This window comes from Pedobacter sp. GW460-11-11-14-TSB4, assembly GCF_059423705.1.
Genome location: NZ_JBWKYI010000015.1, coordinates 57,672 through 115,342, shown reverse-complemented (window position 1 = coordinate 115,342; position 57,671 = coordinate 57,672). Strand labels below are relative to the sequence as shown.

Annotated in this window: 55 protein-coding genes (1 of these 55 only partly in view); 29 read left to right on the top strand and 26 right to left on the bottom strand. The window is 38.2% G+C overall.

Going from position 1 to position 57,671, the window contains the following annotated elements; all coding sequences use genetic code 11:
- The 3 genes from AC07YT_RS15765 to AC07YT_RS15755 form a co-directional block, all read right to left on the bottom strand.
- Nucleotides 1-156, bottom strand: the beginning of a protein-coding gene (locus AC07YT_RS15765) for a Uma2 family endonuclease (protein WP_494945399.1). 483 nt of this gene lie to the left of the window's left edge; 156 of the gene's 639 nt are visible here — the first part of the coding sequence; the start codon lies at nucleotides 154-156; its stop codon lies beyond the left edge, outside the window.
- 39 nt (nucleotides 157-195) lie between these two features.
- A complete protein-coding gene (locus tag AC07YT_RS15760; RefSeq protein ID WP_086547312.1) occupies nucleotides 196-825 on the bottom strand; it encodes a Uma2 family endonuclease in 630 nt (209 codons plus the stop codon).
- A 139-nt stretch (nucleotides 826-964) separates the two neighbouring features.
- On the bottom strand, nucleotides 965-2,947 hold the full coding sequence (locus AC07YT_RS15755; protein ID WP_086547313.1) for a heavy metal translocating P-type ATPase: 1,983 nt from the start codon (nucleotides 2,945-2,947) through the stop codon (nucleotides 965-967).
- 356 nt (nucleotides 2,948-3,303) lie between these two features.
- Here AC07YT_RS15755 and AC07YT_RS15750 point away from each other — a divergent pair, with 356 nt between their 5' ends.
- Nucleotides 3,304-5,337, top strand: a complete 2,034-nt coding sequence (locus AC07YT_RS15750; RefSeq protein WP_086547314.1) for a M13 family metallopeptidase — start codon at nucleotides 3,304-3,306, stop codon at nucleotides 5,335-5,337.
- Between the two features lie 288 nt (nucleotides 5,338-5,625).
- Entirely contained in the window at nucleotides 5,626-6,441 is an 816-nt protein-coding gene (locus AC07YT_RS15745; protein ID WP_086547315.1) for a DUF2625 domain-containing protein, read from the top strand.
- Nucleotides 6,442-6,506: 65 nt separating this feature from the next.
- Here AC07YT_RS15745 and AC07YT_RS15740 read toward each other — a convergent pair whose 3' ends face one another.
- Nucleotides 6,507-6,845, bottom strand: coding sequence for an MmcQ/YjbR family DNA-binding protein (locus AC07YT_RS15740; RefSeq protein WP_086547316.1), 339 nt, complete (start codon nucleotides 6,843-6,845; stop codon nucleotides 6,507-6,509).
- A gap of 239 nt (nucleotides 6,846-7,084) precedes the next feature.
- Between AC07YT_RS15740 and mnmC2 the strand changes: the two genes are divergently transcribed.
- The 6 genes from mnmC2 (at nucleotide 7,085) to mazG (ending at nucleotide 11,715) form a co-directional block, all read left to right on the top strand.
- The gene (gene mnmC2 / locus AC07YT_RS15735; protein ID WP_086547317.1) at nucleotides 7,085-7,753 is read left to right on the top strand and encodes a tRNA (5-methylaminomethyl-2-thiouridine)(34)-methyltransferase MnmC2; all 669 of its coding nucleotides are present in this window, start codon (nucleotides 7,085-7,087) and stop codon (nucleotides 7,751-7,753) included.
- Nucleotides 7,754-7,993: 240 nt separating this feature from the next.
- On the top strand, nucleotides 7,994-8,941 hold the full coding sequence (locus AC07YT_RS15730; protein WP_086547318.1) for an aldo/keto reductase: 948 nt from the start codon (nucleotides 7,994-7,996) through the stop codon (nucleotides 8,939-8,941).
- Nucleotides 8,942-9,020: 79 nt separating this feature from the next.
- On the top strand, nucleotides 9,021-10,130 hold the full coding sequence (locus AC07YT_RS15725) for an AI-2E family transporter (RefSeq protein WP_086547319.1): 1,110 nt from the start codon (nucleotides 9,021-9,023) through the stop codon (nucleotides 10,128-10,130).
- Between the two features lies 1 nt (nucleotide 10,131).
- Nucleotides 10,132-10,428: a hypothetical protein gene (locus AC07YT_RS15720; protein ID WP_086547320.1), complete on the top strand. Its 297-nt coding sequence runs from the start codon at nucleotides 10,132-10,134 to the stop codon at nucleotides 10,426-10,428.
- A 10-nt stretch (nucleotides 10,429-10,438) separates the two neighbouring features.
- Nucleotides 10,439-10,888 (top strand): DoxX family protein, encoded by a 450-nt coding sequence (locus AC07YT_RS15715; RefSeq protein WP_086547321.1) that lies wholly within the window; start codon nucleotides 10,439-10,441, stop codon nucleotides 10,886-10,888.
- A gap of 20 nt (nucleotides 10,889-10,908) precedes the next feature.
- Nucleotides 10,909-11,715, top strand: coding sequence for a nucleoside triphosphate pyrophosphohydrolase (gene mazG, locus AC07YT_RS15710; protein ID WP_086547322.1), 807 nt, complete (start codon nucleotides 10,909-10,911; stop codon nucleotides 11,713-11,715).
- An 81-nt stretch (nucleotides 11,716-11,796) separates the two neighbouring features.
- Here the strand turns inward: mazG and AC07YT_RS15705 are convergent, their stop codons facing one another.
- A complete protein-coding gene (locus tag AC07YT_RS15705; protein WP_494945398.1) occupies nucleotides 11,797-12,180 on the bottom strand; it encodes a YchJ family protein in 384 nt (127 codons plus the stop codon).
- Between the two features lie 74 nt (nucleotides 12,181-12,254).
- Here AC07YT_RS15705 and AC07YT_RS15700 point away from each other — a divergent pair, with 74 nt between their 5' ends.
- From AC07YT_RS15700 to AC07YT_RS15690, 3 genes are read left to right on the top strand one after another with little or no spacing between them, the layout of a single operon-like run.
- The gene (locus AC07YT_RS15700; RefSeq protein WP_086547323.1) at nucleotides 12,255-13,061 is read left to right on the top strand and encodes a tRNA pseudouridine synthase A; all 807 of its coding nucleotides are present in this window, start codon (nucleotides 12,255-12,257) and stop codon (nucleotides 13,059-13,061) included.
- A gap of 30 nt (nucleotides 13,062-13,091) precedes the next feature.
- On the top strand, nucleotides 13,092-13,538 hold the full coding sequence (locus AC07YT_RS15695; protein WP_086547324.1) for a hypothetical protein: 447 nt from the start codon (nucleotides 13,092-13,094) through the stop codon (nucleotides 13,536-13,538).
- An 11-nt stretch (nucleotides 13,539-13,549) separates the two neighbouring features.
- Nucleotides 13,550-13,951 (top strand): hypothetical protein, encoded by a 402-nt coding sequence (locus AC07YT_RS15690; protein WP_086547325.1) that lies wholly within the window; start codon nucleotides 13,550-13,552, stop codon nucleotides 13,949-13,951.
- A gap of 55 nt (nucleotides 13,952-14,006) precedes the next feature.
- On the opposite strand, the gene AC07YT_RS15685 is transcribed toward AC07YT_RS15690, so the two are convergent.
- A complete protein-coding gene (locus tag AC07YT_RS15685; RefSeq protein WP_086549382.1) occupies nucleotides 14,007-15,227 on the bottom strand; it encodes an ABC transporter permease in 1,221 nt (406 codons plus the stop codon).
- A 179-nt stretch (nucleotides 15,228-15,406) separates the two neighbouring features.
- Here AC07YT_RS15685 and AC07YT_RS15680 point away from each other — a divergent pair, with 179 nt between their 5' ends.
- Nucleotides 15,407-16,675: an exo-beta-N-acetylmuramidase NamZ family protein gene (locus AC07YT_RS15680; RefSeq protein ID WP_086547326.1), complete on the top strand. Its 1,269-nt coding sequence runs from the start codon at nucleotides 15,407-15,409 to the stop codon at nucleotides 16,673-16,675.
- 135 nt (nucleotides 16,676-16,810) lie between these two features.
- The gene (locus AC07YT_RS15675) at nucleotides 16,811-17,017 is read left to right on the top strand and encodes a hypothetical protein (RefSeq protein WP_494945397.1); all 207 of its coding nucleotides are present in this window, start codon (nucleotides 16,811-16,813) and stop codon (nucleotides 17,015-17,017) included.
- Nucleotides 17,018-17,050: 33 nt separating this feature from the next.
- Here AC07YT_RS15675 and AC07YT_RS15670 read toward each other — a convergent pair whose 3' ends face one another.
- Nucleotides 17,051-18,898 carry a PAS domain-containing sensor histidine kinase gene (locus tag AC07YT_RS15670; RefSeq protein WP_086547328.1) on the bottom strand — a complete coding sequence of 616 codons (1,848 nt, stop codon included), beginning with the start codon at nucleotides 18,896-18,898 and terminating at the stop codon, nucleotides 17,051-17,053.
- Between the two features lie 33 nt (nucleotides 18,899-18,931).
- Nucleotides 18,932-19,975: a DNA topoisomerase IB gene (locus AC07YT_RS15665; RefSeq protein WP_086547329.1), complete on the bottom strand. Its 1,044-nt coding sequence runs from the start codon at nucleotides 19,973-19,975 to the stop codon at nucleotides 18,932-18,934.
- Between the two features lie 90 nt (nucleotides 19,976-20,065).
- Between AC07YT_RS15665 and fmt the strand changes: the two genes are divergently transcribed.
- Entirely contained in the window at nucleotides 20,066-20,974 is a 909-nt protein-coding gene (gene fmt / locus AC07YT_RS15660; protein ID WP_086549383.1) for a methionyl-tRNA formyltransferase, read from the top strand.
- An 826-nt stretch (nucleotides 20,975-21,800) separates the two neighbouring features.
- Here the strand turns inward: fmt and AC07YT_RS15655 are convergent.
- Together AC07YT_RS15655 and AC07YT_RS15650 are read right to left on the bottom strand one after the other, a co-directional pair.
- Entirely contained in the window at nucleotides 21,801-22,640 is an 840-nt protein-coding gene (locus tag AC07YT_RS15655; protein ID WP_086547330.1) for an aminotransferase class IV, read from the bottom strand.
- Nucleotides 22,641-22,643: 3 nt separating this feature from the next.
- Complete coding sequence (locus tag AC07YT_RS15650) at nucleotides 22,644-23,672, bottom strand: RluA family pseudouridine synthase (protein ID WP_029278929.1); 1,029 nt, start codon at nucleotides 23,670-23,672, stop codon at nucleotides 22,644-22,646.
- 103 nt (nucleotides 23,673-23,775) lie between these two features.
- On the opposite strand from AC07YT_RS15650, the gene AC07YT_RS15645 reads away from it, so the two are divergent.
- The gene (locus AC07YT_RS15645) at nucleotides 23,776-24,804 is read left to right on the top strand and encodes a DUF6588 family protein (RefSeq protein ID WP_086547331.1); all 1,029 of its coding nucleotides are present in this window, start codon (nucleotides 23,776-23,778) and stop codon (nucleotides 24,802-24,804) included.
- A gap of 142 nt (nucleotides 24,805-24,946) precedes the next feature.
- Nucleotides 24,947-25,816: a 1-aminocyclopropane-1-carboxylate deaminase/D-cysteine desulfhydrase gene (locus AC07YT_RS15640; RefSeq protein WP_086547332.1), complete on the top strand. Its 870-nt coding sequence runs from the start codon at nucleotides 24,947-24,949 to the stop codon at nucleotides 25,814-25,816.
- Between the two features lie 242 nt (nucleotides 25,817-26,058).
- Here AC07YT_RS15640 and AC07YT_RS15635 read toward each other — a convergent pair whose 3' ends face one another.
- The 3 genes from AC07YT_RS15635 to AC07YT_RS15625 form a co-directional block, all read right to left on the bottom strand.
- Nucleotides 26,059-27,474, bottom strand: a complete 1,416-nt coding sequence (locus AC07YT_RS15635; RefSeq protein WP_086547333.1) for an alpha-L-fucosidase — start codon at nucleotides 27,472-27,474, stop codon at nucleotides 26,059-26,061.
- 190 nt (nucleotides 27,475-27,664) lie between these two features.
- On the bottom strand, nucleotides 27,665-27,970 hold the full coding sequence (locus tag AC07YT_RS15630; RefSeq protein WP_086547334.1) for a GNAT family N-acetyltransferase: 306 nt from the start codon (nucleotides 27,968-27,970) through the stop codon (nucleotides 27,665-27,667).
- A 125-nt stretch (nucleotides 27,971-28,095) separates the two neighbouring features.
- Nucleotides 28,096-28,461 (bottom strand): winged helix-turn-helix transcriptional regulator, encoded by a 366-nt coding sequence (locus AC07YT_RS15625; protein WP_086547335.1) that lies wholly within the window; start codon nucleotides 28,459-28,461, stop codon nucleotides 28,096-28,098.
- 98 nt (nucleotides 28,462-28,559) lie between these two features.
- Between AC07YT_RS15625 and AC07YT_RS15620 the strand changes: the two genes are divergently transcribed.
- Nucleotides 28,560-29,312: an SDR family NAD(P)-dependent oxidoreductase gene (locus AC07YT_RS15620; protein ID WP_086547336.1), complete on the top strand. Its 753-nt coding sequence runs from the start codon at nucleotides 28,560-28,562 to the stop codon at nucleotides 29,310-29,312.
- Between the two features lie 126 nt (nucleotides 29,313-29,438).
- Here AC07YT_RS15620 and AC07YT_RS15615 read toward each other — a convergent pair whose 3' ends face one another.
- On the bottom strand, nucleotides 29,439-32,840 hold the full coding sequence (locus tag AC07YT_RS15615) for a T9SS type B sorting domain-containing protein (protein ID WP_086547337.1): 3,402 nt from the start codon (nucleotides 32,838-32,840) through the stop codon (nucleotides 29,439-29,441).
- Between the two features lie 293 nt (nucleotides 32,841-33,133).
- Here AC07YT_RS15615 and lat point away from each other — a divergent pair, with 293 nt between their 5' ends.
- A complete protein-coding gene (gene lat, locus AC07YT_RS15610) occupies nucleotides 33,134-34,465 on the top strand; it encodes an L-lysine 6-transaminase (RefSeq protein ID WP_086547338.1) in 1,332 nt (443 codons plus the stop codon).
- 2 nt (nucleotides 34,466-34,467) lie between these two features.
- The gene (locus tag AC07YT_RS15605) at nucleotides 34,468-34,869 is read left to right on the top strand and encodes a hypothetical protein (RefSeq protein ID WP_086547339.1); all 402 of its coding nucleotides are present in this window, start codon (nucleotides 34,468-34,470) and stop codon (nucleotides 34,867-34,869) included.
- Between the two features lie 407 nt (nucleotides 34,870-35,276).
- Here AC07YT_RS15605 and AC07YT_RS15600 read toward each other — a convergent pair whose 3' ends face one another.
- The 4 genes from AC07YT_RS15600 to AC07YT_RS15585 all read right to left on the bottom strand — a co-directional run bounded on the left by AC07YT_RS15600 (nucleotide 35,277) and on the right by AC07YT_RS15585 (nucleotide 38,640).
- Nucleotides 35,277-36,638: an acyl-CoA dehydrogenase family protein gene (locus tag AC07YT_RS15600; protein WP_086547340.1), complete on the bottom strand. Its 1,362-nt coding sequence runs from the start codon at nucleotides 36,636-36,638 to the stop codon at nucleotides 35,277-35,279.
- 144 nt (nucleotides 36,639-36,782) lie between these two features.
- On the bottom strand, nucleotides 36,783-37,499 hold the full coding sequence (gene bshB1, locus AC07YT_RS15595) for a bacillithiol biosynthesis deacetylase BshB1 (RefSeq protein WP_086549384.1): 717 nt from the start codon (nucleotides 37,497-37,499) through the stop codon (nucleotides 36,783-36,785).
- Between the two features lie 7 nt (nucleotides 37,500-37,506).
- Entirely contained in the window at nucleotides 37,507-38,019 is a 513-nt protein-coding gene (locus AC07YT_RS15590) for a glutathione peroxidase (RefSeq protein ID WP_086547341.1), read from the bottom strand.
- A 6-nt stretch (nucleotides 38,020-38,025) separates the two neighbouring features.
- A complete protein-coding gene (locus AC07YT_RS15585; RefSeq protein WP_086547342.1) occupies nucleotides 38,026-38,640 on the bottom strand; it encodes a DUF4294 domain-containing protein in 615 nt (204 codons plus the stop codon).
- Nucleotides 38,641-38,749: 109 nt separating this feature from the next.
- Between AC07YT_RS15585 and AC07YT_RS15580 the strand changes: the two genes are divergently transcribed.
- The 5 genes from AC07YT_RS15580 (at nucleotide 38,750) to AC07YT_RS15560 (ending at nucleotide 43,720) form a co-directional block, all read left to right on the top strand.
- Nucleotides 38,750-40,957: a RelA/SpoT family protein gene (locus tag AC07YT_RS15580; protein ID WP_055906427.1), complete on the top strand. Its 2,208-nt coding sequence runs from the start codon at nucleotides 38,750-38,752 to the stop codon at nucleotides 40,955-40,957.
- 173 nt (nucleotides 40,958-41,130) lie between these two features.
- Nucleotides 41,131-41,628 carry a Fur family transcriptional regulator gene (locus AC07YT_RS15575; RefSeq protein WP_086547343.1) on the top strand — a complete coding sequence of 166 codons (498 nt, stop codon included), beginning with the start codon at nucleotides 41,131-41,133 and terminating at the stop codon, nucleotides 41,626-41,628.
- Nucleotides 41,629-41,666: 38 nt separating this feature from the next.
- On the top strand, nucleotides 41,667-42,947 hold the full coding sequence (locus tag AC07YT_RS15570; RefSeq protein WP_057933642.1) for an adenylosuccinate synthase: 1,281 nt from the start codon (nucleotides 41,667-41,669) through the stop codon (nucleotides 42,945-42,947).
- 255 nt (nucleotides 42,948-43,202) lie between these two features.
- A complete protein-coding gene (locus AC07YT_RS15565) occupies nucleotides 43,203-43,430 on the top strand; it encodes a hypothetical protein (RefSeq protein WP_086547344.1) in 228 nt (75 codons plus the stop codon).
- Nucleotides 43,424-43,720: a type II toxin-antitoxin system RelE/ParE family toxin gene (locus AC07YT_RS15560; protein WP_086547345.1), complete on the top strand. Its 297-nt coding sequence runs from the start codon at nucleotides 43,424-43,426 to the stop codon at nucleotides 43,718-43,720. Before AC07YT_RS15565 ends, AC07YT_RS15560 begins: the two co-directional genes overlap by 7 nt.
- 78 nt (nucleotides 43,721-43,798) lie before the next feature.
- Here the strand turns inward: AC07YT_RS15560 and AC07YT_RS15555 are convergent, their stop codons facing one another.
- Entirely contained in the window at nucleotides 43,799-44,233 is a 435-nt protein-coding gene (locus tag AC07YT_RS15555; protein WP_494945396.1) for a hypothetical protein, read from the bottom strand.
- Between the two features lie 149 nt (nucleotides 44,234-44,382).
- Here AC07YT_RS15555 and AC07YT_RS15550 point away from each other — a divergent pair, with 149 nt between their 5' ends.
- On the top strand, nucleotides 44,383-45,639 hold the full coding sequence (locus AC07YT_RS15550; protein WP_086547347.1) for an anthranilate synthase component I family protein: 1,257 nt from the start codon (nucleotides 44,383-44,385) through the stop codon (nucleotides 45,637-45,639).
- A 615-nt stretch (nucleotides 45,640-46,254) separates the two neighbouring features.
- Here the strand turns inward: AC07YT_RS15550 and AC07YT_RS15545 are convergent.
- The 4 genes from AC07YT_RS15545 to AC07YT_RS15530 all read right to left on the bottom strand — a co-directional run bounded on the left by AC07YT_RS15545 (nucleotide 46,255) and on the right by AC07YT_RS15530 (nucleotide 49,237).
- Nucleotides 46,255-47,061 carry a M48 family metallopeptidase gene (locus tag AC07YT_RS15545; RefSeq protein ID WP_086547348.1) on the bottom strand — a complete coding sequence of 269 codons (807 nt, stop codon included), beginning with the start codon at nucleotides 47,059-47,061 and terminating at the stop codon, nucleotides 46,255-46,257.
- Between the two features lie 99 nt (nucleotides 47,062-47,160).
- Nucleotides 47,161-47,808: a glycerol-3-phosphate 1-O-acyltransferase PlsY gene (plsY, locus tag AC07YT_RS15540; RefSeq protein ID WP_086547349.1), complete on the bottom strand. Its 648-nt coding sequence runs from the start codon at nucleotides 47,806-47,808 to the stop codon at nucleotides 47,161-47,163.
- 49 nt (nucleotides 47,809-47,857) lie between these two features.
- Nucleotides 47,858-48,700 carry a carboxylating nicotinate-nucleotide diphosphorylase gene (gene nadC / locus AC07YT_RS15535; protein ID WP_086547350.1) on the bottom strand — a complete coding sequence of 281 codons (843 nt, stop codon included), beginning with the start codon at nucleotides 48,698-48,700 and terminating at the stop codon, nucleotides 47,858-47,860.
- 138 nt (nucleotides 48,701-48,838) lie between these two features.
- On the bottom strand, nucleotides 48,839-49,237 hold the full coding sequence (locus AC07YT_RS15530; RefSeq protein ID WP_086547351.1) for a DUF4783 domain-containing protein: 399 nt from the start codon (nucleotides 49,235-49,237) through the stop codon (nucleotides 48,839-48,841).
- Nucleotides 49,238-49,410: 173 nt separating this feature from the next.
- On the opposite strand from AC07YT_RS15530, the gene gpmI reads away from it, so the two are divergent.
- Nucleotides 49,411-50,934, top strand: a complete 1,524-nt coding sequence (gene gpmI / locus AC07YT_RS15525) for a 2,3-bisphosphoglycerate-independent phosphoglycerate mutase (protein ID WP_086547352.1) — start codon at nucleotides 49,411-49,413, stop codon at nucleotides 50,932-50,934.
- On the top strand, nucleotides 50,934-51,464 hold the full coding sequence (locus AC07YT_RS15520; protein WP_086547353.1) for a hypothetical protein: 531 nt from the start codon (nucleotides 50,934-50,936) through the stop codon (nucleotides 51,462-51,464). The genes gpmI and AC07YT_RS15520 overlap by 1 nt, the downstream gene beginning before the upstream one ends.
- A 53-nt stretch (nucleotides 51,465-51,517) precedes the next feature.
- On the opposite strand, the gene AC07YT_RS15515 is transcribed toward AC07YT_RS15520, so the two are convergent.
- A complete protein-coding gene (locus AC07YT_RS15515) occupies nucleotides 51,518-52,138 on the bottom strand; it encodes a tetratricopeptide repeat protein (RefSeq protein WP_086547354.1) in 621 nt (206 codons plus the stop codon).
- Nucleotides 52,139-52,455: 317 nt separating this feature from the next.
- Between AC07YT_RS15515 and lon the strand changes: the two genes are divergently transcribed.
- Together lon and AC07YT_RS15505 are read left to right on the top strand one after the other, a co-directional pair.
- Complete coding sequence (gene lon / locus AC07YT_RS15510) at nucleotides 52,456-54,927, top strand: endopeptidase La (protein ID WP_086547355.1); 2,472 nt, start codon at nucleotides 52,456-52,458, stop codon at nucleotides 54,925-54,927.
- An 83-nt stretch (nucleotides 54,928-55,010) separates the two neighbouring features.
- Nucleotides 55,011-55,961, top strand: a complete 951-nt coding sequence (locus AC07YT_RS15505) for a lipid A deacylase LpxR family protein (RefSeq protein ID WP_086547356.1) — start codon at nucleotides 55,011-55,013, stop codon at nucleotides 55,959-55,961.
- Nucleotides 55,962-56,079: 118 nt separating this feature from the next.
- On the opposite strand, the gene AC07YT_RS15500 is transcribed toward AC07YT_RS15505, so the two are convergent.
- Both AC07YT_RS15500 and arfB read right to left on the bottom strand, forming a co-directional pair.
- Nucleotides 56,080-57,114, bottom strand: a complete 1,035-nt coding sequence (locus AC07YT_RS15500; protein ID WP_086547357.1) for an MAC/perforin domain-containing protein — start codon at nucleotides 57,112-57,114, stop codon at nucleotides 56,080-56,082.
- A 138-nt stretch (nucleotides 57,115-57,252) separates the two neighbouring features.
- Nucleotides 57,253-57,660 (bottom strand): alternative ribosome rescue aminoacyl-tRNA hydrolase ArfB, encoded by a 408-nt coding sequence (arfB, locus tag AC07YT_RS15495; RefSeq protein WP_086547358.1) that lies wholly within the window; start codon nucleotides 57,658-57,660, stop codon nucleotides 57,253-57,255.
- Nucleotides 57,661-57,671 lie beyond the last annotated feature (11 nt).

Below are 57,671 nucleotides of genomic sequence, written 5' to 3'. Positions count from 1 at the left end.
CTTAAAGATTTTACCTTTAATCAGTTCTACCCTTTCAGGGAAAAGCCAGTTTAAATAATTGGCATAGCTATATGTTAATGATGCATCAAGTTCATTGAACTGCTTAACGGGTTCATCATCGTTTAAAATCGGATATGGAACAGGTTTAGACATCATCGAAATCATTAACAAAATTGACAAACAAAAATGATGACTTTACAAATCCTCAAAAACATCATCCAGGGCCAATTCGAAACCTTGTAATACCGATGATGTAATTTTTTCGCTAAGGGTAAATATTTTAGAAGGCTGGAATTTACCTTCATCGTTTAAGGTATAAATTAAAATATTCTGGTCGCTTTGGCTCACCACCCAATATTCTTTAACACCAAATTCTTCGTAAACACGGTATTTATTAAGCAGTTCCATTTTGGTATTTCCTGGAGATAAAACCTCGACAACAAGATCAGGCGCGCCGATACAACCGCGGGCATCCAACTTATTTTTATCACAGACAACACAAATATCGGGTTGTAGGACAGTAAAAACATCTTTATCAGCTTTGCTTTTTTTAGGGAAACGAACATCAAAAGGAGCAGAATAAACTTTGCAAGGTTTATCTTTTAGAAAAACACCTAAATTCAAAAAAATGCTGCCGGCCACTTCCTGATGAACTCTTGAGGGCGCAGGACTCATTTTAAAGATTTTACCTTTAATCAGTTCTACCCTTTCAGGAAAAAGCCAGTTTAAATAATTTGCATAGCTATATGTTAATGATGCATCAAGCTCATTAAATTGCGTAACGGGCTCATCATCTAATATTGGATATGGAATAGGTTTAGACATAAACGAATATACTAATTTTTATAGTAATACATTTATCTATTTTTCAACATATCTTACTTATCCTTAATGAATTAAGAACATTATATTTTAATAACTCCTTAACTATCTCAATTTACTTAAGGGTAAAAGTATAAGTGTACTAGAATTTCATCTTCTGAATTCTTACGGCATTTAAGATAGCTAAAAGTGCCACACCAACATCTGCAAAAACGGCTTCCCACATGGTGGCAATACCGCCTGCACCTAAAATCAAAACCAGCGCTTTTACCGCAAATGCCAATGCGATATTCTGGATCACCACATTTTTAGTTGCCTTACCTATTTTCACAGCAGTTGCAATTTTAGAAGGTTGATCAGTTTGAATAACTACATCTGCTGTTTCAATAGCAGCGTCGCTACCCATTGCGCCCATGGCAATACCAATATCGCTGATGGCCAGTACAGGTGTATCATTAATTCCATCGCCAACAAAGGCCACTACTTTACTTTTGTCGCTTTTAATTTCTTCAAGCTTAGCTACTTTATCTTCAGGCATTAAATCGCCAAAGTAAGTATCAATACCTAAACTTGTTGCCACTTTTTTAACAATGGAGGTTTTGTCACCACTCAACATCACAACCTGTTTTATTCCGTTCTCATGAAGTTGTTTAATGGCTGCTGCAGCATCTTCTTTTATTTCATCGGCAATCAGCACATAGCCGATATATTTCTGGTCAGCAGCAACCACTACAATGCTTTCTTCGATATCGTTTATAGCAGCATCAAATTCAATATTAAATTTCGCTAATAGTTTAGTGTTGCCAGCCAAAACCGCTTTACCATTGACCAATCCGCTTAAACCCATTCCGGCAATTTCCTCAATGTTTTCTGCAGGATGAATTTCTTTCTGGCCTGCATATGCTACAATAGCCTTAGCAATTGGGTGGGTTGATTTGGCTTCAACAGCGGTTAATAGGTTTAAAAATTCTGTTTCATCAATACTACTTTCTACTTTCTGAACATTAAAAACGCCCTTTGTTAAGGTTCCTGTTTTGTCCATTACAACAGTGTTGAGTTTAGTAATTAAATCGAGGAAATTAGAGCCTTTAAAAAGAATACCATTTGCTGATGCCGCACCAATTCCTCCAAAATAACCTAAAGGGATAGAAATGACCAGCGCACAGGGGCAAGATATCACCAGGAAAACCAGCGAACGATACAACCAGGTTTGGAAATGATATTCGCTTCCTAAAACCAAAATTGGAATAGTAACCAACGCGAGGGCTAAAAAGAAAACAATTGGTGTATATATTTTCGCAAACTTGCGGATAAAGAGTTCGGTTTTAGCTTTACGCGTAGTAGCATTTTGAACCATTTCTAAAATCCGCGACAAGGCACTATCGGCAAAAGCTTTGGTTACTTTTACTTCAATTACTTTATCCAGGTTAAGCATCCCCGCTAAAATCGATTCACCTTTATTAATGGTACGTGGTTTACTTTCGCCTGTTAAAGCAGCCGTGTTAAAACTGCTTTTTTCGCTGATCAGTTCCCCGTCTAAAGGAATTTTTTCCCCTGCTTTTACTTGTATAGTTTCGCCAATTTCTACCTTTTCGGGATTAATATCTTCGTATTTTCCGTTGCGGAATACATGTGCTATATCTGCGCGAACATCAAGCAAAGCTTTAATATTCCTTTTCGCACGATTTACCGCTGCCATTTGAAACAACTCGCCAATGGTATAAAAAAGCATCACCGTTACCCCTTCCGGATATTCGCCAATGGCAAAAGCACCAATAGTAGCGATAGACATTAAAGAGAATTCGGTAAAGAAATCTTTGGCTTTAAAAGTTTCCCAAACCTCGCGTAAAACCGGAATCCCAACAGGTAAATAAGCTACGATATACCAATATGGCCGGATGATCTGAAATGCAGGCACCGTAAAAAGATTATCAAATGCAATTCCGATCAGCAACATAAGCAATGTTACAATGGCTGGTAGATAAGTTTGAAAAGCTGATGGATCTCCGCCATGGTCGTGATCGTGGTCATCACCTTCTTCATGTGCATTATCGTGGTTATGTTTTGGTTCAGCATGTACTTTAGTGCTGCAACAGCTATCTTCTTTATCGTGGGAATGGCTCATTATTATAAATTATAACATCATTTATCAATTGATTTAAACCTCACCAGTTTTAAAAAATGATGAGGTTGAGTTAATCATTTTCAAATTTATGGAAAATAAAATGCTTTATCCCGAATCATTCTTAATAGCAATAATTTTTACAAGCACACAATAAATTTTGTTAAAAAATGTTAATAGTATATAAAAGATTTAAAATCATGAAATCTATTAAAATTTCCTTTTCAGCGTCCGAACTGATCAGACGACTTGGTTTAGCAAAAATTTACTATTGGTTTAACAAGTAATATTCTTAATATATAACACCAGTATTAATTAGTATTTCATAAATTTCGCATAATTACTAACTTATTAAGCGAATGAAATACCAAAATTTGAAAAGATATTTTGCGGCACTGGGTATAGTCGCTGCTGGCTTTTCTGCAAATGCACAAACCAAAAAATTTATCGACCCTGCTAACATGGATCTTTCCGTTAAGCCAGGCGACGATTTCTACACCTACGCAAGTGGCAACTGGATAAAAAACAATCCTGTTCCTGCCAAAGAAACCCGCTGGGGTTCATTTAACGAATTGCGCGATTTCAACATCAATGCCGTAAAGTCTTTAGTTGAAGATGCAGCTGCTGATCAATCTGCTCCTGCAGGCTCCGTTAAACGTAGAGTTGGGGATTTTTATACGGCTGCCATGGATAGTGCAACCATCGAAAAACTGGGCTATACGCCAATAAAAGCCGATTTACAAAAAATTAAACAGATTAAAAACATTCAGGGTGTGCTGGATCAGGTAGCTTACATGCGAACCAATGGTTTAGGCGGTGGAATGTTCGGCCTGGGCGTTGGGCAGGACCGCAAGAATGTAAACAAATACATGGTGAATATCGGTCAGGGCGGCACAACGCTTCCCGACCGCGATTATTATCTGAAGGACGATACACGCAGTGTTAAAATCCGCGAGGCTTACAACACGTACATGGTTACTTTGTTTACTTTAACAGGAAGTACTCCTGAAGAAGCAAAACAAAAAGCGGCAACCGTTTATGCCATTGAAAAGCAATTTGCTGAGGCGCAGATGAGCCGTTTAGAAATGCGTGATCCTTACGCTACCTATAACAAGCTTACTGTTGCGGAATTAAATAAAAAAACACCAGACATTAACTGGACAACTTATTTGCCTAAATTCAAAATCAAAAATCAGGATACCGTTCTGGTTTCTTCGCCTAAATTTATGGTGAGTCTGGATGGAATGTTGAAATCGGTTCCGGTTGCAGATTGGCAAACTTATTTAGAATGGAACATTTTAAAAGGTTCTGCTTCCAGTTTAAGTTCTCCGTTTGTTAAGGCAAGTTTCGCTTTTACACAGGCACAAACCGGTCAGAAAGTACAGACACCACGTTGGCAACGGATGTCATCTTTAACCGATGGCACTATTGGCGAATTATTAGGTCAGCTTTACGTAGCCAAGTATTTTAAACCAGAAGCTAAAGAACGCATGAACCAGATGATTGTGAACTTGCGTAAAGCATTCGAAATCAGAATTAATGGTTTAGAGTGGATGAGCCCTGAAACCAAGCAAAAAGCATTAGCTAAACTACATGCATTTACGCCAAAAGTAGGTTATCCGGAAAAATGGAAAAACTACGATGGTTTAGCAATTAATAAAGATACTTATTTCCAAAACTTACGTAATGCTAGCGTTTGGGGCTATAACGAAATGGTTGATCAGTTAGGTAAACCCGTTGACCGCAAACGTTTTGGCATGACACCTCCAACCGTTAATGCTTACTACAGCCCTACTTTGAACGAAATTGTTTTCCCTGCCGGTATTTTGCAATTCCCTTTCTTCGATCCAAATGCTGATGATGCTGTTAATTACGGTGGTATCGGTGCGGTAATTGGTCACGAAATGAGCCATGGTTTTGATGATAGCGGAAGCCAGTACGATGCTGCCGGTAACTTAAAAAACTGGTGGACAGCTGAAGACAAAGCAAAATTTGATGCTAAAACCAAAGCTTTGGGTGAGCAGTTTGACGCTTATACCGTTTTAGATACGGTTCATGTAATCGGCAAATTAACCATGGGCGAAAACATTGGCGATTTAGGTGGCTTAAATGCAGCTTACACTGCTTTTAAAATGACTAAACAAGGTCAAAGTAATGAGAAAATTGATGGTTTTACGCCAGATCAGCGTTTCTTCCTGGCTTGGGCACAGGTATGGAGAGGTAATATTTTACCAGAAAGTGCTGCTCAGTTAATTAAAACCGATCCACACTCTCCTGGCCCATACCGTACCATTGGTGCTCCTGTAAATATGGATGCATGGTACAATGCTTTTGATGTTAAACCTGGCGATAAATTATATAAAAAACCAGAAGACAGAATTAGAATGTGGTAGATTGAGGTGAAAGGCGGAAGGTTAAAAGGTGGAGGGTTTAAGGCTTTTTCACTTAATAGTCAATTATTTTATATCATCCCTATATTACAAGCGCCCGGATTTAATTGGGGCGTTTTGTTTTATTACCGTGTAGCCAGATGCTAACATCCTGCTGCACGATTAGTTCGTGTCTCCACGAATCAAAAATTAAACTAAGCTTGATATTTCTTCTCAGACAAAAATTAATCTATCTCCTTTCAAAAATTCTTAATTATCATTCTATCTTTGGAAAAACATAAGCCCCTTTTCATGAAAAGCATATTCAAAGCCCTCTTTGTCCTAGGTTTAACTTTATTCTCTTCAACAAGCTTTGCTCAGGATAATAAGTTAATCAGTCTTGAAGCATTGGTAAATAAAACCGATCCGGCCTGGCCTTTGGTAAAAAAGTGGATCGACTCTGCAAAAAATAAGGTGGAGATTCTGCCTGTTGATTCAGCAAAAGCAAAAGAAGTTTTATATCATTCTCAAATGACTACCTATGCTACCCTGGGCTCGGTAATTTACAATACCGGGGGCATTATGGTTGATAACGGCTGGATTAGAATTTTAGGTTCGGGCAGTGAAAGACTGAGCCGGAATATTGCCGAATGGAATAAAGGAAAAACCATAAAAGAGTACGGCGATAACATTCCTTATCTTTTAATTGCTGATGATGCGGTAGGCGGTTTCTTTGCCATTAATTACGGCGGTTTAGGCAAAGACATCAAAAACGTGTACTATCTTGAACCAAACAGTTTAACCTGGCAACCACTTGGTGCCGGTTATGGCGAGTTTCTTGTTTTTTGTTTTGATAGTGATCTTTATAAATTTTATAAAGGCTTACGTTGGAGCAGCTGGAACCAGTTTATTGCAAATTTAGATGGTACCAAAACCTATAGCTTTCGCCCTTATTTATGGGAAGAAGGAACCGACATCGATAAGTGTACACGGAAACTTGTCGGGATTGAAGAAATGTATCGTTTTAATATCATGAAGTCGAAAGAACTGAATGCTGATAAAGGCATAAAAAAAGACGATACGAAAAAGGAGGAAACCAAAAAGGAGGAAACCAAAAACGAACAATAAGTTCCCGTAAAAAGAAACTTGTATCAAAATTGTATTGAAGTTATTCAGTGACTCTATGCCAGAATTTAAGCATATTTAGCCTGTGTTTTCTTAGGTAGTTTAGCCAAAACCATCGCTCTCGAATCGGCTACTCTTTTTTTCAGCTCGGTTTCATTAAACACCTCCAGGTTTTCAACACGAATCCATTGTCGTTTAGCCATGTGATGGGCCTGTTGTATGCCATCTCTGGCCGTTAAGGCATCAAACTCTTCGGGATCACACTTTATAGAGAAACTGTTATCTTCATCGATAGCGATAATGAAATACATTTTTTCTTCAATCATAAAGCATAAATGTCCCCATTTCATTCCCTCGGTTGTACCAGGTAAATTCAGGCAATATTCTCTGAAAGATTCGATATCCATATTTTGTTTAGGGTTTAGGGTTTAGCGTTTAGGGTAGGATCAAAAATAATAACAAAAGATTAAAGCTGAAAGGGCAAAGAGAAAATTCTGGAGTCCGGAGTCTGATGTCTGATGATTAAAGCGGAATAACTTTACTCATTACTCAGGCTAATTATCTTGAAATCCAAAATCCTATTCATCCTGTTCCTATATTTGCATCATTATCTTGAAAAACCCAGGAATCCTTAAAATCTAAGTCCATGAATATTATAACGCCTACTGCTGATGGCTCGAATACACTCTACAATGAAACTATAGGCGAACACTACCACAGTAAACATGGCGCATTGCAAGAAAGCAAACATGTATTTATTGATGCAGGATTAAAATTTGCTTCCGCCGATCAGGGTGAAATCTCCATTTTGGAAGTTGGCTTTGGCACCGGACTCAATTTTATTTTAAGTTTCGAATATTGTGCAGTAAATAGTCTTCATCTTAATTATACCAGCATTGAGGCCTTTCCACTTACCACAGCAGTAATTGAGCAAACTGGTTATGCAGCATATGTGCCCGAGACAATATGGACCGATTTTATTTCAAATTATCCTGAGGCGTTAAAAGCCCCTCAAAAATTAACTTCGCTTTGCACCTTAGAAATTCCGCACACTACCCTGGCCGAATACCAGAGCGACCAAAAATTTGACCTGATTTATTATGATGCCTTTTCTGTACAACACCAGCCCGAAATGTGGAGTGATGAAATTATTGCTCATGCCTGCAGTTTCTTAAAACCCGGCGGAACTTTTGTTACCTATGCAATTACCGGAAAATTGAAAAGAGCCGTTAAGGCCTGCGGATTTACCATCGAAAAATTACCCGGTGCTCCTGGAAAAAGAGAAATGCTGAGAGCAACTAAGGCAGAGGGTTAAAAGGTTTAAGGCGTATGGTTTTATGCAATTTGCAGAAACACGTTAATAGAAGAACTGCCAGAAGTAACTAAACCTGGGTGAAGCGGCAGCCTCCGTTTTTCTACGGAGCTACAGCGCAACACAGGAATAACTTTAAAAAATGATGGTTAACTGCTTTCCGAAAAACTCCTGACATAATTCAGACTGCTATACAAAACCTCAATCCATATAATTTGTTAGCATATTATTAACATTCGTATCATGGAAAAAAGAATTTTAGGAAAAACCGATTTAAATATTGCACCCATCGTATTTGGAGGAAATGTATTTGGCTGGACGGTTGATGAGCAAAAATCGTTCGAGATATTAAACCAATTTGTAGAAAGTGGCTTCAATTTTATCGATACGGCCGATGTGTATTCGCGTTGGGTACCTGGCAATAAAGGTGGCGAATCGGAAACGATTATTGGCAAATGGCTTAAGAAACATAACAAACGCCACGACATTATTATCGCCACCAAGGTGGGCGCTGATATGGGCCAGGGCAAATCGTTAAAGAAAGATTACATCATAAACGAAGTAGAACATTCTTTATCACGCCTGCAAACAGATTATGTCGATCTCTATTTTTCCCATTACGATGACGAAAATACGTCAGTTGAAGAAACCTTAAGTGCTTACGAAACTTTAATCAAAGCCGGTAAAGTCCGCTGGATTGGTGCATCAAACTTTTCTGCTGATCGGTTAAAAGAATCTTTGATTTACGCTACCCAACATAGCCTGCCGCGTTACGAAGTTTACCAACCCGGATACAATCTTTACGACAGAGAAAACTTTGAGCAGGAACACGAAAAAATCTGTCTGGATTATGGCTTAGGTGTGGTGAGCTATTATTCGTTGGCCAGTGGTTTCCTAACCGGAAAATACCGTAGCGAAAATGATCTGAATAAAAGCCAGCGTGGTGGTGGCATTAAAAAATTCCTGAACGAACGGGGTTTTAAAATTTTAACAGCGTTAGATGAGCTTGCTGAGAAGCACCATGTTGAGCCAGCTTCGGTAGCGCTGGCCTGGTTAATTCATCACCCATCAGTCACCGCACCAATCGCAAGTGTTACCGATTTAAGTCAGTTAAAATCGTTTATTGAAGCAGCAAATTTAAAATTATCAACTGAAGATATTTCCCTTTTAGATAAAGCGAGCAGCTATTAAAAAATAATCTCTTATATTTAAATGCCCGATTAATGAAACAATTAATCGGGCATTTTGTATTAAACAGGATTTAAATTATATGAAAGACAAACTATCGTTTCTACCCAAGCTTGCACTGGTTCTTTTCTGTTTAATTAGCTTAACATACATTGCCATTTTAGGGCAATCGCTGTTAGCTCCTTTACTTTTCTCCTTTTTGATGGCAATTTTATTGCTGCCGGTGGGCAACTTTTTAGAACGGCGATTAAAATTTAAACGAAGTTTATCTACCATCGTTTCGGTCATCCTGATGATAGCTGTTATTGGGGGAATTATCTATTTCTTTGGCAATCAATTAAGCGATTTATGGGCAGATTGGCCTTTACTTAAAGAAAAAGCGAATGTTTCTTACCATGAACTCCAAAAATGGATTTCGCACACTTTCGGGGTAAATTCTCAGAAACAACTCGATTATTTAAATGACAGCACAGAGAAAGCTTTGGCTACCAGCGCTGCAATTGTAGCGACCACCCTGGCTACCCTATCTTCTACCCTGTTGTTTTTAGGTTTCACGCTACTTTTTACCTTCTTTATTTTAAACTACCGCAGGGTTTTATTTACGTTTTTAACTTCGGTGTTTAGAGAAGAACATAAAGAAAAGGTTTCCGAAATTGTTAGTCAGATTCAGTACATTATTAAAAAATATATCATCGGTTTATTTCTCCAGATGCTTATTGTTACGGTATTAATGATTATCGTACTGAGTTTATTAGGTGTTAAATATGCGGTCCTGTTAGGTCTGGTGGCCGGTATTTTTAATGTGGTGCCTTATCTGGGGATATTCTTTGCTCTTTTAATAAGCTGCCTGATTACTTTTGCAACAGCAGGTGCAGGTAAAGTACTCCTGGTTTTGATTGCTTTTGTTGGCGTTCATGCTATAGATGGAAATGTACTAATGCCACTGGTGGTGGGTTCGAAAGTAAAAATAAATGCTTTATTTGCCTTTATTGGTATTGTAGTGGGCGAAATGATTTGGGGCATATCGGGTATGTTCTTATGCATCCCTTATCTGGCCATGCTAAAAATAATTTTCGATAGAGTGGATAACTTAAAACCATGGGGCATTTTAATGGGCGAAGAACATAAACCCGACAAAAAGAAACGTGTTTACCGGATTACCAAAAAGATTAAATTAGAAGAAAAAGATTAATATGGCCGAAAACAGATCGCCTCATATTTTAAGCACTTCGGCCAATCTCTTAGGCATTTGCTTTATTGTACTTACTTCTTTAAAAAAACTTGCACTTACCGATGGTTCCTTAATTGATGAATTTGCAGTAGCTGCCGTTATGTTTTTTATGACCAGCTGCATCTTATCTTTTATCTCGATGAGAAGACAAAAAACGACAAGCCAGCGGCTAGAAAAAGTTGCCGACTTCGTATTTTTGTCTGGCTTATTGGTATTGTTTATTGCTACAATTTTAATAGCCTTTAATTTAATAAAATAGATTTCTGTTCATGAAACCCTTATTCGTACTCATCATCGTTTATGTGGCACTACTGGCCTTTGGTGGCCACACTACCTTTGATAAAGGAAATATTTTTGCAGGTAATATCGCCATGGGCGTGATGTTACTTTTTACCGCTATCGGGCATTTCAAGTTTAAAACCAGTATGGCTGCGATGATCCCCCTATTTATTCCTAAAAAAGTAGAAATTGTACTTTTAACAGGGGTTCTGGAAATCTTATTTGCAGTAGGATTGGCAATAGTAAGCACCAGACAATTGACCGGAATAGCATTGATTATTTTCTACATAGCCATTTTACCCGCAAATATTTATGCAGCCAAACACCGCATCAATTATGAAGATCTGCATAAACCAGGACCGGGACCAAAATATTTATGGTTCAGAATACCTTTTCAGCTTTTCTTAATCGCCTGGGTTTGGTACTTTAGCGTTCGATAAATATAGTTCAACCATAAAACATGCCTAACAATCCAATTCCTGCAAGTGCCGGTAATCCGGCTGATGCCTTTACCCGCTTACTCACTGTTTTAGATACGTTGCGTACGCAATGCCCCTGGGATAAAAAACAGACCATGGAAACACTGCGCCATTTAACTATAGAAGAAACTTATGAGTTGAGTGATGCCATTTTAGAGGGTGATTTAGACGAAATAAAAAAGGAACTTGGCGATGTGATGATGCACTTGGTTTTCTATTCGAGAATTGCTTCAGAAACCAACGATTTTAATATTACCGATGTGTTAAACGGAGTTTGCGATAAACTGGTAAACCGGCATCCACATATTTATGGCGATGTTGAGGTGCAGAACGAAGAAGATGTAAAACGCAATTGGGAACAGATAAAACTTAAAGAAGGCAACAAATCGGTATTGGCTGGTGTTCCATCTTCACTACCTGCGCTGGTTAAAGCTTCCCGTATTCAGGAAAAAGCCCGTGGTGTAGGTTTCGATTGGGAAGATAAAAATCAGGTTTGGGAAAAAGTAGAAGAAGAACTGCAGGAATTTAAAACGGAATTTAATGTTAGCGATAATAAAGCCATTGATATCGAAAAGGCAGAATCAGAATTTGGCGATGTACTTTTCTCCCTCATCAATTATGCACGTTTCATTAACATCAATCCCGAAAATGCATTAGAAAAAACGAATAAAAAATTTATTAAACGTTTTCAATACCTCGAAACCAAAGCAAAAGAAAACGGAAAAGCCTTAGCCGACATGACCCTTGCGGAGATGGACATCTATTGGAACGAGGCAAAGAAAATATAGCCAAAAGGAGTACAATCGCAAAATTCATATTAATTCTGCGAATGTAATCGCAAATTTTATATGAATTTTGCGATTTCAACCTTATTCATAAAATTCCCCATCTACGTAATACCATTTCCCGTCTTCTAACCTGAAATTAGATTTTTCATGGAATATTTCAGTTTGGAACTTCTTGTTCAGATAATAGGCTTTAAACTCCACGACATCAAAATCTGAAAAAACAATTTCGAGTTTTAGCCATTTTGTGTTTTTCGCACTGCTTAAATATGCGCTTTTCGAATGCCCTTTTCTTTTACTGGGGTGTGTGGTGTTGTAAAGATATCCATCATCAGCTACCACAAAAGCTGCATACCTTGAACGCATTAAAGCCGCTGCAGTGGGTGCCACTTTCGCTTTTAAATGATAAGGCTGGCAACAATTTTTAAAGCTGGTACCACTTCCGCAAGGACAGTTTATTAAATCCATGATTAAATTTTACGACACAAAAATATGATTTAATATTCCTGCTGCTAAAATTTCCGTAAAATTGCAGCTGAAAAATGAGGTATTTCTTTCACATTGCATATCAAGGCCAGTACTATAGTGGATGGCAAAAACAACCTGGGGTTAAAAGCGTTCAGGAAGTTATTGAGCAAACCCTATCGAAGATTTTAAAATCGCCTATTGCTATTAATGGCTGTGGACGGACAGATGCGCATGTACATGCCAGTCAGTTTTTTTTCCATGCCGATATTGAAAAAGATATTGATTTCGATCTGCTTTACATTTTGAATAAAGCCTTACCTTATAATATTGCGGTATTCGACATTATTAAGATGGAAGGTAAGCCTCATGCCCGCTTTGATGCTGTACAACGGAAATATGATTACTTTATCCATACCTATAAAGATCCTTTTTTAAGCACCCAGAGTTCCTTTTATCAATTGAACAATCTCGATTTTGATAAAATGAAAGCCGTTGTAAAATTATTACCCCAATATAAAGATTACAGGGCTTTTTGTACCCACCCTGATAAATACGAACATACCATCTGCAATGTAATGGAGGCCGATTTATTTGTAAATCCAAAGGGCGACAGGCTGAGGTTTCATATTGCCAGTAACCGCTTTTTGGGTAAAATGATTCGCATTATTATGGGTAAAATGCTAATGGTAGGCAAAGGAGAACTCAGCTTTGATGAATTTGAAAGCGAACTGATTACCTTACAGCCTTCAAAACTATCGTCACCTGCTCATCCCACAGGCCTATACCTTTCGAAAGTCACCTATCCTTATTTAAACCTCGAACCCAGGACTGAATTTATCCATAGTACACAAGGTACAGACTGGATTTCAATTGAAGTGTAGCGTTTTGATTTTGAACTCCGTTTAAGGGGTATGAAAGTTCAAATCTGTATATTCCTGTTTGCCCTGGTCTTATCTTTAGGCTGTAAAAAATCTACAACTGTAGATGTTTTATTGGATGGAAACTATACAGGTGTATTGGTAATTACCAATAGTACCAGATCTGTGCCCGTAACCCGCCCCATTTCAATCTCGTTACAGGGTGGGAAATTCAACATTACACCAGGGGCTGATGCCAACCTGAAACCATCGGGAGGCAAGGGAACCTATACTTTTAAAAACGGGATCGGATATTTCACTGATGAGGGTATTTGGACTGCAGATTTTGATTGGAATATGATTTTAAACGGCGAATACGATATCAGAAGTAGCGGAGTGGACTTAACCCTTAGAAAAAGGTTCAGTGCAAAAACAGATTCTTCGCTTACGACCTCTTATGCGACTATAGATTATGAATATATTTTAAAAAGAAGTAATTAATCCATATATAAATGAAAAAATTAATACCCTCCTTTTTAATCTTAGTTATGTTCGCTTTTGGATGTGAGAAGAAATCCGAAACAAAAACGACGAATTACGAATTTGAAATCAATACTTCAAAATCCATTGGTGCATCTACATTAGTACTACAAACGATTAGCGATAGCCGTTGCCCAATAAATGCTGATTGTATTAGCGCCGGGGGAGCAAAAGCATATTTCAAATTAACAGGCAATAATACTGATCAGGAAATTATCTTATGTAAAGGAGATTGTGGCACCTTAGCAAGTGTAGCCAACATTAAAATTAACGGCGTAGATTATTCACTCAAATTAATTGACATCACACCATATCCTCAACTCCAGAAAAGTAGTGTTACACAAACTGTAAAAGTTGAGTTGACAAGAGCTTAAGTTTAGGTTTGCTTGGGCATCGGAAATGATCTGTTCGGTGACCCAAGTTTTTTCCTTATTTAAACCGGATTGCTTTTAGCGGAGAAACCTTACTGATCAATAGCGAAGGGATAATCAAAACCGTTAAACACACCACTACCGTAACGATATTAAGCAGCAGCACATCGATAAAATGAAATTCTATTGGTGCATAAGCTAAAAAGTAAGAAGCCTGGTTAAGTTTGAAAATATGGGTAGCCTGTTGTAAAAAACCGAGGCCTAGGCCTAAAATATTTCCAAGTAATAAGCCAATACCAATTAAATAAGCTGCATTATAAAGAAAAATCTTCATAATGCTCCAGTTACTGGCGCCAAAAGATTTTAGCATCCCGATCATATTTGTTTTTTCTAAAATCATGATCAGCAATGCCGTAACCATGTTAATTACCCCTACAATGAGCATCAGGATTAAAAGCACTTTGGTGTTTACATCAAGAAGGCCTAACCAGGTAAAAATATTAGGAAAATTTTCTTCAATGGAATAGGAGCGCAAATTGCGTGGAAGCTTTTCATAAATATCATCGGCAATAGGCTTAAGTCTGTTAAAATCTTTGATCCTGATTTCTAAACCACCAATTTCATCGGCTTTCCAATTATTAAGGCGTTTAATGATGTTCAGGTTGCCCAGCACAAAGCCCTTATCAATATCTTCTACACCAATATCGTAAATGCCGACAATTTTAAATTTACGCGGTCGCAACTGGTTTTGAACAAAATACATGATAAAATCATCACCGGTTTTAAGCTTTAAGCGATTAGCGGTATAATTCGAAATGAGCAGTTCTTGCATGGCAGCCGTACTATCAGAAAAATCGATAATGGTTCCGCTGATAATGTGCTGTTTAATGTAATCCCATTTATAGTTTTTGTCTACCCCTTTAAAATTAATGCCTTCAATTTCATTATTGGCCGAAAGAATGCCCGGTTTTGTAGCAAAGGGATAATAATATTCAATATCGGGATTGTTTTTGAGCATCTTTTTCGTTTCTCCATCCAGTACAAAAGGAGAATGCTCAAATGAATTATTCAGGTCGTATCGGGTAATCTGTACATCGCCTAAATATCCCCGTACTTTATCCTGAATTTCAGTTTTAAAGCCTTTAATAATGGCTATAGAAAGAATCATAACAGCCAAACTCAACATCACGCCTGCTATTGCAATGCGGACAATAAGTTTTGAAAAAGTACGCTCAGATTTAATGGCTATCCGCCCTGCTATGAAATATTCGAAATTCAATTTAATCAATTTGTGGTAACAAAAATGCTCAATTCCTTTTTAAAAATGGCATTTTCGAAAATAAATAACCAACTTTAAACATCAGTCATTAAGTTATAACCAGAAAACACCAATAGCATAATTAAAATATGTTGTAAATTGTTTTGTTATAATACCGGAAGATTAGAATAATAATAAAAATGAAAAATTATATCAGCTTTGCGCTAACCAGTTTAATTGCATTATCGGCCTGCGGACAACCCAAACCGCTTGAACAGGAAGTTCTTGGAAAGAAAAGCCCTGAAAACAGAAAACTGATGATTAAGACTGTTAAACTACCCTCGACAATTAAAACCGGTGCAGAGCAGACCGAAAAATACCTGCCGCTTTTAAAAGGAAAACGTGTGGGTATGGTGGTTAACCCTACCTCGATTATTGGTGCGCAGACTTCGGTTGATAGCCTGTTGAAACGAGGGGTTAAAATCCAGAAGATATTTGGTCCTGAGCATGGCTTTAGAGGCAACGCCAGTGCTGGTGTTACCGTTAATGATGATGTTGATACCAAAACAGGAATAAAAGCCATTTCACTTTATGGCAAACACAGTACCCCTACAGCTGAAGATTTAGCCGATATCGACATTATGGTGTTCGATATTCAGGATGTTGGAGTTCGTTTTTACACTTATATCAACACGCTGCAACACGTTATGGAAGCTTGTGCAGCAAACAATAAAACGTTGTTGATTTTAGATCGCCCGAATCCAAATGGCTATTTAATCGATGGACCAATTTTAGATCCTAAATTTAAATCGGGTATTGGCGTACAACCTATCCCAATTGCTCATGGCTTAACGGTTGGGGAATATGCACAGATGCTAAACGGTGAAGGCTGGCTAAAAGATAAGGTGAAATGTAAGATTACCATTATCAAAAACGCCGGTTATAATCATGATATGGAGTACACTTTACCTGTTAAACCTTCTCCTAACCTGAATACACAGCAATCTATTTTGCTTTACCCTTCTACCTGTTTATTCGAGGGTACGTATTTAAATCACGGACGTGGCACAATGTTTCCTTTTACTGTTGTTGGAGCACCTTACCTTAAGGGGAAATTTGATTTCAGTTTTACGCCGAAAAGCATAAAAGGTATGTCTGAAACGCCATTATTTCAAGATCAGGTTTGTTATGGTTTAGATTTAAGAACTTACGATACTTCAAAACTGGTAAAATCAAAACAGGTAAACATTAGCTGGTTAATTGAGCTGTACAAGGCATCGCCAAGAAAGGAAGATTTCTTTAATACCAAACTGAGTAAAGAAATGGGTACTATTGAAAGATTAGTTGGTGTGGCAGATTTCAGGCAACAGGTAATTGATGGAAAGAGTGAAGCCGAAATTAGAGCAAGCTGGGAACCAGGCTTAAGTGCTTATAAAACCATGCGCAAGAAATATTTGCTTTATAATTAAGGAGTGAATGACAGAAGGATTGAATGATTGAATTGTCCTTGCAATTATTTTCAAACTTAACAGAAGGAGCTTTGTTATTATAGATAATGGATAGGCGCTATGCTATTCAATCATTCAAACTTAATCATTACAACCATGAGCGGTCCAAAAATTAAAAGTGATAAACCAGGAAGCAATTATCAGGAAGAAGTACCTAAAGGCCGGGAACCTGTTGACCATAAAACGGTGCGGCACGCAAATGACAGTACACCCAATAAAGCACCAAAAACAAGTAACCCGGCTAAGCAGCGTGAGCTTGAGGAGCAACCTGTTCATCCGATAAAAAAGGCGCCTAAGGAATAAAAAGTTACACCAGTTAATCGTGAATTAGTGTAATTAAATTTTTAGTGCAAAACAAAATGTGGCGCCTTGCCCCTCTTCGCTCTCTACCCAAATTCTGCCCCCTTCATTTTTGATAATTTCTGCCGAAATGTAAAGCCCCAGGCCTAAACCCGGATAGGTATGTTGCAAATTTCCACCCACCCGATAAAACTGATCGAAAACCATGTGCTGTAGCGCTTTCGAAATTCCGATTCCATAATCGCGTACACACAAAATAACTTCATCGTTCAATGCATAAGTATGCACATCAATCTGATTGGCATCGCTAGAATATTTAATGGCATTTGATAAAAAATTGGTGATCACCTGGCCAATACGTTCGCGATCGACATAAACCCAGCTGTTGCTTTTAAAATCGGTTTTGATCTGATGTTTAGACGTGATATGCTGCATTTCATCTACTATTTCTCCTACAGCCTGATCAAAATCAAATTTTACGGGATTAAAAGTCATTTTGCCCGATTGTATTTTGGTTACATCAAGCAAATCGCCAATTAAACCGGTTAAGCGGTTCAATTGTAAATCCATTTTGCGTACCATGCCAGCCTTTTTCTCATCACCTTCATTCCTGATCATCTTCTCCAATACCTGGGCATACGCTTTTATACTGGTTACCGGCGTTTTAAGCTCATGACTCGCAATGCCCAAAAATTCGTCCTTCTGTTGCTGAAGCTGAACTTGTTTCGTCACATCCATTGCTGCATGTAAAATGGCGTAAACCTTTCCCTGGGCATTCCTCAAAGGTTTATAGGTAAAATTAAACCAAAGCTTTTCCATCTTACCGTTAACAGGTAATACCGCCTCCTGCTGATCGGCATGATAAGGAATTCCTGTACGATAAACCTCTTTTAAGATATCGATAAAAGGTTGTCCTTTTAACTCAGGGATGGCTTCTTCCATCGGCTTTCCGATTACGCGCTTATCTTTCCCCCAAAACCGCAGCATTTCATCGTTAGCTAGCGAGATGATAATATCTTCCGTTTCATAATAACCTGTGGCCATTGGGGTATCCAATAATAAATTCCTGAAACGTTCTTCGCTTTTAGCCATTTCCATCCGCGAATGTACCAGCGAGGTAATTTCGTTCGCAACGACCATAATGCCAGTTACGATATTATGCTGATCGCGGATAGGATCGTAAACAAAATTGAAATAAAAATCCTGAAGCACACCATCACGCTCCAACCTCGCCATTGTCTCGTAGCCATAGTGGGCAACGCCTGTTTGGTAAACCTCAGTTAGCAAATCGGGAAAGGGTTGTCCTTTCAATTCAGGCAAACCATCAATTAAATTTAGTCCGATTACTGCTTCTGTTTTACCCCATAGTTTTAAAAGATCAGCATTTGCCTGTTCGATTATGAAATTTTCGCCCCTCAAAATGCCAATGGCTACAGGTGCATCCTGAATCATCTTGCGAAAAAGTTCTTCACTGGCTTTAACCTTTAATCTGGCATTTACCAGTTCGGTAACATCAGTTGCATTATTCAAAATCCCCCAAACCTTGCCATCATTGTCTTTTAGGGGTTTATAAATAAAATCGAAATAAAAGGTCTGTAAAACACCATCGTTAATCAGCATTACCCGGTCTTCTTTGGTTTCGTAAGCAATACCGGTTTCGCGTACGTCCTGAAGGATCTCTAAAAAAGGCTGCTCTTTAAGCTCTGGCAAAGCAATGGCAAGTTCTTGTCCAATAACCGAATGATCTCTTCCCCATGCTTTAAGCATTGCTTTATTAGCAACTTTAATGTTCATTTTCTCCCCAATATACAGTCCGATCGGCATTGGAGATTCTTCGATTAACGTATAAAAAACAGCAGCGTTATCGTCAAGGTTAATTTGCATAAAGGGATAAAAAAAACAAATATAATGGGTTTTCTATTTACTACCTGATTTTAAGAATGATAATAAAACTTTCTCGTCATGTGCCAAACCTAATTTACCCGATACTTTATTATTATTCATTTTTTTCATGTATTTACTTAGCTCATTATTTTCGTAAGCGGTAAGCAATAATGGATATACGTAAGAACTCTTGCAAACAGCTCTCGTATTGCCTAATTTTTTTGCTACACAATCTAAAACCGTTACAATTGTTTTTTTCGAATTCAGGTTCAAATTTTCGTCAGCACTGCACTTCGAAAACTGGCGTAATGCCTCTAACGTTCCGCCCCAGGTTCTAAAATCTTTTGCGGTAAAGTCGTCGCCTGTAATTTCTTTAATGTAAGTATTGATTTTGCCCGAATCGATACTTTTATGCTCTTTTCCATTCGAATAAAACTGAAATAATTCCTGCCCGGGGATGTCCCTGCATTTCTTAACCAGTTTTGCCAGCGACCGATCATTTAACTCAACTTTCTGCTGAACGCCTTTTTTGCCAACAAAATCCATGGTGATTGTACTACCGTTTATTTTAACATGTTTATCCCTAAGTGTAGTTAAACCAAACGAGCCATACAGTTGCTTATAACTTTCGTTACCCACACGGATGAGTGTTTTTTGGAGTACATCTACCGAAATGGCCAGTACTTTGCGTTCGTCGAAATCTTTTCTTCGCAAGTCTTTTTCCAGATTTTTACGCGCATTGGGCAATGCTTTTCCAAATTCCAATAAACGGAAATATTTATCCTCCGATCGGCGACTTGTCCACTTGGCGTGATATTTATATTGTTTCCTCCCGGCAGCATCAATACCTGTAACCTGAAGGTATGCATTTTGTTTATTGGCAATCCATACATTTTGCCATGCTGGTGGAATAACCAAAGCTTTTATCCGATCGAGGTGTTTCTCATCGGTGATTTTGTTTCCATCTTTATCTTCGTAATGAAATTTACCTGGTTTTCCTTTACGGTAAATCCCAGGTAGCGCATCAGTTACATATACTAATCCACTTGCCCGAACAACATCTTTGCCTTGTACCATTTTTTGCCTATAAGTATGGGTTTATTTTTAGTTATTTTGCAAAACTTTAACGCGGGCAGCCGCGTTATTTTAAAACACAACACTTTCTTTATGAAAATAGTTTTTATGGGCACGCCCGATTTCGCGGTAGCCTCTTTAGATGCCATCGTGCAAGCCAATTTCGATGTAGTTGCAGTAGTTACTGCGCCAGATAAACCTGCCGGCCGCGGCCAAAAACTGAATGAAAGTGCCGTAAAAAAATATGCAGTAGAAAAAGGAATCCCTGTTCTACAGCCTGAAAAGTTAAAGAATCCTGAATTTATAGAGGAACTGAGATCTTATCAAGCCGATTTACAAGTGGTTGTGGCTTTTAGGATGTTACCGGAAATAGTTTGGAATATGCCAGCTAAAGGAACCATCAATTTACATGGTTCGCTGTTGCCGCAATACCGCGGTGCTGCCCCGATTAATCATGCCATTATAAACGGCGAAAAAGAAAGTGGTGTTACTACATTTTTCCTTAAACAGGAAATTGATACAGGCGATATTATCCTCAGCGACAGTGTTCCCATCGCCGACGATGAAACTGCGGGTGACTTGCACGATAAACTGATGGTTGTTGGTGCAAATCTTTTGGTAAAAACACTTCATGCTGTTGAAGCCAATAATATAACCGAACAGCCCCAGCCACAAAATGATGATTTAAAACATGCACCAAAGATTTTTAAAGAAGATTGCAAAATCGACTGGAACAATCCAGCGCAAACCATTCATAATTTAATCCGCGGTTTAAGCCCTTATCCAACAGCTTTTACCATACTTAATGACAAAAACTTAAAGGTATTTAAGGCCGAAATAGAAGATAAAGAACCAGGTATTGTTGCCGGAGGCTTTTTAACTGATGGTAAAACTTATTTAAAATTTGCCGCAAAAGATGGCTTTATCAAACTTTTAGATATCCAGTACGAAGGCAAAAAGCGAATGCTGATTGAAGATTTTTTAAGGGGAATGCGATTGTAATTAAGAATTTGAGTTGTCAACTTTAATAGCCGTTTTGCTAAAAAGTTGACAACTCTTCTAATAGATTTTACAACAGCATGAAAGATGCTGAAATAAATTTAGCATGACGATAGAGATATTAGCGGAACCGAAGCACCACAGGTTTTGCTTTCCAAACAAATAATTAATTTAGGTTAAAGATCTCAGCATTCTATTGGCGATTTGAAAGAATCTCTACGTAGCATGAAAGATGCTGAAATAAATTCAGCATGACGGCAGAGGTACTAGCTGAACCGAAGCACCGCAGGTATTGCTTTCCAAAAAATAATGAATTTAGGTTATCTGTTGGCGACTTGAAAGGATCTCTACGTAGCATGAAAGATGCTGAAATAAATTCAGCATGACGGCAGAGATATTAGCGGAATCGAAGCACCACAGGTATTGCTTTCCAAAAAAATAATTAATTTAGGTTATCTGTTGGCGATTTGAAAGGATCTATTTAGCAAGAAAGATGCTGAAATAAATTCAGCATGACGACAGAGGTGCTAGCGGAACCGAAGCACCACAGGTATTGCTTTCCAAAAAAATAATGAAATTAGTTTATCTGTTGGCGATTTGAAAGGATCTCTACGTAGCATGAAAGATGCTGAAATAATTCAGCATGACGAAAGAGATACTAGCGGAATCGAAGCACCACAGGTATTGCTTTCCAAAAAAATAATGAATTTAGGCTAAAGATCTCAGCATTCTGTTGTCAATTTGAAAGGATCTATACAGCATGAAAGATGCTGAAATAAATTCAGCATGACGGCAGCGGTAGTCTTTACGCCAAGACCATGGAATAGCATTATAAATGATTCAATTTCTCAATCAAAAATTTCGATATCTCGTTAAAATAACGTTTCCTGCCATACCCCATCACCCATTGAATACCCTGGGTGGCATTGGTGATAAAAACTTCTTCGGCTTCCTTTAATATTTCGGGGTTAATCTGTGCTTCGATTAACGGCATGTCGTGCATTTTACACAACTGCATAATGGCGGTACGCATTACACCACTAATGCAACCCTCAGCAAGTGAAGGGGTATAAATCTGTTTGTTATACACCACAAAAACATTGGCACTGATGCTTTCGCAAAGAAAACCATATTGGTTCAGAATCATGGCCTCATCTAAACGGTTCTGACTTTTAAAAAGTCCGGCCATTACATAAAGCAGTGCATTGGCTGTTTTAAAATTCGAGAGTTTATTAACGGGTTTCGTCATTTCGTCAAAAACATCAATGATTAAACCTTTGCTGTTCAACTCATATGTAGATGCTTTTAAAGGAATGCCTTCCAAAATGTAACCTGCTTTATTTATTTCGGGGGTGTAAACGCCTGCTCCTCCCCTGTAAACCGAAAGGCGGAAACGAACATTACCATTCCATTTATTGCGTTTGGCCAAATCGGCGGTTTTCTGACGCAGAAAATAATCATCCATCAAAGCGTGACCGTCAATTTTAAGCGCTTTCATGCCAGCCGTTAATCTATCGGCATGTAAGTCGGCAAATTGCAGCTTATTATTGATCATCCGCATACTTTCGAACAATCCATCGCCAAATTTGAAACTTCTGTTTGAAGCTGTTAAAATCGGGGCATCTACCGCCTGGAATTCATCATTAAATAAAAGGTACTCCTGAAGCATATTTTATGATGTAGCGATATAATTTTCCCACTTGGTTAAGCCAGCTTTAAAATCGGGCGGCAACGGCGATTCAAAATACATATACTCTTTAGTGCTGGGGTGAATAAAACCCAAACTCTGTGCATGTAAAGCCTGACGGGGCAACAATTCAAAACAATTATCTACAAACTGTTTGTACTTGTTAAACGTAGTTCCTTTTAAAATCTTATCACCACCATACATGGCATCATTAAAAAGCGGATGCCCGATGTGCTGCATGTGCGCCCTGATCTGGTGCGTACGACCAGTTTCAAGCTCACAGCTGATCAAGGTAACATAACCCAAACGTTTTAATACCTTATAGTGCGTTACAGACCATTTCCCTTTTTCTTCATCATCGTAAATATCCATCACACGGCGGTCTTTCGCACTTCTGCCAATGTAACCGGTTACGGTTCCATCGTTTTCGATATCGCCCCAAACCAGTGCAATATATTTACGGGTAATGCTGTGATCGAAAAACTGGCGGGCCAAATGTGTAATCGATTTTTCATTTTTACTGATCAGCAATAAACCCGAGGTATCCTTATCAATGCGGTGAACCAACCCTGGCCTGCCATCATTACCCGGCAGCTGAGGGAGTTGCTCAAAATGGAATGCCAAAGCATTAACCAAAGTTCCGGTATAATTATTAAAACCAGGGTGTACAACCATTCCGGCAGCTTTATTTACGACCAAAAGATCGCTATCCTCGTAAATGATATCAAGTGGTAAATCTTCAGGATAAACTTCGGTGTCGCGTGGTGGATGCGGTAAAACAATCGATATTTCATCATAAGGCTTAACCTTATAACTCGCTTTTATCTGTTTTTGATTAACCAGCACATTCCCCGCATCAATTGCATTTTGAATACGGTTTCGGGAGGCATTTTCTACGCGAACCATCAAAAATTTATCAATGCGCAGCAAAGACTGCCCCTTATCGACAATTATTTTTAAATGTTCATATAATTCCTGCTCTTCTGATTCCTGCAATTCGACCACATTTTCCATGGCGCAAAAATAAACTTTTAACTTCAAGAATTTTTCAATGATTGCAGTTTTCGGAAAAACAGCCCTATCTTTACTGTCAATCAAAACATTCTAAATTTTTTATATGAAAAAATGCTACTCTTTAAAGGCGTTATGCGCCTTATTTTTATTGGTAACGGCTCAAAAAGCAAGTGCCCAACAAGATGTTGGAGACCTGTTTGTGGGCGGACCGGCTGATGCAACTAAATTGGTAAATGCCTATTTTGACCCTTTGTACAAAGGTTTGGGTTTGGGATTGACTGATGGATGGTCGAACACGGCGAAATCGAAAGGATTTTTAAAGTTTGATGTAAGGGTTTCCGGATCGGCAGCTTTTGTCCCTCAATCGGGCAGAAGTTATGATGTAAATGCATTAGGACTAAGCAACATTAAACCCGCACCCGGTGCATCTTCCATAGGCCCGACGGCATTTGGTGATGACCATGAAGGTGGCAAAATGCAAATTTACACAAGCAGTGGTATCCCTACAGGTAAGTTTTTTAACCTTCCTCAAGGTGTAGGTTTCCATGTGGTTCCATCATTGCAGATACAGGCTACTTTGGGCTTACCTAAAAACATTGATGTTACTTTAAGAGCGATGCCAAAAATTAAATTAGGCAGCGACTTAGGCAGCTTATCAATGATCGGCTTCGGTGCTAAAGTTGAACTTTTACCGCTTTTTATGGGTTCAACTACAGAGAAATTAGTTCCTGTTGATATTGCAATAGCAGGAGGTTTTACCCAGTACAAATATAATTTGCCTTTGAATATCAATAATACGACAAATTCAGATCAGCATATTGATGCCAAATTCAATGGTGTAAATTTTGACGCCATCGTTTCTAAAAAGATCCTGTTCTTCACCCCTTTTGCCAGCATCGGTTACCAAACCTCGAACACCAATTTAAAGGCACTTGGTACTTATAAATTTGAAGATGGTGGTAGCAATGCCACTTATGTTGATCCCATTTCGGTGAAACAAACGGATATTGACGGCGTAAGGGGAAGTTTAGGCTTCCAGTTGAAATTCGGTTTCTTTAAATTTTATGGTTCATATACTGCTGCAAAATACAGTATGGTTAATGCTGGTTTCGGTTTCGGTATTGGCAAGTAATTAATATAACGTGGTATTATTAAGGTAGTATGGTCATTCTGAGCTTGTCGAAGGAGGTTTTATATATTTAAACCGTTTCGACAGGCTCAACCTGACATATTCTAATTCAAATTAATGATACCGCTTTTATTTATTTTTACACGTGTTCGAAGAAATATATAGTCCTGTACAAAAAATAACATTTGCACCTTTCAACAACCTGTTTGTTAAAAGGGATGATCTTATTGACCCTTATATTTCAGGCAATAAATGGCGGAAGCTAAAATATATTTTAGCCAGGGCCAAAGCAGCACACAAATCGCATCTGGTTACCTTCGGGGGCGCCTATTCTAATCACCTTGTAGCCACCGCAGCCGCAGCATCTAGATCAGGCTTAACCGCTACCGCTTTTGTACGTGGCGAAGAGGTAAAGAATGAGCTATTATTGCTGTGCCGTTTATTTGGAATGAAACTCATTTTCACCGACCGCGAAAGTTACCGGGATAAGCAAAAACTGTTTCAACAGCATTTTGGAAATGACCAGCAGGCTTATTTTATTGATGAAGGCGGGGCCTCGGCTGAAGCCACTACAGGCTGCGCAGAGGTAATCAGCGAATTGACAGAAACATACGACCACATTTTTTGTGCTGCCGGAACAGGAACCACTGCTGCAGGCTTATTGAACGGTATCCAGCAACAGGGTTTAAGCACAAAACTCCATATCATACCCGTACTAAAAGGGGGCTTGTTTATTAAAGATGAAATAGCTAAATATACTCCCCTATCCAATCATCTTGAGCTTCACCTCGATTATCATTTTGGCGGATATGCAAAAACCACTCCTGAATTGATCAGTTTTATCAAAACCTTTACTTCAAAAACCGGACTGCTTTTAGATCCGGTTTATACGGGGAAAATGTTTTATGCCATCCAGGACCTGGTAAAACAAGGCATTATTGGTAAAGATGAAAAAGTACTGGCCATTCATACGGGCGGGCTAATGGGGATATTTGGCATGAAGGATAAGTTTTAACAAACAGCCTTCATTATTTATAGACTCCAAAAACAAACTGAATAAAAAAAGGGTCCTCATTGCTGAGGAACCCCAATAAGATCTCTAAAATCGTCCCGTGATTTGATTCTTGTTATAAAAGTATCGCTCCTTTCTTTGGAATGAAATAAAAATAGAGCAAGGCTACAATATAATAGATGAAGATGCACTATCTATATACATTGAATAATAAATCAGCTCACATCATCGGCATTTAGTTCTTTTTATGATCTTCTTTCATTAAAAACCTGAAATTCGGCAATGGATGGTGTCTCTTTGGCATGTGTAATACGGATGCGAACTTTACTGGTCCAAATGCGATCGAAGCGGTGAATTTTAATGCGGTCTTCATTTTTTCCCTCAAAAGCTTTTTTCCATTCCGCACCGTTCCAATATTCAAGTACATAAGTATCTATATTTTCTTTTTGCTCTGCTACAACAATCATATTTATAGCTTTTTCATTCTTAAAATCAACTTCGTACCAAGGATTTGTGACCGCACTATTCGATTCCCATGATGACCTGTAGCTATCGTCATTTGCAAAGTCCATAATATTCATATCGTTGCTCCAGCTCGAGTTGCTTGCCTGACTTTTGGCGAGGTTACTGGATATGATCGGCAAAGCCAATGGCGGGAGTGTTTTGGTTGGCCCTTCATTCTTCCATAATTGGCCAACTTCTTTTAAGGCAGCCAGTGCATTATCATCAATTAAACCATCTTTGTTTGGCGCTACATTGAGAATAAAGTTACAGCTTGCAGCATTTAAAGGTTTAATTAACCCATCTACAATTTCCTGAGGTTTTCTTACCGGAACCGTTGGAAAATCGGTTTTCCAAAACCATGAAGTATTAATAGGTAAACAAGCTAAAGTTGGCATCACTTTGCTTTCTTTGGGCATCCGCTGACCTGCGCCCATTTCGTAAGTTTTAATGTCAGTATAATAAAGTCCTTCAGATGGATATTTTGCGCCGTTTAAATCCATCACTAAGCAATCAGGCTGCAGCGTTTTAATCAAAGTATAAATATCTTCGAAAGGCACATCATCATAAGAGATTCTCGACCAGGGTGCATCCCAACCATCAATAATTAAAGCTTCAATTTTGCCGTATTTGGTTAACAGCTCGGTTAATTGTTGTTTAATCATATCGATATGTTTTGGCGTAATCTGATTGGGTCTCAATTTATGGTGTGTATCCAAAATGGAATAGTACAGCATCACTTTTAATCCATTTGCCCGGAAAGCGTCGGTAAACTGCTTTACCACATCTTTTCCATAAGGACTGTTCATTACATTATAATCGGTGCTTTTGGTGTCCCAGATACAAAATCCGCTGTGGTGTTTGGTGGTTAAACAGCCATAACTCATGTTAGCCGATTTAGCCGCTTTGGCCCACTGGTTTGCATCGAGCTTTTTAGGATTGAACAATTTTGGAGAAGCTTCAGGATCAGGCCAATCTGCATTTGCATAAGTTGGAATGTTATAATGGATGAACATGCCAAAACGCAGGTCAACAAATTGCTGCTGAAGTGTATTTAATTTCTTCGAGGCATCAGTAGGAGTCTCTTGCGCTGAGGCGCCGAAGGAAAGCAGCATGAAAACAATTACTAAAACGTTTTTCTGAATGGTTACGAGTTTCATTTTTGTGCGTAGTATAGTTTAAGAATGTGGAATGGTTTTTCGGTAAAGTTAATTTTCTTAAACGATATTGCACAATATATCTGGTGTTATGTTCAACATAAAAAGGGGCATATCACCTCCTGCAAATTGCGCAGAAAAGCGCTGATTTGTAATTTTATGCTGCATAATCTGTGTGGTTATTGTTTACCGATCAATCGTTTTCACGCACTTTGTTCCAGATATCAGCGTAAAGTTCTTCGTTGCGTTTAAATTGCAGGTGTACATAAGGGCAGAGTGGAATTACCTTCAGCTTATTTGTACGCACATAATTGACCATTGCATCAAGCAATAGCTTTGCGTAACCTTTGCCTTCTTTTTCGGGATCAATTTCGGTATGATAAACGGTTAGGTCTCCTCCCTGAATATCAAAAACCATTTCTCCATATTTTTCACCTTCATCATAAAGTTCGAAGGCGCTCGGCTCTTCCTTTTGGATATTTAATTTAACTTCTGCCATAATTTACTTAATATAATTTTTAAAATTTGATGCTCCACTGATGCAGTATTAAATAGCTGCCAAATCGATTAAAGGTAACCAATATCTGTTGATTTATGTATATCGATCATCATACCTTAACTGTTTTATGACCTGGCATTCTTTAGCGCCTTATTCTTCTTACCCCAGGCACTTAATTGACAAAAAATGGGGAGAAAATCCAAGGCTATCGGCGTTAGCTCATATTCTACCCTAGGCGGAACCTCTGCATAAACGGTTCTTTTAACCAGCTCGTCCTGCTCTAATGCACGCAATTGCAAGGTCAACATCCGTTCTGTTATATATGGGAATTCTCTTTTCAGTTCGCTAAACCTCAATTTTCGGTTTCCAAGTTTATCCAATATTACAATTTTCCATCTCCCGCCTATTTTGTTGGCGGCGTAAGTCAAATCGCAATCTGTTATAAATTTTTCGTTGAGGGTATAGGTCGAATTTTCTTTTCTTGCCGTCATTACTTACAAATTTGTTTGTACCATACAAATGGTGGTGTATCCTATAAAAATACGTGGTATGGCTTATTATTGCAAGGTCATTTTAATCACAAGAAAATTTGGACTTATATTTAACCGGAAAAACGGCATTGGTAACCGGAGCCTCTAAAGGAATTGGCCGAGCAATAGCAAAAGAACTGGCAAAAGAAGGGGTAAAAGTTTTTGCCACAGGCCGCAACCAACAATCATTAGATAACCTTTTCACTGAGATTGTTGCCGAAGGCAGCCCCGCTCCCATTGTTTTTGCACAAGACCTATTGGCGTCTGACGCACCTTACAAAATTGCCACCGCAGCCTTAGCTTCACTTGGCCATATCGACATCCTCATCAATAATGCAGGGCAAAGTCAGCCTGTAGATGTTGCAGGTCCGGAAGAACCCTGGACCAGATCGATGGCTTTAGATTTTGAGCGGCCCAGGCTACTCACGCAAGCGTTATTACCACATTTCATAGACCGGAAACAAGGCACAATACTTAATCTGACCAGTACTTACGAATTACGCTCCCTAAATGTTTCTGCGGTGGCCAAGGCGGCAGTGGCCATGTGGTCGAAACAACTTGCCGGTGAGTTGGGCAAATATGGAATCAGGGTAAACTGTTTGAAACCGGGACTTATCGACACTGAAAACATCAAGCCTTATTTCCCTGGCGATGAACGCCGGAAATATGCAGAAAGTGAAATCCCTTTGCAAGATTTTGGTGAAGTGCAGGATATGGCAAATATGGCTGTTTTCCTGGTTTCGCCACGGGCTAAATATGTAACAGGAACGGTTTCGGTGGTGGATGGCGGAGCAAGGCGTTCGGCATTCTGATACTTACTATTAAACAGGAAATAAGAGAATCAATCAGTTTATCGAATTTACGATGAAGCAGTTTATAAACGATCAAAGCCCATAGAAAAAATGAGTCTATATAACTTTCGCTGTTTTAAAACATAATTACAGTAGAACTGTAAGACTACCACTAAATTGCTTACAGTCTGGAGCTAAATTGATTACATAAAAATAAACACCTGCAGGTAGTGCTGTACCATTCATCTTTCCATCAAAAGATTTTTGATAACCTTCAGAGGTAAAAACCACATTGCCATTTCTGTTAAAAACTTTCACACTTGCCTTAGGATATTGATTAATATTTTTGATTTGCCATATATCATTAATCCCGTCATCGTTAGGACTAATTGAACTGGGAATCTCTATTGTCTTTTCAGAAAATATAACAGGTACAGCAGCCCTTTCACTTTCACATGTTCCATTTGCCAAACTAATGAAGAAAGTAGAAGACCTTGATATTTTCAATTTAAAAATACCCGTTTCATTACTGGCCAATAAATTTCCATTTGTAGCTTTATCATACAGATTAAAGACTCCTGAAGTGGCGGCACTAGCCCTGATCATACCATCACCTTCTGCGCAAAGCAAAGATGGGCTTACAATAGGCGGACTGATGACTTCTCCTAAATTGGAAATTGTAAAACTGAGGCTTTGTTCAGAACAAACGGAGTTACTATTATCTGTTATGGTTAAAGTGTAAATACCTTTCTTAACATTGTTTAATTCAGCTTTTGTAGATATAATTTCATGATCAGCATTTCTCCAAACATATTGATAGGGAACAATACCACCCTGAATAGAAATATTTGTAATAGACCCTACCCCCATTCCACAACGATCATCCATAATATTTGCACTTTCAGCATCAATTAAAAGCGGAATAATCTTTTTAATTACATAGGAATTATAAAAACTCTCGCATCCGTTTTCATCTTGTAGATAAAGCTGATAATTTCCTTCACTTAAATTTAAAATTTCATTATTATCACCTATTTGTGCTCCTGCCTCATTTAACCACTTAAATCTGACCGCCCCCTGGTAACTTGAGACATTTACTTTAATTGCACCATTGTTCAAATTACAGGTTGCAGGCGTAACCGCAAATGGAAAATCGGGATAAGCTTCGGGACTTTGTCGGATGATGTTAAAAGTACGATTAGCTGTACAGTACCCATTACTAACGATTAAGGTATATTTTCCCGCAGCCAAATTTTCGAGTTCAGGCTTATCCCCTACCAATGCACCAGATCCGTTAATCCATTTAAAGTTAAAATTGGCATCTGAAGATGTAATAACAAGTTTTTTAATATAACCGTCATCTGCCATACAGCTCGCATTTTGTATGTCTGCTGTTTGATCGCTTATGGTTATTGCATTTAATATCGGAATATCAAAATCGTAGAACGCCGCTCCACAAGTACCTTCATCACTTACCTCAAGATAATACTTTCCCCCAGGTACATTAGTTAGTTCACTATCTCGGCTGATTATTTTTCCTTCTCCATCCTTCCAAACCAGTTTAATTTTACCCACACCTGAAACAATAATATTTGTAATGCTGCCATTTGCGCTGCCACAGCCAGCTTTAGTAACATTAACCTTATCATTGTCTATTGAAGGCACACCCTTAGCCAGAATTTCGAAAGGACCAAAAATTGCGGAGCAGTCATCAGAAGTCAGTACCTGTAATGTGTATTTCCCACTTTTCACGTTGCTCAGGGTCAAACTGTTTCCTTTTACTTCTCCCTTTTCATTTATCCATTTCAATGATTTTGTGGTAAAATCACTTTGGTTAGATATAAAAAGATTTTTAATTCCGCCATCTGATTGATTACAGTTTTCAGGACTAATAGACATAATGCCCGTAAAAAGCTGAGGCTGCCCGTCTTTTACCTGATAGGATAAAGTTTGTGTTTTACAGGTGGTACCTAAAAATGCCTGAAAGGTGTATATATCAGGTTTAACATTTATTAGTTCTTCTGTATTTCCTACAAAATTACCCTTACTATCTTTCCACTGTATGCGTGTTGCCCCCTGAACTTTTAAACCTTTAATGGATCCATTGGCCAGGCCGCAACTGGTATTTTTAACAATAACATTTCCAGCCAGAAAGCTGAGGCCAAGGAATTTAGATGTCCGGTTATTTATGCTAGCTGATGCGGTAAAACCGATATCAGAAGGAATAGTGATACTCCAGTTACCTGATGCATCGGCCGTAGTAGTTGCGGCATAAGCTTTAGCTTCACATTGCATACATTCGCCATCGGTATATACTTCAATTTCAGCATTAGGAGTAGCTGTACCAATCAGCGTTCCATTACTATAACTTGTAATGCTTATCACCGGAAGCTCTACCTTGCTATTTTCAGGTTTATAAACAATGCTCTGTGCAGTACAATAAATCGAATTTCTCTGCAAAAGGATATCACCACAATTATTTGCATAAACACCTGGTCCAAATCCTCCATATTTGTTGTTGGCCAATGTATTTGCCTGTGCTCCATCCTTTCCACCGATCAATACGTTATTGCAAGCATCGAAATTAAGCAAAGAATGCGCATAAGAACCTTGGGCATTTAGCGCACCTACACCGAAGCTATTCCCCTGTATAAGCATTGTAACCGATATATCCTTAAAACTGAAACCGGCACTCATCGAAGTAAAATTATTAAGTAGTTCTACTCTTTTGAAATTTTGAATGTTATGCGGTTCTGATAAACCACCTTTAAGCAGCTCATCGCCAAAAACATTATTTTTAATCACGCAGATTTCACCTCTTTGCTGCGCACTTTGTGTAGATGGATCAATACCGGTAATCAGCATGCCATTGTAAATATATCCACACTGATTGCCTTCTGCCTTGGTATCACCCCCGATTACAATATTATCACATTGATAAAACCTTAACATAGAACCAAATGCAGTTCCCAATAATTCGGTACGTTCCGGATTGAAGGCAAACCAATTGTTTGAAACTTTGATTTTATTGCACTTGAACATATTAATATTCACATCGATGTTACCATATACATTTCCTTTATTTGGCGCCCCTATAATAATATTTTCGCAATTATTGAGAGAGATTGGAGTAGACGATCTTGAGGCTCCATTGGCAAAAAAAGAAAAGTAAAAGCCGTAGATTTCCAGATTCTTTAAATTCGTGCCTGAAAAACCAATCGGAGTTATATTAGAAATGTAGGATATACTGGTTTTCATGGTTACTTTTGCGCTAGATAAGCCTAGTCCAGGTCCAGATAAAGTTGTGGCATCGATTATTAAGTTTGACGAAAGTATTAATGGGCTCTCTATACTAATCAGAGCCGGCAGATTGGTGATATTGAAATAAATATAGTCTGTTTCGGCAATACCATTAGCTGCCGCCATTTGCAGCGCTTCCCTTAATGAACCTATCCCATTGTCTGCATTACTGCTAACAGTGAAAACAGCAGCTCTTAAAGCATACGAACACAAAACAAAAAGTAACAGAAGAGCGATAATCTTTCGCATGTTTAATAAGAAAATTTAGACGTGCAAATATATAAAACCTGTAGAGTTTAATATAACTGTCTATGCAATGAGTTTGCAAAGCATTCAATAAGGTAATTATTTGAACAACGAGCTCTTAAATGGAACTTTCCTGTAAAAAAGTTTTCCACATCTGTGAAGTCCAAAATCCGATTTTGTCTATAATCATACTTTAAACAGTTTAAACCTATTTTTTATGCTACGGGTACAAAAAGTGCTTAAATTTTGATTTTAGGCACATTTAACTAAATTTGGAATATACCAAATCCAAGTTTATGTATCAATTAACAGTACCTGCAGATCGCGTTAACGAATCGTTAAGTAAGCACATTTTGGCCGATGGTTTCGACCTGACTTATGATATGGAAAAGAGTCATGGTGCTTACATTTACGATGCTAAACACAACAGAACTTTACTCGATTTTTTTACCTGTTTCGCATCAGTTCCTTTGGGTTATAACCACCCTAAAATGATCAATGATGAAGCGTTTAAAAAGAATCTTTTCCTCGCGGCTTTGGCCAATCCATCTAACTCCGATGTGTACACGCAGCAATATGCACAGTTTGTTGAAACATTCTCTAAAGTTGGTATTCCTGATTATCTGCCCCATGCTTTTTTTATTGCAGGCGGCGGTTTGGCCGTAGAAAATGCAATTAAGGTAGCCATGGACTGGAAAGTTCAGAAAAACTTTGCAAAAGGATACACAGAAGAAAAAGGTTTTAAAGTTTTACACTTCGAAAGGGCTTTTCATGGCAGAACGGGTTATACTTTAAGCTTAACTAATACGCTACCCGATAAAACCAAATGGTTTGCGAAGTTCGATTGGCCAAGGGTTGCTGTTCCGGAAGTGAAATTTCCGCTTTCCGGAAATAATTTAAGTCATGCCATTCAAACCGAAGAAACATCTTTAGCTCAGATCAAAAAAGCAATCGCCGATAATAAAGATGATATCTGCGCCATCATTGTAGAACCCATACAATCTGAAGGTGGCGATAACCACCTGCGGGAAGAGTTTTTAATTCAAATCAAGGCTCTGGCGGATGAAAATGATGCTTTCCTGATTTATGATGAAGTGCAAACCGGCGTTGGTTTAACCGGTAAATTTTGGTGCCACCAGCATTTTAGCGAAAAAGCGAGGCCCGATATTTTGGCTTTTGGTAAAAAAATGCAGGTTTGCGGCATCCTCGTTGGCCATAAAGTAGATCAAGTTGAAACCAATGTATTTAAAGTGCCGAGCCGGATTAACTCTACCTGGGGCGGTAATCTGGTGGATATGGTGCGCTCGACACAGATTTTACAAATTGTAGAGGAAGATCAGCTTTGTGAGAATGCTACAAAAGTAGGTTTGTATTTAAAAGATCAACTCGAAAATCTATCGCACAGGTTCGATCAAATGACCAATGTGCGCGGAAGAGGTTTGTTGTGTTCTTTTGATTTCCCTACCAAAGAAATGCGCAATACATTTATTGCTAAAGGATTGGAAAACAATGTGATGTTTTTGGGCTGTGGAGAGAAAACCATTCGCTTTCGCCCGGCACTTTGCATTGAGCAAAAACATATTGACGAAGGCTTGACGGTTATGGATAAAATATTGCCTTTATTGTAGGCATGAATAGAAAATTGTTAGTTTATTTTGTAGTTGCAGGGGTTTTAATACTGATCTTTTTCATGGTTAAAGATGTTTTTGATCAGCCTGGAATTGAAGATATGAAAGCTGGTTTTAAAGAAATTGCAAAGTATAGAAACGCAAATAACACTGGTCCTGTACAACGGATTTACATTGTAACGGTTAAAGATTCGGTATGGAAAGAAATGGAAGATTATGGCAATTTAATGCCCCATACCAAATACGGTAATACAAAAGTTTACTTCTTCATGCAAAGCGAAAATGTTCCAAAAACATTGCAACCCGGAGAAGTAAATTTTGATCCACAATTTAACAAGGCCTGCATTGCCTTATATGAAAAAAGTGCAATGAGTCAGGTAGCATTTAATAAACATCCTTATTAAACAGAATGTAAAATCTGGAAAGTTAATTACCTAGAGGTTAATGCTTATTGATTTGGAAATGAAGGGTATGGTACATTTGGCATCTTCAGTCCCGCTTTTGTTTCTGCCGATGCTAAGCTAGTGCCGATTTATCGGTAAAGAATCGTCATTCACGACAATCGGGTTTATAAACAAAGTTAGTTCCCGGAGAACCAGCCCTTCTTCAATAAACCTGACAGCAGCGAAATCCTTTTTGCTTGCAGCAACCCTTAGTATGTTAGCACTACAAAACCGCAAAAGGATTGTAGCGAATGGCAGGACTACAGTACCTATGAAATACTGACAATCATTTCCAAATCCTAAAATTTCATTATTAATTGCACAGCATGGGTCTTCGACTATGCTTAGACGGACAAACTATTTTAAAATTAAACAAAAGCAGAAAAACCTGTTATGGCCCGACCTACAATCAGCGTATTAATTTCTTTTGTGCCCTCATACGAATAAATTGCTTCCGCATCCGCCACGAACCGCGCTACGTTATATTCGAGCAAAATACCATTCCCACCCATCACTTCTCTTGCCCTGCTTACCACATCGCGTGTTCTTAACGAACAGAATACTTTAGCTAAAGAGGCATGTTCATCTTTCAACAAACCCTGATCCTGTAATTGCGACAAGCGAAAACAGAGCGTTTGCATCGCCGTTAAGTTCGACAGCATTTCGACCAGGTGGTTTTGGATTAATTGAAAAGAAGCTATAGGTTTACCAAACTGTTTTCGCGTACGGGTATAATCCAAAGCATTTTCGTAGGCTCCACGGGCACAGCCAACCGCCTGCCAGGCCACACCTGCCCTTGTCATTTGTAATACCTTAGCCGTATCTTTAAATGAATTTGCATTTTGCAGGCGATCAGCTTCTTCAACTTCGCAATTGGTTAATGTAATAATGCCATTCTGCACAATCCGCAAGGCCATTTTATCCTGCATTTTTTCTACGGCAAAACCAGGATTATCTTTTTTTACAATAAAGCCTTTCACTTCGCCACTTTCTTCGTCTCGTGCCCAAATAATTAAAATATCGGCGAAAGTAGCGTTACCGATCCATTTTTTCTGTCCGTTCAATACCCATTTGCCATCAACTTTTTTACAGGTGGTGGTTAAGCCTCCAGCTGCTGCCGAACCCACTTCAGGTTCAGTTAGGCCAAACGCCCCGATAATTTTAAATTGCTGCATTAGCGGCAGCCATTGCTGTTTTTGTTCCTCTGAGCCGCATAAATAGATTGATCCCATGGCGAGGCCACTCTGTACGCCAAAAAAAGTAGAAATGGAGGTATCAATCCGCGCCATTTCCATTGCTAAAATCCCTTCCATTAAATTCGATTTCCCCGGACAGCCATAACCTTTGTAGGTTAAACCACAGATATTGAGTTCGGCAAGTTTTGGAATGATTTCGAAGGGGAATTCTGCCTTGTTCCAGTAATGGTTAACAATGGGTTTTACTTCCTTCTCTAAAAAGGCACGTACCTTTAACTGAAGCTCACGATCTTCATCTTTTAACGCCTCATCGCCCAAATGGTAAAAATCGCCTTCAATTGGCGGTAATTCTTTCTTTTTACCCGATCCACCCATCATTTTCATCATCCCCTGGATTTGTTTATCATCCAGGTTGGATATGGTTTCGACCATTTTGGGCAAGTCGACTTTTTTCGATAAAGCCTCTAATTTATCGAAGTCAATATGTTTGAAAAGATTGTACGCGTTTTTGAGAGAAGAGAATATATTCGCCATTATTATTCGTTTTGAGAATAACAAACGAAGTGTAGTTTTGTTGGGCTGTTTTTTCCCCACCACCTAAAGCACCTGAGATCATCTGAGCAATTTAAAATAGTGCACCGCCTAAGGTGTTCTCAGGTGTCTTAGGTGGTTAATCCTTTACCTCAAATCAAATAAATTATCAACGCCTAATAGCTTCCGCGAAGTAAAGCCTTCGCCAAAAGTGGCACCAATGCTTTTACCGAATTCCCTGGCACGGCCAATCACACTTTCGAAAAACTCCGGCGACGAAATATAAGTTTGCAATCCATCCACCTCAGGGTTATAAAACTGTGTTTTAAAAGCCTTAATAGATTCAATTTTCTTATCTATATGATCAGATATATCCACAATAATATCAGGTTTTAAGTATCTATCCTGAATGTATTGCAATAATAATCGTGGGCGATGTGCTTCCTGCTGAACACCATCAATTGAAGTTTCTATTTTTGGTAAGCCTGATAAAAAAACAGAATCGTAAACCAGATCGCCTGCTCTTCCATGATCAGGGTGACGGTCTTCTAAAGCATTGCTTAAAATAATTTCGGGTTGATATTTCCTGATGGCTTTAATCACTTCCAAACGGTGAAACTCATCATTCTGAAAAAAGCCATCCCTCAATCTTAAATTTTCACGGGCATGTAAACCTAAAATTTCCGCCGAGGCTGCTGCTTCTTCATCTCTTGTTTCTGCTGTACCTCGTGTACCCAGTTCGCCTCTGGTTAAATCTACAATTCCAACTTTTTTACCAAGGGCAATATGTTTTAAAATAGTACCTGAACAGCAAAGTTCTGCGTCATCAGGATGCACGGCTATAACTAAAATATCTAACTTCATGATGTAATTATTGGGCATTTTGGTTCAGCAGTTGCTGAATTTTCTTTTTAATTTTCGAACTTAATGGCTTGGTGAAGGGTAAAAAATAATCTTCCAGCTCGCCATTTCTGTTCACGATATATTTATGAAAGTTCCAACGGGGTTTCGAACTTAATTTTGTGTTTTGCTTTTTCTCACTCAGGAATTGATAAAGCGGATGGGCATGTGCGCCCCGAACCATAATCTTATCAAAAACAGGAAATTTTACACCATGGTTAACCTCGCAAAAAGAGGAGATATCAGCACCGTTTAGTGGTTCCTGTTTTCCAAAATCGTTCGTAGGGAAACCCAGGATTTCAAAATCAGGACTATTAATTTCGTCTTTAAGCTGCTGTAATTCCTTTAATTGCGGCGTAAAACCACATTCTGATGCGGTATTTACAATTAAAATAACCTTGTTCCGGTAGGCTGATAACGGCTGTTCTTCGCCATTAATTTTCTTAACCTTAAATGAATAAATATTCGGAATGCGTTCCTGCATTATATGTTATTGATAAAATCCTGAAGTGCGGATAATGGATTCGATATCCCTATCCTCATTCGGATCGTAAGTGCTTTTTAAATTATGTCCTACCACGCGGGCCACAATCTGATACGAAAATGCAGCAAAACCACCTTTGGTTTGCTTCACAATATCGTATGTTGTTCTACCCACTTCTCTGTCGATCAGTTTCGTTAAAATCTGACCTTGTGTAATCGTTAATTCTTTGATTTCGCGGTTAAACATGTCTTTAATTTCTTTATCACATTGCTTAACCAGTTGTTTTTGTTCCTTTTTCTCTGGGGTCCGGGCTAAATCCTGCTCCAGTTGCTCGTACCTGCGCTTAGCAAACAATGCATATGGCATTACTTTTAATACGTTATACCTTAGGCGATTATATGCAGCTTGTTCTGCCGGCGATTTCCAGATTCTGGCGGCATAAATAGATACATCGTTAAGCTGCATCCACGGAATCATTACACCATTATCGTTTGTTGAGGCTACTCTTATTGTATCGCTTTTACCCAATTTAGGAAATATTGGTGCCGCAGGATCCTGAGCTCGTAGCGAAATGCTACAAATCATTACAATACAAAGAAAAAAGAGCCCTTTAATTTTCATAAATTTATACTTTTACAAAGTTAGGTGTTATTTCATATATTAGTTGTTTCACAAAACTAATATAAGTTTTATTCATAAATAAGACGCAATTTTTACGCAAAAAATACAAATGAAAACAGAGTTAGTGATTGATTTAGAGGCGGAAAAGCAAGAAATTCTAAAAAGATATAGGGCATTATTACGGGCAAGCAAATCTACTTTACAGAAGGGCGATAAAAAAGAAATCAGGAAAGCTTTTGATATGGCATTGGAAAGCCATAAAGATATGCGCCGAAAATCTGGCGAACCCTATATTTACCATCCTATTGCGGTGGCGCAGATTGCTGCTGAAGAAATCGGACTTGGAACAACTTCTATTGTATGTGCCTTATTGCACGATGTGGTAGAAGACACCGATATCACTTTAGAAGATATTGAACGTGAATTTGGCAAAAAAACCGCCAAAATTATCGACGGGTTGACCAAGATTTCTGGCGTTTTCGACACCAATAGCTCTTTGCAGGCCGAGAATTTCCGTAAAATGCTGCTTACCCTGGCTGATGATGTAAGGGTTATCCTCATCAAACTTGCCGATCGTTTGCATAATATGCGTACCATGGATTTTATGCCCCGCCACAAGCAGCTTAAAATCGCTTCAGAAACCATTTACCTGTATGCACCACTGGCCCATCGCCTGGGCTTATATGCCATAAAATCAGAGCTGGAAGATCTTTCGATGAAATATCTCGACCCGGACACTTACAAATTCATCGCAAAAAAATTAAATGAGAAAAAAGCAGAACGTGCGCTTTTCATCAAAAAATTCGTAGAACCAATTGATGAAATTGTTCACGAACAGGGTTTAGTGGCTGATGTTTATGGCAGACCAAAATCAATCCACTCCATCTGGAATAAGATGAAAAAGAAAAATATTCCTTTCGAAGAGGTTTATGATCTTTTTGCCATCCGGATTATTTTGGATTCGGCACCAGAAAATGAAAAGGCTGATTGCTGGAAAGCATATTCCATTGTAACCGATTTATACCGCCCAAATCCAGATCGTTTACGCGATTGGGTTTCCTCACCAAAAGGAAATGGTTACGAAAGTTTACATACCACGGTAATGGGACCCCGCGGGCAATGGGTTGAGGTACAGATCCGTACACAACGTATGAACGAAATTGCAGAGAAAGGTTTTGCGGCACACTGGAAATATAAAGAATCGAGTAACGATAATGGATTAGATCAATGGATCCAGAAAGTTCGTGAAATGCTGAGTAATCCTGAAGCCAATGCTTTAGATTTCCTGGATGATTTCAAAATGAACCTTTTCTCGGATGAGATTTTTATTTTCACGCCAAAAGGTGCTTTAATCCAATTGCCTTTAGGTGCTACCGCATTAGATTTTGCTTTCGAAATCCATACCGATGTAGGTGCCACCTGTATCGGCGCAAAAGTGAACCACAAGCTGGTTCCTATTTCGTACAAGCTTCAAAATGGTGATCAGGTAGAAATTATCACCTCGAGCAAACAAACCCCTAAAGAAGACTGGCTGAATGTAGTGGTTACTGCTAAAGCTAAATCAAAAATTAAGTCATCTTTAAAGGAAGAAAAGCGGAAAATTGCCGAAAATGGCAAGGAAATCTTAGAAAGGAAGCTGAAATCATTAAAAATCACCTATAATACCGATAATTTACAAAAGCTTAGTTATTTCTTTAAACTGCCTTCTACCCAAGAACTTTTTGTCAATGTTGCTTTAGGAAAAATCGAGCTAAAAGATATAAAAGAGTATCTATCGAGTGAGAAAGAAGTTGAAAACCGCGGACCAGAACGTCCTGAAAACCTTTCAGTTGACGGAATCAAGAGTAAAATTAAAGGTGGAGAATCTGATATTTTACTGATCGGCGAAGACATGCAGCGCATTGATTATACCTTGGCCGCCTGTTGCAACCCCATACCAGGCGATGATGTTTTTGGATTTATCACTGTGAGTGAAGGCATAAAGATACACCGCACCAATTGCCCGAATGCGGCGCAGTTAATGGCCAATTATGGTTATCGCGTAGTCAAAGCAAAATGGAACAAACAACAGGAATTAACTTTCTTAACTGGTTTACGCATTGTAGGTATTGACGATGTTGGCTTAATCAACAACATTACCCGGGTAATTTCTACCGACTTTAAAGTAAATATGAGATCGATTACGGTTGATACCAATGAAGGGATTTTTGATGGTTCGATTATGATTTTTGTAAACGATACCGAACACCTGGAAAACCTGATTAAAAATTTATTAAAAGTGAGAGGTGTTACAGGCGTAACGCGGTTTGATGCATAGTTAGTCCGAAAGTCAGAAGTCCGGAGTCAGAAGTCTAGATGCTAAGTTACACGCTATTTGCAAATTGAACTTCGGACAGCCGTCTTCCGACCTCCGACTTATTACAACATTTCAACAATCAAACGCTATAACAATCAAACAATTTACCTACCTTTGAATGGAGTTTAAAAACTATGTCAGAACAAAAAACAAATGAGCTCGTTCGCAAGATTTTTGAGGCTTATTTAGAAAACAAAAATCTACGTAAAACACCAGAGCGTTTCGCTATACTGGAAGAGATCTATTCAAGAAACGATCACTTTGATGTAGAAACCCTTTATATCCACATGAAAAACCAAAAGTACCGCGTAAGTCGTGCTACGGTTTACAACACATTGGAGTTATTGGTTTCATGCGATTTAGTTACCAAGCACCAGTTTGGTAAAAACATGGCACAATTCGAAAAATCCTATGGTTACCGCCAGCACGATCACGTAATTTGTATCGAATGTGGTAAAGTAGTAGAATTCTGCGATCCCCGAATCCACCAGATCCAAACCATGGTTGGTGATCTTTTAAAATTTGATGTTAAACACCATTCGTTAAACCTTTATGGCTTCTGCTCTGATTGCAGTATGGCCAGAAAAGTAAGCGAAAGTGCAGTAACAGCCGAAAAAATTGAACAAAATTAAATCATAATACAAATAAAACCAGCTTAATTTATTAAATAATGACGCAAGTAGATGTACTTCTCGGCCTGCAATGGGGTGATGAAGGAAAGGGAAAAATCGTTGATGTACTAAGTCCAAAATATGATCTTATTGCCCGTTTTCAGGGTGGCCCAAATGCCGGACATACTTTAGAGTTCGATGGCAAAAAATTCGTTTTAAACACTATCCCTTCAGGAATTTTTAACGAAAAAACCATGAACCTGATTGGTAATGGTGTAGTAATCGACCCTATTATCCTAAAAAGAGAGTTAGATAATTTAAAAAAAGCTGGTCATGATCCTGTTGCCGATGGCAAACTGGTAATTGCCCGTAAAGCACACTTAATTTTACCAACCCACCAATTATTGGATGCTGCTAACGAAGCACGCATGGGTAAAAATAAAATTGGATCAACTTTAAAAGGTATTGGTCCAACTTATATGGATAAAACCGGCCGTAACGGTTTACGTGTTGGCGATACTACCCTACCTGATTTCAAAGAGCGTTATGCTAAATTGGTAGAAAAACACACTGAAATTCTTTCGCATTACGAAGGTTTCGAATATGAACTGGCTGAGAAAGAAGCATCATTCTTCGAAGCAATCGAATTCTTAAAAACCATTCCCCACGTAGATAGCGAACATTATGTAAACGGCTTCTTAAAAGAAGGAAAAGCGGTTTTAGCAGAAGGTGCACAGGGAACATTACTGGATGTTGATTTCGGTTCATATCCTTTCGTAACCTCAAGTAACACGACCACTGCTGGTGCCTGTACTGGTTTAGGTATTGCACCTAATAAAGTTGGTGCTGTTTATGGTATCTTCAAAGCCTATTGCACACGCGTTGGTGGTGGTCCTTTCCCTACCGAATTAGATAATGAAGTTGGCGAAAATTTACGCGCTTTAGGTCACGAGTTTGGTGCAACTACAGGTCGCGCACGTCGTTGTGGCTGGATTGATCTTCCTGCTTTAAAATATGCCATCATGTTAAACGGTGTAACCGAGTTAATTATGATGAAAGCTGATGTGCTGGATACTTTCGATACCATTTATGCTTGTACCCACTATGAATATAATGGCGAAACGATTGATTATATGCCGTATGACATCATTTCTATCGAACCAAAACCAGTATTAAAAGCCATTGATGGTTGGGCTACCGATGTAACTAAAATAACTTCTGTGGATGAAATTCCAGCTAAATTGACTGATTATATTGCCTTCTTAGAAAAAGAATTAGAAGTGCCAATCAAATTCCTTTCTGTAGGACCAGATAGGGCACAAACTTTAGAGTTACGTTAATAATACTCAGTTCGTCATGCTGAATTTATTTCAGCATCTATATTGTTCGTTAACTAATAGTCCCTGAAATAAATTCAGGGTGAAGACCAAAAAAAAAGCAACCTGCAAGGGTTGCTTTTTTTTGTTTTCAGCGTGGTCAACTTTAATGGTAAAAGCGGAAAAGCTGACAACTCTTTACCATCAATAGAGCAAATTCACTTAACAACTTGTTTATCAGCATTGATTTAGTTATTTTTAAGTATAAACATTTTTATTATGGCAACTATCATAGAAAGCGAAATGCTTAATTATTTTACTCAGCTAGACGATGCCGAAAAAACTTCTGTAGTAAAAATGCTTAAAGCGTTTATAAAAGGAAAAAAAGAAAATCAAAACGTACCTATTGAGGAATATAACAATGAGCTTTTAGCCGCTGAAAATGAGTTTAAAAGTGGTAATTATATCTCTCATGATAAGTTATTAAATGAGATTAAAAGTTGGTAACCAATAATATTGAAATCGTCTGGACCAAACCTGCACAAAACCAACTAAGAGAAATATATAAGTATATTAGTAAAGAGTCTATTCAAAACGCAACCAGGGTTATTAATGATTTAACTCATGCTGTAGCCAATATTGCTAACCATCCGGAAAAACATAAAATTGATCAATATAAAACAGACAATGATGGTACATACCGTGCTTCTGAAAAGCATCATTTTAGAGTTTCATACCGGAACGAAAACCAAATTATAAGGATATTAAGGATTAGACACACCAAAATGAATCCTTAAAAAACATTAATTGCTCCTTCATTTTTCTATTACAATTGTTCCTCGCTTTAACAAGAACGATTAGGGTTGTTAAATGATTTAATCTACTAGCCAAAATAAATTGGAGAAAACATATTTAGCTCCTTTCGGAATTACAAGATCACGAAGTATAGAAACAACAACCTCTTTTGGAATGTTAGTTTTAATATCGCTTTTCATAATACAAACATTATAGTCAAAAGGAATACTTTTCTCGGAATCACAATCAGCGAAGACATAAAGCGTATCTCCTGTCGATTGTTGCCTGCATAAATACAAGTTTGCTAATTGTTTATTTGTCCCACATTTTTCTCTATTTGGAAAGTATGTTATAATATCGACTATAGCACAAGAATCATCCGTCATGTCCATATCCATTTTTACTTTTGCCTTTTGGAGTTGGTACAAGTCAATTTTTCTTTGCTCAATCCTTGAACATCCTAATATTAATAAACCGATACAGAGATAAAACAGATGCTTTACTTTCATAAACATAATTATCATTCAAGATAAAAATTAATTTTCAACTTACACTCGTTCCAACGAGCGTATCAAATCGCTTCTAAACGATTTTAAACTATATTCAAATATTCTATCGTAAGTACCTTTCCACTTATGCCGGGTTTAGTTACCTTTGCCGCAGCTTGAAAACCACACAAAACATATCCCATTTTAAACAAAAAGCTTTGCATTGGGCCAACCAGTTCGAGGTTTGCTGCTTTTTAGATTCAAATAACTACAAAGATGCTTACTCAGCTTACGATTTCATTATTGCTGTCGACGCAGATCATGAACTGAAATGCGCCACCGGGAATGCATTTGATCAACTAAAAAGTTTTTACGCATTGCATAAACAGTGGATTTTTGGCTTTTTCGGCTACGATTTAAAAAACGAAATAGAAGATCTGCATTCTAATAATTCAGATCATTTAAATTTTCCAGATTTATACTTTTTTGTCCCAAAATACCTGATTGCCTTTAAAAAAGGCAATGCCGAGGTGCTGATTGGCCCTGAATCGATTTTAGCAGAGATTGATTCCTTTCAGCTTAAAACAGAAATCCAATCTAAAAAAGCAAAAGTAGCACAACGGTTATCGAAAGATCAATATGTTCAAAAAGTAGAAGCCTTAAGAGACCATATTATTCGTGGTGATATCTATGAAGTTAATTTCTGCCAGGAGTTTTTTGCCGAAAATGCAGAAATAGATCCTGTTCAAACTTTCGAAGCGTTAAACAGCGTCTCACCCACTCCATTTGCTGGTTATTTTAAAGTTCAGGGCAACTATATTTTATCTGCAACACCAGAAAGATTTTTGTGCAAACGCGGATCGAAACTCACCTCGCAACCCATTAAAGGAACCGCGAAAAGAAGTTTAGACCCAATGGAAGATGAGGCTATAAAACTGCAGCTCAGGAACGACATTAAAGAACAGGCCGAAAATGTAATGATAGTTGATCTGGTACGCCACGACCTCACCAAATCGGCTGTTAAAGGTTCTGTTACCGTCGACGAATTATTCGGCATCTACAGCTTCCCGCAGGTGCATCAAATGATTTCTACCATTAGTTGCGAATTAAATCCAGCGATCCATTTTATCGACGCCATCAAAAATGCATTCCCAATGGGCTCTATGACGGGCGCTCCAAAGGTTAAAGCCATGAAATTAATCGAAGAATATGAAGTGACTAAAAGAGGCATTTATTCGGGCTCCTTTGGCTGCATCAGTGCAGCTGGTGATTTCGATTTTAATGTAGTCATCCGAAGCATCTTATACAATGCAGCATCCAACTATTTATCTTTTCAGGTTGGAGGAGCCATCACCTACCAAAGCAATGCTGTTTTAGAATACGAAGAGTGTTTACTGAAAGCCAGTGCGATTTTGAAAGTACTTGAAGGTTAATTGGTTCAATAGTCATTAATCATTGGTTCAATGGGGCACTGCTCAAGCGATTCGACTATATAAATCGTCGTCATCTCGACTGGAACGCAGTGGAATGGAGAGATCTATCCAGTATATCTCGCTTGTTAGATTTCTCGACTGCGCTGCACTCCGCTCGAAATGACGGTACTTTAAAGCGGGATCACTAGTCATTAATCATTGGTTCAATGAGGCACTCCCCAAGCGATTCGACTATATAAGTCGTCGCCATCTCGACTGGAACGCTGTGGAATGGAGAGATCTATCCAGTATATCTCGCTTGTTAGATTTCTCGACTGCGTTACACTCCGCTCGAAATGACGGTACTTTAAAGCGGGGTTCACTAGTCATTAATCATTGGTTCAATGAGGCACTTCCCAAGCGATTCGACTATATAAGTCGTCGTCATCTCGACTGGAACGCAGTGGAATGGAGAGATCTATCTATCCAGATTTAGCTTCGCTGAGCACTTCGTGGTTCTCGACTGCATTACACTCCGCTCGAAATGACGGTAATTTAAAACGGGACGAAAACAAAAAAAGGTGGAATTTTCTGCATCATGCGAAACCTTCCACCTTAAACCTTAAGCCCTAAACCTTATTTCTTATAATACTGCTGTGCTTCTGGTAAATATTTTTGGATCTGAGCAATACGGGTAGCATCACTTGGGTGAGTACTTAAAAACTCAGCTGGTTTTTGAGCTCCTGCAGATGCAGCAGACATCCTGTTCCAGAAACTGGTCGCATTTTGAGGATTGTAGCCAGCCATTGCCATAAAAATCAAGCCTAAACGGTCGGCCTCTAATTCCTGATTACGACTGAATTTTAACATTGCCACTTGCCCCCCAACGCCATAACCTGCATTGAAAATAGACTGTGCTTTAGGATTTTTGGATAGTGCTAACCCTGCTGCTGCACCCAAACCCTGTGCAACCATTTCGTTCGACATCCGTTCTGCAGAGTGACCTGCAATGGCATGGGCAATCTCGTGTCCCATTACCGTAGCTAAACCCGCATCATCCTGGGTAACAGGCAAAATACCGGTATAAACCACAATCTTACCTCCTGGCATACACCAGGCATTTTTCTCATTATTCTGTACAACGTTCACTTCCCACTGGTAATCTGCAATGAGGTTACCATAGTTATTGCTGTTCATATACGATTTCACAGCTGTGATTAATCTACTGCCAATGGTTTTAACTTTCAAAGCCTGCGCATTCGAAGCGGGTAAAACCGTCGTTTTATTTTCAGTTAAAAAGGTGCTGTACGCCTGGAATGCCATTGGCAAAACCTGGTCGTTACTCACTAAATCAAATCGGCTACGACCTGTTAAAGGAACAGTGGAACAGGAGTTAAATAATAAAATCCCAGCAACACTTGCTGTTAAAAATAACTTTTTCATAAATTCGATTTTAAATGATTTGTAAATAAGGTGATAAGCAAAACCGATGATTAAACAGTAAGCCTATCAATAAGTTTTAATGAAATGTGTTTTGTTTAATTAATTAGTTTTCTTTCTAAACAAATACACTTTAGATTCTTTGCCTTTCAGCAATCTTTCGAGATTTTTTTGGTGTGTAACCAGGATTAGAATACAAACCACCATGCCGTAAAGCACTTCAGATTTAATCGAAACCTGAAACAAAAAGACCACGCTCAGTGGAAAAGTAAATCCCGCGCAAATGGAGCTTAATGAAACATATTTGGTTAACAACAATACCACCACAAAAACCAGAACACAAAGCATAGATGCTTCGAAGTTAACTGCCAAAATCATTCCAAAAAGTGTGGCCACACCTTTTCCACCTCTAAAGCCGGCAAAAACAGGAAACAAATGTCCCATTACTGCGGTTACACCGAGTGCAAGTTGATAATTAACAAAAATAACTGAATTTTGTGGCCCGGTAACCGACATGCCAATCAGATAGGCCAGATTGGTTGCGGTATAACCTTTTGCAATATCGATGATCATTACTGCAATTCCGGCTTTTTTACCCAGCACCCTGAAGGTATTGGTTGCGCCAGCATTACCACTTCCGTACTCCCTTACGTCAACGCCATAAAAAGCCTGACCAAGCCATACAGCTGTTGGTATAGATCCAAAAAGGTAGGCAACTAATAACGCGCTGAGAGAATAAACCGTAACCATAGCCTACAATGATACAAAAAATAAGCTTTTAATTTTATAGCAAATCACTTTAGTATGCTTTTAAACTCATATCCAGGCTTTTCACTGAGTGTGTAAGTGCCCCCATAGAAATAAAATCTACTCCACAAGCTGCATATGCTGCAACATTCTCTTCTGTAATGCCGCCGGAAGCCTCTGTGATAAATTTACCATCGATTAATTTAACCGCTGCCCTTAAGTTTTCGAAACTGAAATTATCAAGCATAATACGGTCTACACCACCAATAGCCAAAACCTGAGATAATTCATCTAAATTCCTCACTTCAATTTCGATCTGAAGGACTTTATTTTGATCAATCAGATATTTTTTAGCAGCTGTAATGGCATTTGAAATCCCTCCTGCATAATCTACATGATTGTCTTTAATCAAGATCATATCATACAGGCCAATCCGGTGATTTACACCTCCACCAATCCGAACAGCCCACTTTTCTAAATAGCGAAGCCCTGGGGTAGTTTTACGGGTATCTAAAATTTTGGTTTTGGTTGTTTTTAACAAAGAAACAATCCGATGAGTTTTAGTAGCAATGCCACTCATGCGCTGCATACAGTTTAAAACCAACCGTTCGGCAATTAAAATGGCATGTGTACTTCCGGAAACGGTTAAGGCAATATCGCCCACTTTTACCTCGGCACCATCCTGTAACAATACATCAACTTTCAATTCGGCATCAACCTCCTTAAAAATCTCAATAGCCAGTTCAATCCCGGCCAAAACACCATTTTCTTTGATAATCAGTTTTGCTTTTCCCTGCGTTCCGGCTGGAATTGTTGAAAGTGAGGTATGATCACCATCGCCAACATCTTCGGTAAGGGCATTTTTTATGAATTGATGTATAAGTTGAGTATCCAAAATGTAGATTTTATGCCGCAAAAATAAGAATTATTTGTTAGCAGACAATTTACTGACGGGTTAAAGTGAATTGTAACTTATAAAACGCAGTTGGATATGCAGATGGAAACTTCGAAAGTCGAGCTGATTCTATTTACCTTAATCTTTAGCAGGCTCTATCCTTAATTCGGTAATCGAAAAGCTGGTGTTGAATTTTTTCATCGTGATGGAAACCCTGAAAGTCTCTTTTGCAGTACCTAAAATAATTACGCCAAAACGATAATTTGGATTGGTATTAATTTTATGAAAAATACTTGTTTTTACCGGCGGATGTTTGACAAAAAAATCTCTTAAAATCTGTTCACCCTGTGCTTTTGAGTATACATCTTCCTCGTCAACAATAATAAGTTCGATAGTTGAGGCGAAACTTTTGGCAATTTCTTTCGAGTTACCAGCCTTAAAATACGAGGATAAATCATCAATAATATCTGCCTGAAGAGCTGTAGGGTGATATAATGATGACAAACTAATAATGAGTAAAAATAAGCTCCGGATCATTTCTGTATTTTATACAGAACCCTATAGCTAAAATTATGCCATTAGCGTATCAAAAAAAGGATTTCTTCATTTGTATAAGCTTCAATAAAGTTATATTTGCCATATAAACAAAACACTAAAACATGTTATACATGAAAATGTTTTAATGTGGATCAATAAATTTTACAATAAAAATGGTAAACGATAAAAAACTCGCGCTTATAATTCTAGATGGTTGGGGCTACGGAAAACAAGATAATTCTGATGCTGCATATGCCGCCAACACTCCTTTTTTCGATTCTTTACTTCAGCATTACCCAAATTCTAAACTTGAAGCATCTGGTGAAGCAGTAGGTCTGCCAGCGGGACAAATGGGAAACTCGGAAGTTGGGCACATGAACTTAGGTGCAGGCCGGGTAGTTTACCAGGAGCTTGGCCGGATCAACAAATCAATTACCGATAGAGAATTGCATAGCAATCCGGTTTTAATAAGTGCGTTCGATTATGCGAAACAGCATAACAAAGCAGTTCACTTTATCGGTCTGGTTTCAAACGGTGGTGTGCATGCCCATATCGAACATTTAAAAGCTTTATGCGATGCTGCTAATGAAGCTAATGTGCCAAATACTTTTGTTCATGCTTTTTTAGATGGTCGTGATACCGATCCAAACTCTGGCCTGGGCTTTATTACTGATCTGGAAAACCATATTCAAAACAGCAATGCTAAATTGGCGACCATGGTTGGCCGTTATTACGCAATGGACCGCGATAACCGTTGGGAGCGCGTTAAACAAGCTTACGATGTAATGGTAAATGGCATTGGTGAAAGAACACAAGATGCTTTGGCGGCGATCAAAAAATCCTATGCTGATGGCGTAACTGATGAGTTTTTAAAACCAATTGTATTAACACAGGATAATGGTGCACCAGTAGCTACCATTCAAAACGATGATGTGGTAATCTGTTTTAATTTCCGTACCGATAGAGGTCGTGAAATTACCACTGCGTTAACGCAAAAGGATTTCCCGGAACAGCAAATGCATAAACTGCCGTTGTATTATGTTACCATGACTACTTACGATGAGAGTTTTGAAAAGGTAAACGTAATTTTCACCAAAGATGATTTAACCCAAACCATTGGCGAAGTATTGGCTGATAACAATAAAAATCAGATCCGTATTGCTGAAACCGAAAAATATCCTCACGTAACTTTCTTCTTTTCAGGAGGACGGGAAGCCGAATTTAAAAACGAAAAACGCCTTTTAATTCCTTCTCCAAAAGTAGCTACCTACGATCTTCAGCCTGAAATGAGTGCCGCAGGAATTACCGATGCCATTACCAAAGAAATGGAAACAGGATGGGCCGATTTTATTTGTTTAAACTTTGCCAATCCAGATATGGTTGGCCACACAGGCGTTTTTGAGGCTGTGGTAAAAGCAGTAGAAACTGCAGATAAATGTGCAGAAACTGTGGTAAAAAAAGGTTTGGAAAATGGTTACTCGTTTATTCTTTTGGCCGATCACGGAAACTCTGAATTTATGGTGAATGGTGATGGATCTGCCAATACTGCACATACCACCAACCTGGTTCCTTGTATTTTAATCGATAAGGATTATAAAAGCATTGCAGATGGCAAGTTAGGCGACATTGCCCCTACTATTTTAAAAATATTAGGCGTAGCTATTCCAGCAGAAATGACAGGAAATGTTTTAGTATAATGATTAAAAAACTTGTTATCCTGGTATTTGCTTTGGCAATGTTTTCCTGCAATCAGCGAAAAGAAGCTGAAGCAAATACCGATTTATTGTATTTTGATGTAAAGGGATATTTTGGAAAGGAAATTTCGCGCTTACAAAAGCTAAACCCGGTTGTAAATAAAACCGTTAACGTAAATGGAACAGCCGAAAACAAAACCGCTAAAATTACTGACTGGACGAAAGAATTAGCCATTTTCGTTAACGCTGATATCAATAAAACCTCGTGGAAAGGAAGTTTTAAAGTAACAGCACAAAATGGCGTAGATATTTATACTTCTGATAATAGAAAAATCCCTGTTAAGAAGGTTTCTATCACCTGGAACGGTCAGAAAGCAGGTAAAATAGAGATTATTATCGATAACAAGAATATCTTATACCAATCTCAGGATACCTTAACCTACTGCCCGGATAGCTTGTACGCGATCAGAAAACAGCAGAAAATTAGATTGCTAAAGCAAAAGAAGTATTCAGTAATTGGAAAGCTGAAATAAAAAAAATGGGACCCGAAAATATTCGGGTCCCATTTTTCTTTAAAGGCTATATTTTATTTTAGGCTTGCAATCTGCGCCTTATCGTAGGTTACCCAATCGACAATATCTTTTCTTAATGGCTGCAAGGTTAATACTTTCTGAAAATCGGCGATAGAGTTATTGAACAGCGCTACACAAGCTGCTTTTTCTTCTTTTTTCTTTGCTTTAAAAGACCTGAAAATCGCATAATCTTTGTAAGCTAAACCACGGTTCTGAAACATCTGGGCATCTTCATCTCCATTAATTTCAATGGCTTTTGTAAAATCTTTGAGAGATGCCAAATAAAAGTTTTCACGCATGCTATTTAACGATTCTTTAGGATCGTTAGCGATTTTTAACCTGGCTATACCACGATAATAATAAGCAGAAACCTCAGTAGGTTTAATGGTTAATAACCGGCTGTAAGTGGCAATACATTTCTCGTATTCGCGATTTTGGAAATAAGAATATCCAAGCATCTGGAGCACATTTGCATTATCAGGCGTTTTAGTATCAGCTTTTTCTAATTGTATAGCGGCAGTTTTATAATCACCTTTCATCATCGCCTGCATGCTTCTTTCGTAATTGCCTTGCGCGAAACTACTGGTTGATGTAAAAATAATTAATCCTAAAATCGCCTTTTTAAAATAGTTCATGTATGAGTAATAAGTTTAACAAATCTAACGCCTAACCAAATTTATAGGAGAAATTTTTTGCAATATAATCCTATTCTGATAATTTAAAAGTTTTTAATTTTCTTTCATTCAAAACCAATTGTCCTAAACATTAGCTTAAACGCTAAAATATGCTTTATATGATATTGGCGGAAATATTTATATTACTCTGCCTTTTTAACATAAGATTAATATTATTTTCACTTTGGCACAAGAGTTGAATTTATTAACTTAATACCAAAATTAAACAAAGTGAATACGATTAAACTGCCAGTTTGTCGTTAGCGGAAAATGTGATAATGAGTAAACAAGATATATTTGATTTCCATACAGCAATGCCAATCATAAACGAGGATACCGAATTTTTTCCCTTAATGTCTCAACAAGACGAAGAGGAAATGAACAATGAGGAAACGCCCGAAACGTTGGCCATATTGCCTTTGCGAAACACAGTTTTATTTCCAGGAGTAGTTATCCCTATTACAGTTGGAAGAGATAAATCAATTAAGTTAATTAAGGAAGCTTACAAAGGAAATAAGATTATTGGGGTTGTTTCTCAAAAAGACGTTTCCATTGAAGACCCTACTTTTGAGCAGCTTAACACGGTTGGTACTGTTGCAAACATCATTAAGCTATTGCAGATGCCTGATGGAAATACCACGGTAATTATTCAGGGTAAACAACGTTTCAGCTTAATTGAAGAGGTACAGAACGAGCCTTACATTAAAGCGGTTGTTAAAAAATTCGAAGAACAAAAGCACAAGGCAGATAAAGAGTTTAAAACGTTAATCGCTTCTATACGCGAGATGTCTGCTCAGATTATCCAGCTTTCGCCAAATATTCCAAGTGAAGCCAGTATTGCACTTAAAAACATTGAGAGCAATTCATTTTTGATCAATTTCATTTCATCAAATATGAATGCCGAAATGGCCGATAAGCAAAAAATCCTTGAAATGGATAAACTGCAGGAAAGGGCACAAAAGGTAATGGAACTGCTAATGGTCGAATTGCAGATGCTGGAGCTGAGAAATCAGATCCAATCGAAAGTACGTACCGATTTAGACAAACAACAACGCGATTATTTCTTAAATCAACAGCTAAAAACCATTCAGGAAGAATTGGGTGGTAACTCTGCCGATTTAGAATTTGATGCTTTACAGGAAAAGGCTAAAAAGAAAAAATGGGCCAAAGCAGTTGCCGAACATTTTGATAAGGAGCTAGATAAGCTGGGTAGAATGAATCCTGCTGCTCCCGATTACTCTGTTCAGTTAAACTATTTAGAACTCCTTTTAGATTTACCCTGGAGCGAGTTTACAAAAGATAATTTCGACCTAAAAAGAGCACAACGTATCTTAGATAAAGATCACTTTGGTTTAGAAAAAGTGAAGCAGCGTATTATCGAATACTTAGCCGTTCTAAAACTAAAGCGCAATATGAAAGCGCCAATTTTATGTTTGGTTGGCCCTCCGGGAGTTGGTAAAACATCTTTAGGAAAGTCGATAGCCAAAGCATTAGGGCGTAAGTATGTACGTATGGCTTTAGGCGGTATCCGCGATGAAGCAGAAATCAGAGGTCACCGTAAAACTTATATCGGCGCAATGCCAGGCCGTATTATTTCGTCTATTAAAAAAGCGGGGGCAGATAATCCTGTTTTTGTTTTGGATGAGATTGATAAAGTAGGCACCGACCACCGTGGCGATCCATCATCAGCTTTGCTTGAGGTATTAGATCCCGAGCAAAACAGCGCCTTCTACGATCATTATGTAGAAATGGATTACGATTTATCGAACATCCTGTTTATTGCAACAGCAAACTCATTAAGCACCATACAACCTGCATTATTAGATCGTATGGAGATTATTGAAGTAAACGGATATACGATTGAAGAAAAAATAGAAATCGCTAAAAAATACCTGTTGCCAAAACAGAAAGAAAACCATGGTTTACAAACCAAGGATATTAACCTGAAAACGCCACTGATCGAAAAAGTGATTGAAGATTATACCAGAGAATCGGGTGTGCGTGGTTTGGAGAAAAAAATAGGTTCTTTAGTGCGTGGTGTGGCTACAAAAATTGCGATGGAAGAAACCTACGATTCAAATTTAAATAATGAAGATGTAGAGCGTATTTTAGGTGCACCAATTTATGATAAAGACTTGTACGAAGGCAATGAAGTGGCTGGAGTAGTAACAGGTTTGGCCTGGACAAGTGTTGGAGGAGATATTTTATTTATCGAATCGAGCTTAAGTCCCGGAAAAGGTAAACTTACTTTAACAGGTAATCTGGGTGATGTAATGAAAGAATCGGCAGTTATTGCACTAGCCTATTTACGTGCACACGCAGCCGAATTTGATATAGACTACACTTTATTTGATAACTGGGATGTTCACGTACACGTGCCGGCAGGTGCTACACCAAAAGACGGACCTTCGGCCGGGGTAACGATGCTTACCGCCTTAACGTCGGCATTTACACAACGTAAAGTAAAACAGCATTTAGCCATGACTGGTGAGATTACCCTACGTGGAAAAGTACTTCCAGTTGGTGGAATTAAAGAAAAAATTCTAGCAGCAAAAAGGGCAAACATTAAAGAAATTATCCTTTGCAAAAGCAACCGTAAAGATATTTTAGAAATTAAAGAAAGTTACATTAAGGATTTAAAATTCCATTATGTAACCGAAATGAGCGAAGTAATTGAATTGGCTTTAACTAAGAATAAGGTAAAGAAACCTTTAGATTTAAGCGTTAAAATTGCGCCGATTGTAAACTAATTGACAATTCTTTTGGATTAACAATCAAAAATCCAATTACAATAAATACTTTTATAGCCCAGGTAAATTGCCTGGGCTTTTTTATGAGATCATTTTTATTCACTATAGTTTTTTGTTTGGTTGTTTCAACCAGTTTCGCTCAATCTTTTAAAAACGAATTCGGTTTTAAAACCGAAAACGATGCTTATTTGGCTACATTAAATGACCGGTATTATACCAACGGATTATTTATCTACTTCCGCCACGCCATTAATACCGAAAAACTATCGGATAAAATAGAGAAAAAGACCTATGAAATTTCTGCCGGACAGAAAATGTATACGCCTTATTGGGGGCAGGTACCGAACAAAGAAGATCAGGACAGGCCTTTTGCAGGTTATCTTTATGCTGGTGGGGCTTATTCTGTTTTCTATAAAAATGAAAGTGTTTTAAAAACCAGTGTAGAACTGGGAACCGTAGGTCCTAACTCGCTTGCCCAAACAGCACAACGTTTCCTGCATAAAACCGTAGGATTTTATACGCCTGCAGGCTGGGATTACCAGATTAAAAATGAACTGGCTGTAAACCTTGCTGCAAATTATAGCAAATTGCTGTTCAGACCTGAAGACCCGATTGTGGATATCAGTGCGCAAGGTTATGCCAATTTAGGCACAACTTTTTCGGGTTTGGGTGCATCGGTACTTTTTAGGGCCGGTAAACTGAATCAATTGTTCAACAGTGCTTATCACAACGCAGTGATCGGAAATTCGAAAACAAAAAGCTTAAACAATTCGGAATTTTTCTTTTATGTAAAACCGCAGCTAAACTTTGTTGCTTACGATGCCACCATACAGGGCAGTCTATTTAATGATAACAGCCCGTTAACCTTTGGGGTAAAACCTATTGTTTTTGAACAACAGTTTGGTGTAAATTATAGTTCAAAAAGATTTACAGCCGATTTTAACATCATCTTTAAAACCAAAGAAGTTAAAAGTGTGGCGAAGCCACAGAATTACGGCGGTTTAAGTTTGTATTATCGGTTTGGGAAAAGTTAGGTTAATCGGTTAAATGTTTAAATTGGTTTCTGAGTGATGTCAGATATTTCTATCTGACATTTAATTAGATATAATGAAGAAACAATAAAGGGCGATTAAATCGCCCTTTATTGTTTAACTAATTTGTCAGCTTAACTGTTTTTGCCGAATAATACTGATCGAGGTAAGCTTTTACTTCAGCCTTTTTAGCTGCATCATCAATAAAGTTATATATTGGAGCCAAACCATCGTCTGAAGCGCCTATAAATGTTGCTTTATCTTCTGTAGTGGAAGCAACCCAATTGTTAAGGTTTACAATAACGCTGTTATTTACGGTTTCGCGTTTTAATTTGGTAATATCACCCCCGGTTGAGCTATAATAGATCTGGGCAGAAGTATTATCATTTAAATTGCGCAGGATAGGCTCATCCAGGTAGCCAGTAGGCAAACCAAATGTCCTTTTTAATGTATAACGTAATCCTTCCATAATAATCGCCCCCCTTCTCTCGTTCTGAGGTGCTTCCGCCTGGTAAACAACATCGAATTTAGAACCTATTTTTATGTTTGTTAATACATGTGTGCCATATTTATTAATAAGGTCCTGAGCAGTTAACAAAGTAATATCTCTCTTAAAATCTGCTGTTAAAAATTTATTTACCGACTGGTCGTAATAAAACTTATATAACTTCCAGATCATGTAATAAGAATAATGTCCGTAGACATATTTTTTATCAGTAGCATCCGTTTCTGGAAATGCCTGATTTATAGTGTTACCAAAGAGCTTTAAGCCCTTTGTTGCTTTATATGAATCAGACAATTTTGTTGATAAATCAACCGCACTTTGAGCCTGGGTAGTCCTCCACGAAGATTGTGTGCCTCTAATAAAAACAACATTATATGCTCCATCGGCATCATAAGCAGGAATATCGACTACACTGGCCCTTACAGAAGCTTGATCATTAAACTTATCCGTAACATCATATCCGAACCCTAAAAAATTAAAAGTTTCAGATGATGGATATAATGGTTGAGTATCTTGGGTTGCTCCCTTAACTGTAAAGGCAATATCAGGGGATAATTTTTCTTCAGGAACTGGATTTGGAATTTCTTTAGGATTTTTCTTGCAGGCAGCAAGTGTAGCCATAATGGCCAGCGCTAAAATAGTTTTTTTCATTTGATTTAATTATTTGTGTGTGCTTAGCACTGTCAATTTTAATGCCATTTACGTCCACAAAAATTAAAAATGGATGCCGCTTTCACAACAGATGAACGAAACCAACTAAATAATTAGTAAAGATAAAAACTTAAGCACCTAGAAATCAATTATTTTCCTGTTTTTCTTCTTTTCGGCATTCACAGCCTTATTCTTCAATCTTTTTTGAACAACTGCTTTAGGGATTTTGGTTGCTTTTCTTTTCTTCTGAACCTGAAGCGATCGTTTTAACAATTCAATCAACTTGGCTACAGTTTTTTCTTTATTCAGTAACTGGCTCCGGTCTTCCTGAGAAACAATATGTAATAATCCCTCAGTATCCAGGCGGTGCGCCAACCTGGATTTTAGGAGCGCTTTTTCATCTTCGTCGAAATAAGCCGCAGTGTCGAGGTCGAAAATCAATTCTACCTTACTCGAAACTTTATTTACATTTTGCCCACCTTTGCCCCCACTTCTGGAAGTTTTAAAACTAACTGATCGTAAAATTTCTTCTCTTGTAGGCAACATGCCGCAAAAGT

What these genes read in the sequence shown, in the direction of transcription:
- AC07YT_RS15715 (WP_086547321.1), top strand. Translation starts at nt 10,439, where the DNA reads ATGAAACCCTTATTCGTACTCATCATCGTTTATGTGGCACTACTGGCC.
- plsY (WP_086547349.1), bottom strand. Translation starts at nt 47,808, where the DNA reads ATGGTTACGGTTTATTCTCTCAGCGCGTTATTAGTTGCCTACCTTTTT.
- AC07YT_RS15680 (WP_086547326.1), top strand. Translation starts at nt 15,407, where the DNA reads ATGAAAAATTATATCAGCTTTGCGCTAACCAGTTTAATTGCATTATCG.
- AC07YT_RS15705 (WP_494945398.1), bottom strand. Translation starts at nt 12,180, where the DNA reads ATGGATTTAATAAACTGTCCTTGCGGAAGTGGTACCAGCTTTAAAAAT.
- AC07YT_RS15545 (WP_086547348.1), bottom strand. Translation starts at nt 47,061, where the DNA reads ATGAAAAAGTTATTTTTAACAGCAAGTGTTGCTGGGATTTTATTATTT.
- AC07YT_RS15650 (WP_029278929.1), bottom strand. Translation starts at nt 23,672, where the DNA reads ATGGAAAATGTGGTCGAATTGCAGGAATCAGAAGAGCAGGAATTATAT.
- AC07YT_RS15530 (WP_086547351.1), bottom strand. Translation starts at nt 49,237, where the DNA reads ATGATCCGGAGCTTATTTTTACTCATTATTAGTTTGTCATCATTATAT.
- AC07YT_RS15555 (WP_494945396.1), bottom strand. Translation starts at nt 44,233, where the DNA reads ATGTTTATGAAAGTAAAGCATCTGTTTTATCTCTGTATCGGTTTATTA.
- AC07YT_RS15515 (WP_086547354.1), bottom strand. Translation starts at nt 52,138, where the DNA reads ATGAACTATTTTAAAAAGGCGATTTTAGGATTAATTATTTTTACATCA.
- AC07YT_RS15625 (WP_086547335.1), bottom strand. Translation starts at nt 28,461, where the DNA reads ATGACGGCAAGAAAAGAAAATTCGACCTATACCCTCAACGAAAAATTT.
- AC07YT_RS15565 (WP_086547344.1), top strand. Translation starts at nt 43,203, where the DNA reads ATGGCAACTATCATAGAAAGCGAAATGCTTAATTATTTTACTCAGCTA.
- AC07YT_RS15570 (WP_057933642.1), top strand. Translation starts at nt 41,667, where the DNA reads ATGACGCAAGTAGATGTACTTCTCGGCCTGCAATGGGGTGATGAAGGA.
- AC07YT_RS15725 (WP_086547319.1), top strand. Translation starts at nt 9,021, where the DNA reads ATGAAAGACAAACTATCGTTTCTACCCAAGCTTGCACTGGTTCTTTTC.
- gpmI (WP_086547352.1), top strand. Translation starts at nt 49,411, where the DNA reads ATGGTAAACGATAAAAAACTCGCGCTTATAATTCTAGATGGTTGGGGC.
- AC07YT_RS15740 (WP_086547316.1), bottom strand. Translation starts at nt 6,845, where the DNA reads ATGGATATCGAATCTTTCAGAGAATATTGCCTGAATTTACCTGGTACA.
- AC07YT_RS15695 (WP_086547324.1), top strand. Translation starts at nt 13,092, where the DNA reads ATGAAAGTTCAAATCTGTATATTCCTGTTTGCCCTGGTCTTATCTTTA.
- AC07YT_RS15585 (WP_086547342.1), bottom strand. Translation starts at nt 38,640, where the DNA reads ATGAAAATTAAAGGGCTCTTTTTTCTTTGTATTGTAATGATTTGTAGC.
- AC07YT_RS15520 (WP_086547353.1), top strand. Translation starts at nt 50,934, where the DNA reads ATGATTAAAAAACTTGTTATCCTGGTATTTGCTTTGGCAATGTTTTCC.
- AC07YT_RS15690 (WP_086547325.1), top strand. Translation starts at nt 13,550, where the DNA reads ATGAAAAAATTAATACCCTCCTTTTTAATCTTAGTTATGTTCGCTTTT.
- lat (WP_086547338.1), top strand. Translation starts at nt 33,134, where the DNA reads ATGTATCAATTAACAGTACCTGCAGATCGCGTTAACGAATCGTTAAGT.
- AC07YT_RS15605 (WP_086547339.1), top strand. Translation starts at nt 34,468, where the DNA reads ATGAATAGAAAATTGTTAGTTTATTTTGTAGTTGCAGGGGTTTTAATA.
- fmt (WP_086549383.1), top strand. Translation starts at nt 20,066, where the DNA reads ATGAAAATAGTTTTTATGGGCACGCCCGATTTCGCGGTAGCCTCTTTA.
- AC07YT_RS15700 (WP_086547323.1), top strand. Translation starts at nt 12,255, where the DNA reads ATGAGGTATTTCTTTCACATTGCATATCAAGGCCAGTACTATAGTGGA.
- AC07YT_RS15665 (WP_086547329.1), bottom strand. Translation starts at nt 19,975, where the DNA reads ATGGTACAAGGCAAAGATGTTGTTCGGGCAAGTGGATTAGTATATGTA.
- AC07YT_RS15645 (WP_086547331.1), top strand. Translation starts at nt 23,776, where the DNA reads ATGAAAAAATGCTACTCTTTAAAGGCGTTATGCGCCTTATTTTTATTG.
- AC07YT_RS15600 (WP_086547340.1), bottom strand. Translation starts at nt 36,638, where the DNA reads ATGGCGAATATATTCTCTTCTCTCAAAAACGCGTACAATCTTTTCAAA.
- AC07YT_RS15720 (WP_086547320.1), top strand. Translation starts at nt 10,132, where the DNA reads ATGGCCGAAAACAGATCGCCTCATATTTTAAGCACTTCGGCCAATCTC.
- AC07YT_RS15630 (WP_086547334.1), bottom strand. Translation starts at nt 27,970, where the DNA reads ATGGCAGAAGTTAAATTAAATATCCAAAAGGAAGAGCCGAGCGCCTTC.
- AC07YT_RS15730 (WP_086547318.1), top strand. Translation starts at nt 7,994, where the DNA reads ATGGAAAAAAGAATTTTAGGAAAAACCGATTTAAATATTGCACCCATC.
- lon (WP_086547355.1), top strand. Translation starts at nt 52,456, where the DNA reads ATGAGTAAACAAGATATATTTGATTTCCATACAGCAATGCCAATCATA.
- AC07YT_RS15505 (WP_086547356.1), top strand. Translation starts at nt 55,011, where the DNA reads ATGAGATCATTTTTATTCACTATAGTTTTTTGTTTGGTTGTTTCAACC.
- AC07YT_RS15745 (WP_086547315.1), top strand. Translation starts at nt 5,626, where the DNA reads ATGAAAAGCATATTCAAAGCCCTCTTTGTCCTAGGTTTAACTTTATTC.
- AC07YT_RS15635 (WP_086547333.1), bottom strand. Translation starts at nt 27,474, where the DNA reads ATGAAACTCGTAACCATTCAGAAAAACGTTTTAGTAATTGTTTTCATG.
- bshB1 (WP_086549384.1), bottom strand. Translation starts at nt 37,499, where the DNA reads ATGAAGTTAGATATTTTAGTTATAGCCGTGCATCCTGATGACGCAGAA.
- mazG (WP_086547322.1), top strand. Translation starts at nt 10,909, where the DNA reads ATGCCTAACAATCCAATTCCTGCAAGTGCCGGTAATCCGGCTGATGCC.
- AC07YT_RS15675 (WP_494945397.1), top strand. Translation starts at nt 16,811, where the DNA reads ATGAGCGGTCCAAAAATTAAAAGTGATAAACCAGGAAGCAATTATCAG.
- AC07YT_RS15655 (WP_086547330.1), bottom strand. Translation starts at nt 22,640, where the DNA reads ATGCTTCAGGAGTACCTTTTATTTAATGATGAATTCCAGGCGGTAGAT.
- AC07YT_RS15580 (WP_055906427.1), top strand. Translation starts at nt 38,750, where the DNA reads ATGAAAACAGAGTTAGTGATTGATTTAGAGGCGGAAAAGCAAGAAATT.
- AC07YT_RS15500 (WP_086547357.1), bottom strand. Translation starts at nt 57,114, where the DNA reads ATGAAAAAAACTATTTTAGCGCTGGCCATTATGGCTACACTTGCTGCC.
- arfB (WP_086547358.1), bottom strand. Translation starts at nt 57,660, where the DNA reads ATGTTGCCTACAAGAGAAGAAATTTTACGATCAGTTAGTTTTAAAACT.
- AC07YT_RS15575 (WP_086547343.1), top strand. Translation starts at nt 41,131, where the DNA reads ATGTCAGAACAAAAAACAAATGAGCTCGTTCGCAAGATTTTTGAGGCT.
- AC07YT_RS15590 (WP_086547341.1), bottom strand. Translation starts at nt 38,019, where the DNA reads ATGCAGGAACGCATTCCGAATATTTATTCATTTAAGGTTAAGAAAATT.
- mnmC2 (WP_086547317.1), top strand. Translation starts at nt 7,085, where the DNA reads ATGAATATTATAACGCCTACTGCTGATGGCTCGAATACACTCTACAAT.
- AC07YT_RS15670 (WP_086547328.1), bottom strand. Translation starts at nt 18,898, where the DNA reads ATGCAAATTAACCTTGACGATAACGCTGCTGTTTTTTATACGTTAATC.
- AC07YT_RS15755 (WP_086547313.1), bottom strand. Translation starts at nt 2,947, where the DNA reads ATGAGCCATTCCCACGATAAAGAAGATAGCTGTTGCAGCACTAAAGTA.
- AC07YT_RS15750 (WP_086547314.1), top strand. Translation starts at nt 3,304, where the DNA reads ATGAAATACCAAAATTTGAAAAGATATTTTGCGGCACTGGGTATAGTC.
- AC07YT_RS15760 (WP_086547312.1), bottom strand. Translation starts at nt 825, where the DNA reads ATGTCTAAACCTATTCCATATCCAATATTAGATGATGAGCCCGTTACG.
- AC07YT_RS15615 (WP_086547337.1), bottom strand. Translation starts at nt 32,840, where the DNA reads ATGCGAAAGATTATCGCTCTTCTGTTACTTTTTGTTTTGTGTTCGTAT.